At 57.7% G+C, this 56,398-nt stretch carries 57 protein-coding genes and 1 pseudogene (1 of these 58 cut by a window edge); 37 read left to right on the top strand and 21 right to left on the bottom strand.

Going from position 1 to position 56,398, the window contains the following annotated elements; genetic code table 11:
• A protein-coding gene (locus ABD76_RS11245; protein WP_197256914.1) for a hypothetical protein crosses the window boundary here: on the bottom strand, nt 1–130 show its beginning. 386 nt of this gene lie to the left of the window's left edge; only the first 130 of its 516 coding nucleotides appear in the window; its start codon is at nt 128–130; its stop codon lies beyond the left edge, outside the window.
• Nucleotides 131–293: 163 nt separating this feature from the next.
• On the opposite strand from ABD76_RS11245, the gene ABD76_RS11240 reads away from it, so the two are divergent.
• The 5 genes from ABD76_RS11240 (at nt 294) to ABD76_RS11220 (ending at nt 6,785) form a co-directional block, all read left to right on the top strand.
• Nucleotides 294–821, top strand: a complete 528-nt coding sequence (locus tag ABD76_RS11240; RefSeq protein WP_197256912.1) for a GNAT family N-acetyltransferase — start codon at nt 294–296, stop codon at nt 819–821.
• A 28-nt stretch (nt 822–849) separates the two neighbouring features.
• A complete protein-coding gene (locus ABD76_RS11235; protein ID WP_197256920.1) occupies nt 850–1,689 on the top strand; it encodes a protein kinase family protein in 840 nt (279 codons plus the stop codon).
• 419 nt (nt 1,690–2,108) lie between these two features.
• The gene (locus tag ABD76_RS11230) at nt 2,109–3,521 is read left to right on the top strand and encodes an alpha-L-fucosidase (RefSeq protein ID WP_197256909.1); all 1,413 of its coding nucleotides are present in this window, start codon (nt 2,109–2,111) and stop codon (nt 3,519–3,521) included.
• Between the two features lie 337 nt (nt 3,522–3,858).
• Nucleotides 3,859–6,108 (top strand): heavy metal translocating P-type ATPase, encoded by a 2,250-nt coding sequence (locus tag ABD76_RS11225; RefSeq protein ID WP_420901939.1) that lies wholly within the window; start codon nt 3,859–3,861, stop codon nt 6,106–6,108.
• Complete coding sequence (locus ABD76_RS11220) at nt 6,105–6,785, top strand: urease accessory protein UreH domain-containing protein (RefSeq protein WP_197256905.1); 681 nt, start codon at nt 6,105–6,107, stop codon at nt 6,783–6,785. Before ABD76_RS11225 ends, ABD76_RS11220 begins: the two co-directional genes overlap by 4 nt.
• A 67-nt stretch (nt 6,786–6,852) precedes the next feature.
• On the opposite strand, the gene ABD76_RS11215 is transcribed toward ABD76_RS11220, so the two are convergent.
• The 4 genes from ABD76_RS11215 to pdaA form a co-directional block, all read right to left on the bottom strand.
• Complete coding sequence (locus tag ABD76_RS11215) at nt 6,853–7,278, bottom strand: FixH family protein (RefSeq protein ID WP_197256903.1); 426 nt, start codon at nt 7,276–7,278, stop codon at nt 6,853–6,855.
• A 186-nt stretch (nt 7,279–7,464) separates the two neighbouring features.
• A complete protein-coding gene (locus ABD76_RS11210) occupies nt 7,465–7,773 on the bottom strand; it encodes an antibiotic biosynthesis monooxygenase (protein WP_197256901.1) in 309 nt (102 codons plus the stop codon).
• A gap of 59 nt (nt 7,774–7,832) precedes the next feature.
• A complete protein-coding gene (locus ABD76_RS11205) occupies nt 7,833–8,834 on the bottom strand; it encodes a Gfo/Idh/MocA family protein (RefSeq protein ID WP_197256900.1) in 1,002 nt (333 codons plus the stop codon).
• A 211-nt stretch (nt 8,835–9,045) separates the two neighbouring features.
• Nucleotides 9,046–9,855 (bottom strand): delta-lactam-biosynthetic de-N-acetylase, encoded by an 810-nt coding sequence (gene pdaA, locus ABD76_RS11200; RefSeq protein WP_197256898.1) that lies wholly within the window; start codon nt 9,853–9,855, stop codon nt 9,046–9,048.
• A 362-nt stretch (nt 9,856–10,217) separates the two neighbouring features.
• On the opposite strand from pdaA, the gene ABD76_RS11195 reads away from it, so the two are divergent.
• Nucleotides 10,218–10,712, top strand: a complete 495-nt coding sequence (locus ABD76_RS11195; protein ID WP_197256896.1) for a hypothetical protein — start codon at nt 10,218–10,220, stop codon at nt 10,710–10,712.
• Between the two features lie 72 nt (nt 10,713–10,784).
• Here ABD76_RS11195 and ABD76_RS11190 read toward each other — a convergent pair whose 3' ends face one another.
• Both ABD76_RS11190 and ABD76_RS11185 read right to left on the bottom strand, forming a co-directional pair.
• Nucleotides 10,785–11,327 (bottom strand): DUF1697 domain-containing protein, encoded by a 543-nt coding sequence (locus ABD76_RS11190; RefSeq protein ID WP_197256894.1) that lies wholly within the window; start codon nt 11,325–11,327, stop codon nt 10,785–10,787.
• A 39-nt stretch (nt 11,328–11,366) separates the two neighbouring features.
• A complete protein-coding gene (locus tag ABD76_RS11185; RefSeq protein ID WP_197256892.1) occupies nt 11,367–12,464 on the bottom strand; it encodes an AI-2E family transporter in 1,098 nt (365 codons plus the stop codon).
• A gap of 393 nt (nt 12,465–12,857) precedes the next feature.
• On the opposite strand from ABD76_RS11185, the gene rpiA reads away from it, so the two are divergent.
• Entirely contained in the window at nt 12,858–13,553 is a 696-nt protein-coding gene (gene rpiA / locus ABD76_RS11180; protein ID WP_197256918.1) for a ribose-5-phosphate isomerase RpiA, read from the top strand.
• On the top strand, nt 13,550–13,822 hold the full coding sequence (locus ABD76_RS11175; protein ID WP_197256891.1) for a hypothetical protein: 273 nt from the start codon (nt 13,550–13,552) through the stop codon (nt 13,820–13,822). Before rpiA ends, ABD76_RS11175 begins: the two co-directional genes overlap by 4 nt.
• A 70-nt stretch (nt 13,823–13,892) precedes the next feature.
• Here ABD76_RS11175 and ABD76_RS11170 read toward each other — a convergent pair whose 3' ends face one another.
• The gene (locus tag ABD76_RS11170; RefSeq protein WP_197256890.1) at nt 13,893–14,744 is read right to left on the bottom strand and encodes a helix-turn-helix transcriptional regulator; all 852 of its coding nucleotides are present in this window, start codon (nt 14,742–14,744) and stop codon (nt 13,893–13,895) included.
• A 137-nt stretch (nt 14,745–14,881) separates the two neighbouring features.
• Between ABD76_RS11170 and ABD76_RS11165 the strand changes: the two genes are divergently transcribed.
• Both ABD76_RS11165 and arcC read left to right on the top strand, forming a co-directional pair.
• Nucleotides 14,882–15,244, top strand: coding sequence for an oxamate carbamoyltransferase subunit AllH family protein (locus ABD76_RS11165; protein WP_197256889.1), 363 nt, complete (start codon nt 14,882–14,884; stop codon nt 15,242–15,244).
• Nucleotides 15,241–16,188 carry a carbamate kinase gene (arcC, locus tag ABD76_RS11160; protein WP_197256888.1) on the top strand — a complete coding sequence of 316 codons (948 nt, stop codon included), beginning with the start codon at nt 15,241–15,243 and terminating at the stop codon, nt 16,186–16,188. The genes ABD76_RS11165 and arcC overlap by 4 nt, the downstream gene beginning before the upstream one ends.
• 106 nt (nt 16,189–16,294) lie before the next feature.
• Here the strand turns inward: arcC and pruA are convergent, their stop codons facing one another.
• Nucleotides 16,295–17,842 (bottom strand): L-glutamate gamma-semialdehyde dehydrogenase, encoded by a 1,548-nt coding sequence (pruA, locus tag ABD76_RS11155; RefSeq protein ID WP_197256887.1) that lies wholly within the window; start codon nt 17,840–17,842, stop codon nt 16,295–16,297.
• Between the two features lie 43 nt (nt 17,843–17,885).
• Nucleotides 17,886–18,806 carry a proline dehydrogenase family protein gene (locus tag ABD76_RS11150; protein WP_197256886.1) on the bottom strand — a complete coding sequence of 307 codons (921 nt, stop codon included), beginning with the start codon at nt 18,804–18,806 and terminating at the stop codon, nt 17,886–17,888.
• Nucleotides 18,807–19,025: 219 nt separating this feature from the next.
• Here ABD76_RS11150 and ABD76_RS11145 point away from each other — a divergent pair, with 219 nt between their 5' ends.
• The 22 genes from ABD76_RS11145 (at nt 19,026) to ABD76_RS11040 (ending at nt 41,305) form a co-directional block, all read left to right on the top strand.
• Nucleotides 19,026–20,315, top strand: a complete 1,290-nt coding sequence (locus tag ABD76_RS11145; protein ID WP_242069516.1) for a sigma 54-interacting transcriptional regulator — start codon at nt 19,026–19,028, stop codon at nt 20,313–20,315.
• Nucleotides 20,316–20,369: 54 nt separating this feature from the next.
• Nucleotides 20,370–20,897 carry a DUF2569 domain-containing protein gene (locus ABD76_RS11140; RefSeq protein WP_197256884.1) on the top strand — a complete coding sequence of 176 codons (528 nt, stop codon included), beginning with the start codon at nt 20,370–20,372 and terminating at the stop codon, nt 20,895–20,897.
• 26 nt (nt 20,898–20,923) lie between these two features.
• Nucleotides 20,924–22,093, top strand: a complete 1,170-nt coding sequence (locus ABD76_RS11135) for a GNAT family N-acetyltransferase (protein WP_197256882.1) — start codon at nt 20,924–20,926, stop codon at nt 22,091–22,093.
• A 161-nt stretch (nt 22,094–22,254) separates the two neighbouring features.
• Nucleotides 22,255–22,536, top strand: coding sequence for a hypothetical protein (locus tag ABD76_RS11130; RefSeq protein ID WP_197256881.1), 282 nt, complete (start codon nt 22,255–22,257; stop codon nt 22,534–22,536).
• 160 nt (nt 22,537–22,696) lie between these two features.
• Complete coding sequence (locus ABD76_RS11125; RefSeq protein WP_197256879.1) at nt 22,697–23,662, top strand: alpha/beta hydrolase; 966 nt, start codon at nt 22,697–22,699, stop codon at nt 23,660–23,662.
• A 461-nt stretch (nt 23,663–24,123) separates the two neighbouring features.
• Nucleotides 24,124–24,762 (top strand): class I SAM-dependent methyltransferase, encoded by a 639-nt coding sequence (locus ABD76_RS11120; RefSeq protein ID WP_197256877.1) that lies wholly within the window; start codon nt 24,124–24,126, stop codon nt 24,760–24,762.
• Between the two features lie 108 nt (nt 24,763–24,870).
• Nucleotides 24,871–25,470 carry an HD domain-containing protein gene (locus ABD76_RS11115; RefSeq protein ID WP_197256875.1) on the top strand — a complete coding sequence of 200 codons (600 nt, stop codon included), beginning with the start codon at nt 24,871–24,873 and terminating at the stop codon, nt 25,468–25,470.
• 42 nt (nt 25,471–25,512) lie between these two features.
• On the top strand, nt 25,513–26,502 hold the full coding sequence (locus ABD76_RS11110; protein ID WP_197256873.1) for a BadF/BadG/BcrA/BcrD ATPase family protein: 990 nt from the start codon (nt 25,513–25,515) through the stop codon (nt 26,500–26,502).
• An 86-nt stretch (nt 26,503–26,588) separates the two neighbouring features.
• Nucleotides 26,589–27,539, top strand: a complete 951-nt coding sequence (locus ABD76_RS11105; RefSeq protein ID WP_197256872.1) for a phosphotransferase enzyme family protein — start codon at nt 26,589–26,591, stop codon at nt 27,537–27,539.
• An 89-nt stretch (nt 27,540–27,628) separates the two neighbouring features.
• Entirely contained in the window at nt 27,629–27,991 is a 363-nt protein-coding gene (locus ABD76_RS11100; protein ID WP_197256870.1) for a DnaJ family domain-containing protein, read from the top strand.
• Between the two features lie 1,136 nt (nt 27,992–29,127).
• Nucleotides 29,128–29,460, top strand: coding sequence for a hypothetical protein (locus tag ABD76_RS11095; RefSeq protein ID WP_143801063.1), 333 nt, complete (start codon nt 29,128–29,130; stop codon nt 29,458–29,460).
• A 25-nt stretch (nt 29,461–29,485) separates the two neighbouring features.
• Nucleotides 29,486–33,496, top strand: a complete 4,011-nt coding sequence (gene essC / locus ABD76_RS11090; RefSeq protein ID WP_197256868.1) for a type VII secretion protein EssC — start codon at nt 29,486–29,488, stop codon at nt 33,494–33,496.
• A 19-nt stretch (nt 33,497–33,515) separates the two neighbouring features.
• Nucleotides 33,516–34,361 carry a hypothetical protein gene (locus ABD76_RS11085; protein ID WP_197256866.1) on the top strand — a complete coding sequence of 282 codons (846 nt, stop codon included), beginning with the start codon at nt 33,516–33,518 and terminating at the stop codon, nt 34,359–34,361.
• Between the two features lie 5 nt (nt 34,362–34,366).
• Nucleotides 34,367–35,560 (top strand): WXG100 family type VII secretion target, encoded by a 1,194-nt coding sequence (locus tag ABD76_RS11080; protein ID WP_197256864.1) that lies wholly within the window; start codon nt 34,367–34,369, stop codon nt 35,558–35,560.
• A gap of 42 nt (nt 35,561–35,602) precedes the next feature.
• Entirely contained in the window at nt 35,603–35,905 is a 303-nt protein-coding gene (locus ABD76_RS11075; RefSeq protein WP_197256862.1) for a DUF4176 domain-containing protein, read from the top strand.
• A gap of 107 nt (nt 35,906–36,012) precedes the next feature.
• Nucleotides 36,013–36,288, top strand: a complete 276-nt coding sequence (locus ABD76_RS11070; RefSeq protein ID WP_006674860.1) for a WXG100 family type VII secretion target — start codon at nt 36,013–36,015, stop codon at nt 36,286–36,288.
• A gap of 125 nt (nt 36,289–36,413) precedes the next feature.
• The gene (locus ABD76_RS11065; RefSeq protein ID WP_197256860.1) at nt 36,414–38,375 is read left to right on the top strand and encodes a hypothetical protein; all 1,962 of its coding nucleotides are present in this window, start codon (nt 36,414–36,416) and stop codon (nt 38,373–38,375) included.
• Between the two features lie 47 nt (nt 38,376–38,422).
• Entirely contained in the window at nt 38,423–39,175 is a 753-nt protein-coding gene (locus tag ABD76_RS11060; RefSeq protein WP_168178886.1) for a vWA domain-containing protein, read from the top strand.
• 17 nt (nt 39,176–39,192) lie between these two features.
• Nucleotides 39,193–40,017, top strand: a complete 825-nt coding sequence (locus ABD76_RS11055) for a hypothetical protein (RefSeq protein WP_197256858.1) — start codon at nt 39,193–39,195, stop codon at nt 40,015–40,017.
• A 146-nt stretch (nt 40,018–40,163) separates the two neighbouring features.
• Nucleotides 40,164–40,715 (top strand): ribonuclease FAU-1 family protein, encoded by a 552-nt coding sequence (locus tag ABD76_RS11050; RefSeq protein WP_197256856.1) that lies wholly within the window; start codon nt 40,164–40,166, stop codon nt 40,713–40,715.
• An 88-nt stretch (nt 40,716–40,803) separates the two neighbouring features.
• Nucleotides 40,804–40,995, top strand: a complete 192-nt coding sequence (locus ABD76_RS11045; protein WP_197256854.1) for a hypothetical protein — start codon at nt 40,804–40,806, stop codon at nt 40,993–40,995.
• A 55-nt stretch (nt 40,996–41,050) separates the two neighbouring features.
• Nucleotides 41,051–41,305, top strand: coding sequence for a DUF2164 domain-containing protein (locus ABD76_RS11040; protein WP_197256852.1), 255 nt, complete (start codon nt 41,051–41,053; stop codon nt 41,303–41,305).
• Nucleotides 41,306–41,421: 116 nt separating this feature from the next.
• Here ABD76_RS11040 and ABD76_RS11035 read toward each other — a convergent pair whose 3' ends face one another.
• The 3 genes from ABD76_RS11035 to ABD76_RS11025 are packed head-to-tail and all read right to left on the bottom strand — an operon-like array spanning nt 41,422 to nt 43,011.
• Nucleotides 41,422–41,628: a hypothetical protein gene (locus ABD76_RS11035; protein WP_197256850.1), complete on the bottom strand. Its 207-nt coding sequence runs from the start codon at nt 41,626–41,628 to the stop codon at nt 41,422–41,424.
• Entirely contained in the window at nt 41,625–41,936 is a 312-nt protein-coding gene (locus ABD76_RS11030) for a hypothetical protein (protein ID WP_197256848.1), read from the bottom strand. The genes ABD76_RS11035 and ABD76_RS11030 overlap by 4 nt, the downstream gene beginning before the upstream one ends.
• A gap of 52 nt (nt 41,937–41,988) precedes the next feature.
• Nucleotides 41,989–43,011: a polysaccharide pyruvyl transferase family protein gene (locus ABD76_RS11025; RefSeq protein ID WP_197256846.1), complete on the bottom strand. Its 1,023-nt coding sequence runs from the start codon at nt 43,009–43,011 to the stop codon at nt 41,989–41,991.
• A 666-nt stretch (nt 43,012–43,677) separates the two neighbouring features.
• On the opposite strand from ABD76_RS11025, the gene ABD76_RS11020 reads away from it, so the two are divergent.
• Nucleotides 43,678–44,358, top strand: a complete 681-nt coding sequence (locus ABD76_RS11020; RefSeq protein WP_197256844.1) for an HAD family hydrolase — start codon at nt 43,678–43,680, stop codon at nt 44,356–44,358.
• Between the two features lie 249 nt (nt 44,359–44,607).
• Here ABD76_RS11020 and ABD76_RS11015 read toward each other — a convergent pair whose 3' ends face one another.
• The 6 genes from ABD76_RS11015 to ABD76_RS10990 all read right to left on the bottom strand — a co-directional run bounded on the left by ABD76_RS11015 (nt 44,608) and on the right by ABD76_RS10990 (nt 51,085).
• Nucleotides 44,608–45,567 (bottom strand): ABC transporter ATP-binding protein, encoded by a 960-nt coding sequence (locus ABD76_RS11015; RefSeq protein ID WP_197256842.1) that lies wholly within the window; start codon nt 45,565–45,567, stop codon nt 44,608–44,610.
• On the bottom strand, nt 45,564–46,556 hold the full coding sequence (locus ABD76_RS11010) for an ABC transporter ATP-binding protein (RefSeq protein WP_197256840.1): 993 nt from the start codon (nt 46,554–46,556) through the stop codon (nt 45,564–45,566). The genes ABD76_RS11015 and ABD76_RS11010 overlap by 4 nt, the downstream gene beginning before the upstream one ends.
• A gap of 19 nt (nt 46,557–46,575) precedes the next feature.
• Nucleotides 46,576–47,523, bottom strand: a complete 948-nt coding sequence (locus ABD76_RS11005; RefSeq protein WP_197256838.1) for an ABC transporter permease — start codon at nt 47,521–47,523, stop codon at nt 46,576–46,578.
• Entirely contained in the window at nt 47,520–48,458 is a 939-nt protein-coding gene (locus ABD76_RS11000) for an ABC transporter permease (RefSeq protein WP_197256836.1), read from the bottom strand. Before ABD76_RS11000 ends, ABD76_RS11005 begins: the two co-directional genes overlap by 4 nt.
• 124 nt (nt 48,459–48,582) lie before the next feature.
• On the bottom strand, nt 48,583–50,283 hold the full coding sequence (locus ABD76_RS10995; RefSeq protein WP_197256834.1) for a peptide ABC transporter substrate-binding protein: 1,701 nt from the start codon (nt 50,281–50,283) through the stop codon (nt 48,583–48,585).
• 304 nt (nt 50,284–50,587) lie between these two features.
• On the bottom strand, nt 50,588–51,085 hold the full coding sequence (locus ABD76_RS10990) for a copper amine oxidase N-terminal domain-containing protein (protein ID WP_197256833.1): 498 nt from the start codon (nt 51,083–51,085) through the stop codon (nt 50,588–50,590).
• 329 nt (nt 51,086–51,414) lie between these two features.
• Here ABD76_RS10990 and ABD76_RS10985 point away from each other — a divergent pair, with 329 nt between their 5' ends.
• From ABD76_RS10985 to ABD76_RS10970, 4 genes are read left to right on the top strand one after another with little or no spacing between them, the layout of a single operon-like run.
• Complete coding sequence (locus ABD76_RS10985) at nt 51,415–52,038, top strand: TetR/AcrR family transcriptional regulator (RefSeq protein ID WP_197256831.1); 624 nt, start codon at nt 51,415–51,417, stop codon at nt 52,036–52,038.
• Nucleotides 52,035–52,889, top strand: a complete 855-nt coding sequence (locus ABD76_RS10980; protein WP_197256830.1) for an ABC transporter ATP-binding protein — start codon at nt 52,035–52,037, stop codon at nt 52,887–52,889. The genes ABD76_RS10985 and ABD76_RS10980 overlap by 4 nt, the downstream gene beginning before the upstream one ends.
• Nucleotides 52,886–53,629 (top strand): fluoroquinolone export ABC transporter permease subunit, encoded by a 744-nt coding sequence (locus ABD76_RS10975; protein ID WP_197256829.1) that lies wholly within the window; start codon nt 52,886–52,888, stop codon nt 53,627–53,629. Before ABD76_RS10980 ends, ABD76_RS10975 begins: the two co-directional genes overlap by 4 nt.
• A 16-nt stretch (nt 53,630–53,645) precedes the next feature.
• Nucleotides 53,646–54,392, top strand: a complete 747-nt coding sequence (locus ABD76_RS10970) for a hypothetical protein (protein ID WP_197256828.1) — start codon at nt 53,646–53,648, stop codon at nt 54,390–54,392.
• Between the two features lie 404 nt (nt 54,393–54,796).
• On the opposite strand, the pseudogene ABD76_RS29485 reads toward ABD76_RS10970, so the two are convergent.
• A pseudogene (locus tag ABD76_RS29485) lies at nt 54,797–55,039 on the bottom strand (alpha/beta hydrolase); the annotation flags it as partial.
• 66 nt (nt 55,040–55,105) lie between these two features.
• Nucleotides 55,106–56,326 carry an IS256 family transposase gene (locus tag ABD76_RS10965; protein WP_197255154.1) on the bottom strand — a complete coding sequence of 407 codons (1,221 nt, stop codon included), beginning with the start codon at nt 56,324–56,326 and terminating at the stop codon, nt 55,106–55,108.
• Between the last annotated feature and the right edge of the window lie 72 nt (nt 56,327–56,398).

The raw sequence follows: 56,398 nt of genomic DNA, 5'->3' as shown, positions 1-56,398 counted from the left end.
AGCCGCGCTCCAACCCCATTATGATCGGCGGGATAGTGTTTACGGAAATGATTGAAATAATCAATAAAAATAGTATGCCCTCTTTTGCGTTTCTAGGCAGTCTTGTTTCTACGCGTAAATTGTCAGCCATCTCTATCATCACCCTTTCTTGATAACACCATGTTATTATAGCGATCCTGAAAACTCCTACATAAGTGAACATTTTGTGAACACTGAACATATTTCTATATGGTTAATTTTTGCTCAATCTTACCAGAGCTTCAATATTGTTATCATACGAAGGAGGAGAAACCATGTTCATCCGAAAAGCGGAAGCGAAGGATGCTCAGGCCTTTATTGATTTTTGCGCCCGATTGGATCAGGAGACGAAGTTCATGCTCTATGAACCCGGGGAGCGCAGTCTAACCCCGGAAGATCAAGCCCGGCGGTTCGCGAGCTTGCACGAATCCAAAGATTCGATTATGCTGTTGGCCGTCACCGATCAGGGAGACAGCATCGCCGGGTTTGCGGCGGGCATCGGCTCCAGCCTGAAGCGGTCCCGACATGCGGTGTCTGTCGTCATTGGCATACTGCAGCATTATACGGGCCAAGGCTTGGGCAGACGGCTGCTGGAAGAAGTTGAGAATTGGGCCGCGGCGACAGGCAAGCATCGGCTCCAACTGACGGTCATGACGCATAATGAACGGGCCATCCATTTATACACGAAGCGGGGCTTTCGGATCGAAGGCACATTAAGCCACTCTTTGCGGGTGGACGATCAATTCGTGGATGAATATATGATGGCCAAGCTGATACATACCGGGGAGGATTCCAGTGACTGAACAAGGACAACAAGCAACGACGGTTCGAATGGATGACGTTTCTTTTCATGTGAAGCAGGAGCATGATTTTTCCTGGCTGCGGGAGTTGGGCCGCGTATTTTGCGTATTCGACCAGCAGGATTCGGGCAATCTGTCCTTCGGTGTCGAACGGGATGGAATCCGGAGCTTCGTGAAGTATGCCGGGGCGCGCCCCGTTCGCTATGCTGGAGAGCCGCGGGATGCGATTGCCCGGCTGGAGCAGGCGATGCCGCTGTATGAACAATTGCGGCATCCGCATCTGATTGCGATGCGGGAGCATTTTCGCGCGGGAGACGGGTATGCGGCCGTATTCGATTGGGTGGAGGGGGAGAGTCTCCATCCGCATGAATCCTTCCCGCCGCCCGCCAAATATACCCACCCGGAATCTCCCTTCTACCGGTTCCGGCAGCTCCCGATCGAGCGCAGGCTGGCAGCGATGGAGGCGGTGTTGGCGTTCCATGCCCACGTAGAGGCTTGCGGGTATGTCGCAATCGATTTTTATGACGGCAGCTTGCTCTACGATTTTCAGCGCCATGCGATAACGATCTGCGATATCGATATGTACGCTCGGAAGCCGTACACGAACATGATGGGCAGGATGTGGGGCTCCTCGCGCTTTATGTCGCCGGAGGAGTTCGAGCTCGGAGCGGCGATTGATGATCGGACGAATGTATTCAATATGGGGGCGATGGCCTTCGCGCTGCTGGGCGGGGGGATCGACCGTTCTTATCCGCGGTGGGAAGCAGGGCAAGTTCGTTATGAGGCGGCCTGCCGCGCCGTTGCTCCGATTCGTGTCGACCGCTATGCTTCCGTTGCCGAATTCCATGCGGCATGGCGGCAGGCCGATTGAGAGGGACAGCAGAGGGATCAGAGCGGATCCTTCTGCTGAAGCTTGGCACTTCGTTCCCGATTCACGGCCAAGCGACGATGCGGCCCTCGCCATTCCACAGCAGCTTGAGGAAGCCTTCCGTCTCTCCCCTCAGGATCGCCTTGTCATCTATATATTTCCTCTCATTCCTGCAGAGTCAACAGACGCCGGCCTGATTTTTGCAATGGTTCAGAGCCCCGTTCAATATGTTGATTATGAACGTCAAATGCGGACAGGATCACATCGGGATCCGCGCCGCATAAGGGCGGAACGGCTCGGCATACGAAAATGGTCAAGCGCTGCGAATTTGACCAATTGAACTTTGTAAGCGTTTGTAATATATATGAGAGGCAGATAGGGCAATCCAAAAAGCAGAGATCATAGGCGGGAGGTCAAGACAAATGAGTGAACAGGCTGGACAGCCGCAAGATACCTTAAATGAAGAACACGAAGAGCAAGTCGTGCAGCAGGGCGTGCACAATTTCAGCGCGGAAGAAGAGTGGGTGAAGCCGACCGATCCGCTGCTGCTGGAGCGTCTGGAGTGGTTCAAGGACCAGAAGCTCGGCTTCATGATGCACTGGGGGCCATACTCCCAACTGGGGATCGTGGAATCATGGGCGCTCAGCGACGCCGATGCGGACTGGTCGCGCGACGGCATCGACTGGGATGTGGACAGCGAAGAGCTGAAGCGCCAATATTTCGATTTGAACAAAACCTTCAACCCGATTCGGTTCCAGCCGGAGCTGTGGGCGGAGCTGGCTGCGGATAACGGATTCAAATATCTTCTTTTCACGACGAAGCATCATGACGGCTTCTGCATGTGGGACACCCATACGACGGACTACCGGATTACGGGATCGGACACCCCGTTCCACCGCCATCCGAAGGCGGATATTTGCAAGCATCTGTTCGAAGCGTTCCGGGAAAAGGGGATGGCCGTCGCGGCTTATTTCTCCAAGGCCGACTGGCATTCCCCGTATTATTGGGCGCCGGGAATGGAGCGCGGGACGTCGACATCGCGGGGGCCTTCCTACGATCCGAGGGAATATCCGTGGCTGTGGGAGCAATTCGTGAAGTTCACCCACGAACAGATTATGGAGCTGCTGACCCGCTATGGCCGCATCGATGTGCTGTGGCTGGATGCAGGCTGGGTCTACGAAGGGGCGCGAGGGCAGGATATCCGCCTCGGCGAGGCGGTCGAACGCGCCCGTCAGCACCAGCCGTGGCTGTTGTCCGCGGATCGCACGATCGGGGGGCCTTATGAAAATATTATTACGCCGGAGCAGACGATTCCGTCCGGACCGATGACGGTGCCGTGGGAGAGCTGCATTACGCTCGGCACGTCGTTCTCGTTCCGCTATGAGGACAAGTACAAGACGGGGCGGCAGCTGGTGCACATCCTGCTGGAGGTCGTGGCCAAAGGGGGCAATCTGGCGCTGAACGTCGGACCGCAGCCGGACGGCCGGCTTCCGGAGGGAGCGATCCGCTCGATGAAGGAGCTTGGCGCCTGGCTGAAGGTGAACGGGGAAGCCGTATACGGCACGCGCATTTGCGCGCCGTATTTCACGGGCCGAACCGCATTCACCCGCAAAGGGGACACCGCGTACGGATTCTATTTGTATCCGAACGAGAACGCGCCGGTCGAGCCGGACGTATTCCTGCCGTATACTGGGCCGGTCTCGGCTGTCGAATTGATCGGCACGGACGGGGCGTTGGAATTTACCCGCACGGCGGAAGGCATTGTCATCCGGCTGCCGGACGGGGCAGCCGCCGGACCGGCGCCGATCGCGCATGCGTTCCGATTGCTTGCCTAAGAAATCGTTCAACCTCATACTGCACTCGCGGAAGCCGGTCAGCCAGACCGGCTTCTTTGGCATGCGTCCGTCCCAAGCTCCCTTCACGGCTCCTGGAACCGCTCCGCCGTTCTCTTTTCCGAGGGGTCCCCTGGCCGAGGGGCGGCCTTCCGTCAGACGGAAGTTCAGGGATAGCCCCATCGGGTCATCCTATTTTGGACGGGACGTGCATACGTTCTATTAATGAGACAATGGCTTGGGCCCGCCCCGGCACAGCAACTCGCAGCTCTCGCGGCTAAGGAGCGGAAGCGGCAGGGGGCAGGGCAAGCCGGAAATGTACTCTACATAGGGAATGGGGGTGAACTCGTTGGCGAATCGTTCCTCCGGCACATGGAAACGGCATACGCTGCATATTACGGGCATGAACTGCGCCGCCTGTGCGGTTCGAATCGAAAAGGCATTGCGGCGAATGGAGGGGACCGGCGGAGTGTCCGTCAACTTCGCGGTCGGACGGGCTTCGGTCGAGCTGGATCCGGCCCGGCTGGAGCTGCGGCAGGTCGAGGACAAAGTCGTCCAGCTTGGCTTCGGCATACGGAAGGAAACGGAGGCCGGCTCCTATCTGGGGACGGACGTGAAAGGGCTGTGGATCCGCTTCATCGCTTCGGCCGTGCTCACGCTGCCCCTGATCTGGACGATGTTCTCCCATTACCCGCTGACCTCATCGGTATGGGTGCCGGAGCTGTTCTTCCAGCCCTGGTTCCAACTGGCTCTGGCTACGCCGGTGCAGTTCATCGTCGGCATGCCGTTCTACTTCGGCGCTTTCCAAGCGCTGCGGAACCGGGGAGCGAACATGGATGTGCTGGTGGCGCTCGGCACCTCGTCGGCCTATTTCTACAGCCATTATTTGGCCATGAAGTCGATCCAGTCCCCCGCTGCAGCAGGACAGCATGTTCCGCTCTATTTCGAGACCGGCTCCATGATCATTACGGTCGTGCTGCTCGGCAAGCTGCTCGAAGGAATGGCCCGCCAACGCACGATGCACGCGATGCGCGGCCTTCAGGAGATGCAGGCCGATTATGTCCGCGTCATCCGGATGCAGCGGGAGACGCGCATTCCGATTGAGGAGCTGCGGATCGGCGATCGGGTCGTCATTCGCCCCGGCGAGCGGATTCCGGTGGACGGCGTCATCGTGCGCGGCCATTCGGCCGTCGACGAGTCGATGATCACCGGAGAGGGAATGCCGGCCGACAAGAGCGCTGGGGGCCAGGTGATGAGCGGGACGATGAACTTGAACGGGACCCTCGCCGTGGAAGCGCGGCGGATCGGTTCCGATTCCACGCTGGCGCGGTTGATCCGCTTGATGGAGGACGCCCAATATTCGAAGCCGCCGATTCAGCGTCTTGCGGACACGATCGCGAGCTACTTCGTCCCGGTCGTCGTCGCCATCGCCGGTCTCACGTTTGCCGCCTGGTATGCGCTGCTCCAGCCCGGCGACTTCGGTCATGCGCTCGGATGCGCGGTCTCGGTGCTCGTCATCGCCTGTCCGTGCGCCATCGGGCTCGCGACCCCGATTTCGATTCTGGTCGGTTCCGGGCGGGCGGCCCAGCGAGGAATTCTGTTCAAGGAGGGCCGCTTCATGGAACAGCTCCATCAGACGGACGTCGTGCTGCTGGACAAGACAGGCACATTGACCGCGGGGAGGCCGGAGCTGACCGATGTCATTCCGCTGGGCGGACATTCGGCGCGGAGTCTGCTTCGCTGGGCGGCCGCTGCCGAGCAGCCCTCGGAGCACCCGATCTCGCGCGCGATCTTGGCGGCGGCCGAACGGCAGCGGCTGATCGTGCCCGAGGCCAAACGCTTCGCCAATATTCCCGGCTGCGGCATTTGGGCGGAGGCGGAAGGGAAGCGCCTCTTCCTCGGCGCGTATGCCAGGCTGAAGCCGCAGGGGATTCGGGCCGAGGGCGCGGATGCGGGCGTCATCGCGGAGCTGGAGCGGGAAGGGAAGACGGTCATCGGCATAGCGGTCGATAACCGTCTCGCCGGCTTGCTCGCCATCCGCGATTCACTGCGCCCGACCTCGGCCGAGGCGGTGCGGCATATGAAGCGGCTTGGCCTGGAGGTGATGATGGTGACCGGCGATCAGCGCATGACGGCCGAAGCGATTGCGAGGGAGGCCGGAATCGAGCCTGTAGCCGCCGGAGTCCTGCCGCAGGAGAAGGTCGAATGGGTGAAGCGGCTGCAGCGGGATGGGCGGAAGGTGACGATGGTGGGAGACGGCATCAATGACGCTCCCGCATTGGCTGCGGCCGACATCGGCATCGCGATGGGACAGGGGAGCGACATTGCCGGAGAAGCCGCGGACATCCATCTGCTGCGCGGCGATCTGCGCGGCATCCCGGAGGCGATGCACATCAGCCGCCGGACGATGGCCAATATTCGCCAAAATCTGTCCTTCGCCCTCATCTACAACGTCATCGCCATACCCTTTGCGGTTATGGGCTGGCTCGAGCCGTGGATGGCCGGAACGGCGATGGCGCTCAGCTCGGTCTCCGTCGTCGGCAACGCCCTGCGTCTGCAGCGCTCGGGCCGCAGGGGGGCGGTCTCGTGAGCGGAGAGAGCCTCTGGCTGGTTGCCGTTACCGGCCTGCTGAGCGCTCCGCACTGCATCGGCATGTGCGGCGGCATCGTGATGAACTTCGCCTTGAATGCGAAGGGCCCGGCCTTGGCGGCGGTGCTGGCTTATAACGCGGGGCGGGTGTTGACCTATACGGCCATGGGAGCCGCGATGGGGGCCGCCGGCAGCTTCCTCGAATTGACGGGGAGCTGGGCGGGGCTGCAAGGCTTGGCCAGCTTGTTGGGCGGCCTTCTCATCCTGCTGTGGGCCTTCCGCCGCGTGGCTCTGCCCTTGGAGCGATTGAGCCCGGCCCGGATTCCGCTCGTCCGCGGCTGGATGGAGCGGCTGCGGGGAAGCGGGGATCTCCGGGCCGTGCTGGCGAGCGGGCTGCTGTTCGGCTTCATCCCCTGCGGCTTGACCTACGCGATGCAGATCAATGCGGCGGCCAGCGGCAGCGCCCTCGGAGGCGGGATGATTATGGCCGCATTTGGCCTCGCGACGTTCCCGTCCCTGCTGGCCGTCGGCTTGTTCGCGTCCGCGATCAAGCGCTCCATTCGCGTCCGGCTCGTAAAGGCCGGGCAACTCGTGGCCGCCGTCATCGGCATGCTGTGCATTCTGCGCGGACTGTCCGCGAACGGCTGGATTCCATCTCTCCATCCGTGGCTGTGGTAAGCGGACGCAGGCCGGGGGTTCCGCAGCCGGGCGGCCAATGGCCAAGCCGCCGCGGCAATAGCTCAGCCTAGCGCGCCGCCTCGAACCGATGCACGGCCGTGAACGTCCCGTCATCCAGCTCGAACGACGCCTCGGCCTGCCAGGTTCCCGGCATAAGCGGAACCGCTTCGCCCGCATAGATGCCCGGCTCTGTCTGCTCCAGCTTCACCTGGTACGTGCCGCAGAGCATAGCGGGCATGGCGAGTTCAACCGCGATCCGGGCATCGCGGACAGGGGAGCCATCCGCCGTCTGCAGCTTAATCCGCAGCTCATTGCGCTGCAGGACCGCGGCGGGGTTCGCCCCCAGCTCGAGCTGCGCCTGGACCGTCCCCAGCTCCGCGCGGGTGACCGGCTCGAACCCGGCCGCGCTTTTCCAGGCGTAGCCGACGGCGGTCAGCAGCAGCGACGCGAGCAATGCCGAAGCATAGAGGGCATATCTCTTCTTGACGGACATCGGTCCACCTCCTCGCTGAGATGCGCTACTTATGTGTACCCGGCAGCGGCCCCATTTATGCCGATGACGTCTCCGGGGGAACGTCGGGACAGCGGAAACAGAACAGGGCAGGCTCCTGGAAGCGCGCTGCCCTGTCTAACCCGCAGTCTATCACTTGAAGTCTATATCGCGTCAGGCATATTGCTGTCAAGCCTTATGACTGACGACCATCTCATACTTATTCAACGAAGCGCCCAGCATATACTCCTTCACTTCGCCGCCGCCGCGGTGAGATTCGCGGAAGGCGTCGCTGGACGTCCAGCCGCGGAATGCCTCTTCATTCTCCCATACCGTGCACACCTTCAATTCTTCTTCGCCTTCCTTGCCTTCGCCGAGCCATACTTCCAGACGGATGAACCCGGGCATCTGCTGCACGCCCTTCGCTTCCGCGAACCGTGCGGCGACCTGCTTGCCGTGACCTGCCTTAATGCGAATCGTATTTGTAACGACCAACATGCGTCTCGCCTCCTTGTGCGTGAATGAGATTGTTATGAAATCGATGATCCGATTGCGAATCAGGCCTGAAGCTCGTCCAGACGGATCGGCCGGCTATGCCGGACCGACAGATTGGCCGCTTCCATCAACCGCGTCAGTTCAAGTGCCATATGTATATTGGCATCGGCGGTCGTCCCTTGCCGGATATGGTTCAACCATTGATGGAAGGCGCTTGGCCGGTTGGCTGGAATGTCGCGTTCCGCCCAGCCGCTGGCGCCCTGCGCTTCCAAGCGGCTGCTGCGCACGAGCAGCCGGCTCTCCGGCGTGCCGTACAGCAGCGTTCCGTCGGTGCCCTGCAGCTCGATCGTGAACGGGGAGCAGCTGTTCACGAAGCCCGCTTCCACGAGCCCGAGGGCGCCGTTATCATACTGGAGGACGGCGACGGCATTATCTTCGACGTCCTTCCCGGTGACATAGCCGTAGTGGGCGCTGACCCGATCCGGCTCGCCCAGGAACAGCCGCGTCAGATACATCGGATGGCAGCCCAGATCAATCAGCGCTCCGCCCTGACATTGCCCGGCATCGAAAAAATGCTCCGGCAGCCAGCCGGCAAGCGCTCCGTTATGGGACAGGCGGACTCGAACGAGCGTCAGCTTCCCGAGCAGCCCCTCCGCCAGCACCTGCTGAATCGCCTCGGTGTAGCCGTCATTGAGCCGCGGGAGCGAGACGGTCAGGACGATGCCGGCCTTCTTCGCCGCGTCCACGATTTCATTCGCTTCATGGAGCGTCGCCGCCACGACCTTTTCCGTGAAAATATGCTTGCCTGCCGCGGCCGCCTTCACCATCACCTCGCGGTGCATATTGGTCGGCGCATCCACGATGACGGCGTCGATGCCGTCCTGCTTCAGCAGTTCATCCAGCGATTCGTAGAACGGGACGCCGCGCGCCTCCGCTTCCTTCCGGCCCCGTTCGGGAATCTCGTCCCATACGGCCGCGATCTCCGTATCCGGATGCTCCTCGGCCTGGCGGGCATAATCGTTGGCATGCACGTGCCAGAAGCTGACCATCGCTACTCTAATCATCGTCACCATTCCTTCCCTGTCGTAAGGATAAGAGCAATCTAGAACTACACCCTTACCTTATCAAATATTGGACAAGGTCGCCAATCCTCAATTCGGGCGGCGGAAGGATAAGGCGGGCCGGGGTTGCCAGCTTCGGACAAGGCTTCCCGCAAAGAAAAAGCCGATGCCTGCCCGCGAAAACGGCAGTGCATCGGCCTTCGTTGGTCCGTTTCTATGTTCCCGGCTTTGGCTGCGGGCCTGGATCCGGGGCCGGCTGGCGCTGGAGCCGATCCAGCGGGAGGAATTCGTATCCCTGCTGTCTGGCCGCATCGATGATCGAACCAAGCGCCTCCGCATTGTCCTTCGAGATCGCGTGCAGCAGAATGACCGCTCCCGGGTGAAGCTGGCTCGTTACCTTGTCATAGGCGTGGCGCGCCCCCTTCTGGGCATTTACATTCCAGTCCATGTAAGCAAGCGACCAGAAGACATTCGTGTAGCCCATCTCGCGGGTCACCTTGAGCGTGCGGTCGCTGAAAATGCCGCGTGGAGGACGCAAGTATGCCATTTCCTTTTGCCCGGTAACACGGGTAACTTCAGACTTTACTTTATCCAGTTCCTCCCGGATTTGTTCGTTGGACACCGTCGTCATATCCGGGTGGCTCCAGGAGTGGTTCCCGATAACATGCCCTTCATTGACCATGCGCTTCAGCAGTTCAGGCTGGCTCTTCACATAGTGTCCGGTTACGAAGAAAACGGCCGGCACTTTCTTTTCTTTCAGCGTATCGAGGATACGCGGGGTATACCCGTTCTCATAGCCGTTGTCGAAGGTGAGATACAGCACTTTTTTGCTCGTATCCCCAAGGAAGATGGCGCCGTGCTTATCGACAATATCCTTGAACCCTTCCTCGTTAATGGACGGCAGTTGGCCGTTCACGCTTCTCTTGAATCCAAAATGAAAGGCAGGCCCGTCTGCGGCAGCCGGCAAGGCGTGAATCTGAACCAGCAGGGCGAGGGCGAGCCCGATACGGATGAGTCGCTTCATGTTTCCTACAGCTCCTTGTCATGTCATAACCATGTCTTGATGACGATCGTATAGAGAAAATTATCCCTCATTCTGCAAATATTATCCGGGTTCCGGCATCCCGCGGCCTGTCTCGGCGAATGGCCGGAACGCCAGCGCCAGCCGTGTTCGTTCGTCAGCAGAGGAGCGCAATCAGAGGAGTAGTTTTTAATACCTATAATTGGAACTATATAAATAATCTTAAAGTAATGATCAAATATTCCGATATAGTAAAGAAAGATTGTTACATCTTTGAATTTATGGGCCTTTATAACTATTTTTCAGCCGTGCTTTCTAGAAAATGCTTGGCCCGGCGATCTTGAAAATTGAAGGAGGATTTTTATATGCTGTGTAGCCGTACCGTTCATTTGCCTTCATTTATGCTGGTAGGGGAATATTGCGAGTCGCTGGAAGAGATGCGGCGCGTATGCCGTACTTTGCCCTTCCTGCCCGGTTCCGGTCTGCTTCCGCCGGAAGCGCGCAGGTACAGCATCGGCCTTGGGATGAACGGCCACTATTTTGCAGGCCTTCCCTATGCGCGATCGCTGTTTTGCCCGGAACAAGCGAAGCAGCTCGCGCTCCATTCATTCCAAGGAGGTCTTTACCGGGTATCCCGGTTCGAAGCGGACGCTCCGGATACGGGGGAAAAGCCGAAGGAGGGGCTGGCCTTGCCGAACATCGTCCTTCCGAACGGCCGGGATGTCGTCTACGAGTTCCGGCGCATCGGCAATACGTATGCCGAATCGAGGCTGTACATACCGGTGGGCCGCTTGTCTGCGGAAGCGAGCCCGCCGATCCGTTTCAGAAGCCGGTGTCCGGGCAGGTTCACGGTGGCCTGACAGACGAATCCCCTGACGGTTCAAGCCGCCAGGGGATTTTTCATAACCGTTTGCGGAGATGTACAGAGCGTGTCACTCGGCCATTGCCTGTGCCATGGCCGCTAGCTTCTTGACCGTATTCCAGTTGCGCGTCGTTGACGGAACATCCAGCTTGTTAACCTGGTTAGCCAGCTTGGAGTTCCGTATGCTCTGATCGAACCAGAGATAGATCTCCCGCCCGTGAAGGGAGAACTTGTCCGGTTCGCTTTCTCCGCCGGGGAGGCGGCCGAGCCGCTCTTCCGCCGGAGCCTCGGTCATGAAGGCCGCGTACAGGCTCACCTTGTCGGGCGAAGCGTCTTCCGGATAAGGGCAATCCGCGATCAGCCGCTCCAGCTCCGGAGCCGTCCGCAGGATCACCGTGACCGGCATATCGAGGGCCGCCAGGAAGCCTCGCTCAAGGCGCCGGCGCAGCGGGGCTTCCTCCTCGCCGGAGACGAACAGGACATTGCCGCTTTGGATATAGGTCTGCACTTGCTGCAGCCCCATTTTTACAAAGATCTCTCTTAAGTCGGCCATTTTGATCCGCTTATGGCCGCTGACGTTAATGCCTCTCAGCAGAGCGATATAGATCGCCATTGGCATCGCCTCTTTTCTCTTGGATAACATGATACCCGATCAGAGCTTGTCTGGCCGGGACTTGTGTTCCTGCCTCGACTCCTCCGCCTGATCCGGATCGCCCTTCGCCTTCGGCTGCTTGGAGAACACGTTGACCTCCAGCAGATCCAGCAGGAACATGAAGATCGGAATGCCGAGAATCAGCCCCCATACGCCCATGAAATGCTCGGACACGATAAGGATGGCAAAAGTATAGAATATCGGCAGATGCACCTTCGAGGACATCAGCTTCGGATTCAAAATATACGATTCAATGGCATGGATGACAATAATCATGATGATGACCATAACCACCTTGCTCAGTCCGCCGACGCTGAAGGCGATCGCGCAGAGCGGAATCAGCGAGATGATCACGCCCATAACCGGGATCAGGCCGAGCAGGAATATCATAATCGCCAGTCCGAACAATTGCGGGAAGCCCATCATCCAGAGGGCCAGCGTGGACAACATGCTATTGACGAGCGCAATCAGGAATTGCGCTTCAATCACTTTGCCGAAGGAGTAGAGGAATTTTCTGCCGAAGTACTCCAATTCGTTATAGAACGGGCCGACCTTGCTTTCTCTGAATTTATTGGTGAACTCATGCACCCGCTTCTTGTCCAGATTGAAGAACAAGCTCAACACAAGCGCGATAACCAGATGGGTCCCCCATTGGCTGATATCCGTAATCGACTTGACGAGGAAGCCGAAGCCCTGATTCAGGTAGCTGGCCAAATCAATCTTCTGCAGCGACTCCATAATGTAGTCCATGATGGCATTGTCGTAGACATCCGCTTCCTTGTAGAACCGGATAATAATTTGAACCAACTGGTTGATCTGGGTGATGACCTTGGGCAAAAAGTTATAGGTTCCCGCCCCCAAAATGGATAACAGCGCCGCATAGAGAAGAATGACGGTGACGCGGAAATCGATGTTGACATATTTCCGGAGCCGCGAATAAAGAAAGGTATGAAGCCTGTCGATCAGGAAGGTTAAAATAAAGGTGAGCAAAATAAGATTGAGAATGCTTCTCACCGAAAATAGCAGGACGATAAGAAAGAGAAGAGTCACAATCCTTCTCACGCCCGGTCCCTTGAAAAAATCTTTCAACATTTGCATCCAATGTATGGCTCCTTTAATGTAAGCTATGAAAATGTCTGCTCTACCACTATCCTATTCAAGAATATGATACCTCATACTTCAAAGCAAGCTTCTTGAAAGAGTATCTCCCCAGAGAGCCCGTTTTCTTGGCGGGAAGACGGACGGAACGAATAGAACCGCTTGATTGATGGATAAAATAGGAGGAAATGGATGAGGCGGATGATGCTCCGTTTTCTCTGAAGTAAAAAAGCAGGCTATTCTTCATCCTTCGCTCCTCGTCTGTCTAATAGGGCGGCCGTGGAATGGCATTCAAGGATGGATTCGTTCTATAATGGAGAGAGCAAAATCTGCAACGGGCTGTGCCGGCCGCATGCGCGGCTTGGGCCCGGCGGACAGGAAGGGGCGGAAGCCATGGAAGCGAAGCGAGCCGCCGCCGAAGCGGCGGTAAAGTTCATCCGGGAGGGGATGACCGTCGGGCTCGGCACCGGCAGCACGGCCTATTGGGCGATTCGGGCGATCGGCGACCGGATCGCGGAAGGACTGCGCATCCAAGCGGTGGCCACCTCGGAGGCGACGGACCGGTTGGCGCGGGAATGCGGGATTCCGCTGCTGGAAAAGCTGACCGAGCTTGACATCACCATTGACGGAGCGGACGAGGTCGATGGCCGGTTGAATGCGATCAAGGGAGGCGGCGGCGCGCTGCTGCGCGAGAAGCTGGTCGCGGCCGCCAGCCGCGAGCTCATTCTTATCGTGGACGACAGCAAATGCGTCGACAGGCTCGGCGGCTTCCCGCTTCCGGTCGAGGTCGTCCCGTTCGGAGCGGAGCTGACGATGCGCCAGATCGGCCGGCTCGGCTGCCGTCCCGTTCTTCGCGAGAAGGAGGGGCGCCCGTTCGTCACGGACAACGGCAACTACATCGCGGATTGCGCATTCGGGCGCATCGAACAGCCGGAGGAGCTGCAGCATCGGTTGAAGCGGATTACCGGCGTCGTGGATCACGGGCTGTTCATTGGCATGGCGGACAAGCTGATCATTGGGCATGGCAGCGGCGCAGTCAGTGTGCGGGAGCGCCAAGAGAACGATACGACAAAGGGGAGAGAGACATGAACGTAACGATTGTGCGGGCAGATATGAAGAAGGAGGCGGACGGATCCTACCTGGGGCATGTGGCGTTCCGGCCGGAAGGGTTCCAATCCGCCTATGAGGTGACCTTGTTCAGCAAGAAGGGCAAGGAATGGGATTACAGTCTGAGCTTCGCCGGCGATTCCGGCAGCGAGGAAGAGATTTTGACGTTGGACGACAGGCTGGAGGAAGATGACGAACTGTTCGAGGAGCTGCTGGAAGCGGCATGGCGGACGCTGCCGGAAGAAGCATAGCGCCTTCGGCGCTTCGTTAAGCGAGCGCCGGGCCCTTGGCATCCGCATACATCGGATCCCCGTAAGGCCCTCATTCCCGGGTACGGTACTGCTGGGGGGAGAGGCCCGTCCATTTTTTGAACAAGCGGGAAAAATAATAGGCATCCTCATACCGGAGCAAGGCGGCGATATGCTTGACCGGGGCATCGCTCCCGCGCAGCAGCCGTTTTGCTTCTTCTATTTTCAGCCGATGCACCCAGTCATGCAGGGTATAGCCGGTATATTTTTTGACTTTGCGGCGAAGCGTGGGCACGGACATCTTCGCCATGCCAGCCAGCCTTACATCCTCAATCGGCTCGTACACCGCATCGTCGAGCAGCGCCAGCAGCTCGGCCTGCAATTGATGTTCCTTCCCGTGAGCCTGCCGCGGCTCCAACCGGCTTCCCCGATCGAATACGAGCAATTCGAACAGCAGTCCGGCCCGATCCAGCAAATATTCCGAGCCGGCCTCCAGCAGCGCGCGCAGTTGAGCATGCCGGGCCGGCCACAGCATCGGCTCCGGGCTGCCGAATGCATCTGCCCCGTCCGCGTAAAAACGATACAGTTCCTCTGCCCGCGAGCCATCGAAGCAGAAGTAAGACAATACCCATCCTGCGGCAGCGTCAGGAAGCAGCGCGAATTTCACCTGCGGCTTGACGATGAACCATGTCCCCGTCGGCAGCGCGATCATGCCTTGCTGCTCCGTATGCCAGCTTCCGGCTCCGCGCTCTACCGCCCCATAGACCCAGCAATCGCATATCAATTCGCTGCATCGGGCTACCGACGTGCGAGTCTGGCCGCCTTCCCGCAGCCGCAGGCGTTCCGCGGCGCTTCCCCTGCGCGCGAGCGGAGCGGCAGCACGAATCCGCGCCTCCTTGACCATATAATCCAGGAAGTTGATCATCCGTGTCATTTCACCTCGGCTCAGACCTGCCTATAATTTGTTGTATCCGCTTACAAGAAGAGGCGAACAACCTGTCTTGAACCCGGAAGGGGGGTGCCTTGAACTGCCGTACGATATTGACGCAAGGGGTGATTCTCATGTCTCTGAACGCGAACTCCGCTTTCCGTCGCCAAGGTCCGGCCTCCCGAAGCAAATGGAGCCGTAGAGACACAACAGGATATTTAATATCTGCTGTCATTCTGTCCACGCTGGCTGAGCGTTTGGCACGGCATCCGGATCTGACGACCGATGTTAGCCGCGAGTATCTTCATTACGCTGTGAGCGGACAATTCGGAAGCCGCATTTTGGAGGTGCTGAATGCGCTTTGCAGCCGGATGCCAACCGATGTGTCCAGAGCCGTGTGGTCGCTGACCGGCACGGGCCGCACGTCGGGGATCGATACCGCTCTGGGCATATACTGCACGATTGCCAAACTAGAAAAGGAGGTAGCGCCTGGATGAAGACCGTGCTGATTGCGCTCGGCGGCAACGCGATTTTGCAAGCCAATCAAACCGCGACTTACGAGACCCAATTGCAAAATATCCGGACGTGCTGCACCATTATTGCAAATATCGTACACAAAGGTTATCGCGTTATACTTGCTCACGGCAACGGTCCGCAAGTGGGGCATATTTTGCTGCAGAACGAATTGGCCAAGGATTCCGTCCCTATGCTGCCGCTGCATGTATGCAGCGCCGAGAGCCAGGGATTTATCGGCTATATGATGCAGCAATCGTTACTGAACGAATTAACGAGGCAGGGGATCGAGCGGCAGGTCGTATGCCTTGTGACATCCGTGGAGGTGTCCCCCGACGACGATGCCTTCGGGCAGCCTAGTAAGCCTATCGGTTCGTTCTACAATAAGGAGGAAGCCGAACGGCTCGCGGCGGAGAAAGGATGGAGCGTGAAGGAGGATTCCGACCGCGGCTGGCGCCGTGTCGTTCCCTCTCCTGCTCCGCGCCGCATTATCGGCAGTCAGGTCATGCGGCAATTGCTCGATGCGAACCACATCGTTATCGCGGCGGGCGGGGGAGGCATTCCGGTTGTACGGGCCGCGGACGGGACGCTGGAAGGCGTGGATGCGGTAATCGATAAGGATCGCACCGGAAGCCTGCTCGCCAAGGAGATCGGAGCGGATACGTTCATTATGCTAACCGATGTGGAGCAGGTGTACATTAACTTCGGCAAACCGGAACAGCAAGCTCTTGGCGCGGTTTCTACCGGGGACGCGACCCGCTATTTGTCCGCGGGACAATTCGGCAAAGGCAGCATGGAACCGAAAATGAAGGCCGCCGTCGATTTTGCCGAAAGCGGGGGGACGGCCATTATCGCGTCGCTTCGCAATGCCGATCTCGCCCTGGAAGGCAAGGCGGGAACCCGGATCAGCAGGGGAGCCGACGGATAACGGCCGCCCGTATGGTCTACTTCCATTGACTATCCGCCAACTGACTTTCCGCCAGCGATGACAAAGCAACAGCTTTTCCGCTTCTGCGGAAAAGCCGTTGTTTATTTTACCATTTCTCCGATACGAGCTTCGCTTGAGTGAACAAGAGCAAATAATCGCGTCCGCCCGCCTTGGAGTCGGTGCCCGACATGTTGAAGCCGCCGAACGGGTGCACCCCGACGAGCGCGCCGGTGCATTTGCGGTTGAAGTACAGATTGCCGCAGTGCATATGGCGGCGGGCATACTCCAGATGCTCGCGGTTCCGGCTGAACACCGATCCGGTCAGCCCGTATTCCGTGTTGTTGAAAATATCGATCGCCTGCTTGAAATTTTCCGCCTTGCAGACGGCAAGCACCGGGCCGAAAATTTCCTCAAGCATGATGCGCGCTTCCGGCATGACATCCGCGAACACGGTCGGCTGCAAGTAATAGCCGTCGCCTTCGGCGATATCTCCTCCGGCCACGAGACGCCCTTCCGACGCGCCGATCGCCATGTACTCGCGGATTTTGTTGTAGGCGTTCTCATCGATGACCGGACCGATCGGATAATTCTCTTCCGGCAGGCCGACCGTCAGCTGCTTCGTCTTTTCAATGATATGGCCGAGCACTTCCTCATAGATGTCCTGATGAATGATGGCGCGGGAGCCGGCGGAGCATTTCTGCCCCTGGAAGCCGAAGGCGGACGCGACAATCGCCTCTGCCGCTTCGGCCGGATCGGCGCTGTTGTCCACCACGATGCCGTCCTTGCCGCCCATCTCGGCGATAAGGCGCTTAATCCAGATCTGCCCCTTTGCCGGGCGCGCGATCCGTTCGTTAATTCGGAGTCCGACATCGCGGGAGCCCGTGAACGATACGAAGCGGGTGCGCGGATGATCGACGAGCAGGTCGCCAATCTCGCTGCCCGAGCCTGGAACGAAGTTCAGCACGCCGGCCGGCAGTCCGGCCTCTTCCATCAGCTCGACGAAGCGCGCGGCGATCACCGGCGAAGTCGATGCCGGCTTGAGCACGACCGTGTTCCCGGCGACGAGGGCGGCGCAGGTCATGCCGGCCATGATGGCGAACGGGAAGTTCCACGGCGGGATGACGACGCCCACGCCGAGCGGGATATACGTCAGCCGGTTGTCCTCGCCCGGCAGCGGAGTCAGCGGCTGCGGTCCCGCGAGCCGGATCATTTCCCGGCCATAGAATTCAAGGAAATCGATCGCCTCGGCGACATCGGCATCCGCTTCGGCCCAGTTCTTCCCGACTTCATAGATGAGCCAGGCGGAGAACTCGAACTTGCGCCGGCGGATGATGGTCGCCGCCTTGAACAGGTAGCCCGCCCGGACTTCGGGATCGACATGCTGCCAATCCAGAAATGCGGCATCCGCAGCGACGATCGCTTGATGGGCCAAGTTGGCGTCGGCCTGGGCGACATACCCGACGACCTGCTTCAGCTGCCCGGGATTAATGGAAGCGGAGCGTCTGTCGGTCATGATCTCCTGACCGTTAATCTTGAGCGGGTAGGTGCGCCCCAATTGGGCACGGACGCGCTCCAGCGCGGCGAGCATCGCTTGGCGGTTATGCTCCTGCTTGAAATCGGTAAACGGCTCGTTGCGGTATTCCACCATCGTCATAATAACGCCTCCTAAGTATATAAATTATGAAGTGATATAACTCCTACGACTTGAAAAGAGATTTCAGCACAAATCCGACATTCGCCGGCCGTTCCGCCAGGCGGCGCATAAAGTAGCCATACCAATCATTGCCGAACGGAACATAAATCCGCATCGTATAGCCTTCATTGGCCAGATCGCGCTGCGCCTGGGTGCGAATGCCGTAGAGCATCTGGAATTCGAACTGGCTGCGCGGGATATTGTGCTCGATCACGAATTGCTTGACATGCTGGATGATTTTATCGTCATGGGTGGCGATGGCGGCATAGTCGCCATTTCTGAGGTGTTGTTCGATGATGTGAATGAAGTTGCGGTCAACGTCTTCCTTATTCGGGTAAGCGACATCGGGCGACTCCTTGTAGGCGCCCTTCACGAGCCGCAGATTCGGCCGGAACCGGTGAAGGCTGTCAATATCGTCGGCGCTCTTGTACAGATACGCTTGAATGACGAGACCGACCGTGTCGCCGTATTCCTCGCGCAGCTCGCAGAAAATATCGATGGAGGCCTCGTTATGCGCGTAATCCTCCATGTCGATGCGGACGAAATTGCCGCAAGCGGCGGCGGTGTCCAGGATGGCCCGCATATTGCGCATGCACAGCTCGCGCGACAGATCCAGTCCGAGCTGAGTCATCTTGAGCGAGAGATTCGAGCGGACGCCGCTCTTCTTTATCTCCTGCAGCGTGCGAATGCAGAATTCGGTGGACTCCAGGGCCTCTTCCTCCGTAAGAATGAACTCGCCCAGATGATCCAAGGTCGCCACGATGCCGGCTTCATTCAGTTCCCGGACCGCCGCGATGGCATCCGCAATCTGCTCGCCGGCGACGAAGCGGCGGGCCCCGAAGCGCAGGCCGTACTTCTTCGCGGCGCGGTTGGCCATCCGATTCTTCGACAGAAATAATAGACCATTTCTCAGTAAGCTTTCCATCCGCGATTCTTCCCTTCTTCTGACGAAAAAGTGTTCAAAAAACAGACACATATTCTATTTATGATTAAATATAATCACAAAAGATTGGAAATGTAAACACATTCTTTTGAATCGAATGGAAATTAGGCCAAACGGAAGCTTGGGAATGAATGCTTTTTCATTGCAATCTGGATGAGGTTTTGCCATAATCTAATAAAATTGATTGCTTGGAGATGAACGATGAGTCGGTCAGAAATCATGGAAGCCGCGCTGGGCGTCCTGCTCGGGGCGATGAACGATGCCGTTACCGTCATTGACAACGAAGGAACGGTCCTGTACTGGAATCGGGTCGCGGAAGAGACCTATGGAATCAACGGCGCCGATATTATCGGTCATAAAATAGGAGATTTTTTTCAGAGAGAATCGATTATGCTCTTTCAGGTGATGGAAAGCGGCCGTGCGGTCCATCAAGTGTATCATGAGCCGCGGCCGGGCATGCACGTCATGATTAACGCGGCCCCGATCACGGATGAGGCGGGGCAGCCGCTCGGCGCTTTGTCCATTGAACGGGATGTGTCGTCCTATGTGAAATTAAGCGCGGAGATGTATCATCATCCGGCAGGCCAGCCGCTGCTGCCTGCCGTCTTCCCTTCCGCCATGCTGCAGCGGCTGCAGACGGCATTCTCCCTCGGGCAGCCGCTGCTGCTCGCTGGCGAGCCCGGAGTCGGCCGCACTTCGATGGCCGAATGGCTGCATCGGAGCGCCGGGCGGACGGGGCGCTTCGTGATGGTCAGCTGCAGCACCATTCCCGAGGGCATGCTGGAGGCCGAATTGTTCGGCTATCAGGGGGAAAGAGAAGAGCGGCCAGGGAAGCTGGATCTGGCGGCCGAAGGCACGCTTTATCTGAGAGATCTCGACGCGCTTCCTCCGTCGATGCAGGAGAAGCTGGCGGCCATACTGCGCCAGTCCCGCTTCGAGCGCCTGGGCGGCACGGCCTCCGTCCCGTTGCAGTGCCGAATCTGCGGCTCCGTCGGGCCCGAAGCCGCCGCGGAGGAGCCGGTCCGCCTGCTGCCTTCCTTGCGGTACGCCTTCCAGCTCTATACGGTTCCGCCGCTGCGCGAGCGGAAGCAGGATCTGCCGGAGCTGTGCCGGGTCTTCCTGCAGCAAGCGGCCGCCAAGGCGGGCATCACCGCTCCGGAGCTCACGCCTGACGCGCTGGCGGCCGTATTGGCCTGCGATTGGCCGGGCAATCTGTCGCAGCTCAGGAACGCGATGGAATACGCCGCGGCGGCCGCGACCGGATCCGGCGCCGTGACATCCGCCCAGTTGCCGGACTATGCCCGCTTGACCACCTTGAATGAATTAACCGAGCCGGATCTTCCCCTCAGTGTCCACTCCGGGGAGTGGGAGCGCGCCCGCATCGCCGAGACGCTCGAGCGAACGAACGGGAACAAGGCGAAGGCAGCCCGGATGCTGCGGATATCCCGCGGCGCGCTCTACTATAAAATGAAGCAGTACGGATTGGACTAAAGAAGGTTGAACCGCGGGGTCCAGTCCATATCATTGGAGAAAGGAAATAAAGGAATGAACGCGAATCCTCGCGCCGGTTCGTCCGGCGATCCGCCCCGCCCGCTGCAGCCGCTGGCGCCTTCGTATGAAGGGTTGTCGGGCTGGCTGATTATTGTCCAGATCGGGCTGTGGCTGTCTTTAGTTATGATTCTTCACCTGCTGTTCTCGGAAATTTTTCCAATCTACCAATCGAGTACATGGAGCCTGCTTACGACGCCCGATTCGGAATACTATCACTCCATGTGGTCGGTGCTCATTATTTTCGAGACGGTCGCCAACCTGTTGACGCTGATGCTGCTGGTTATGGTCTTCATTCTGTTCTACCGGAAAAAGAAGCTGCTGCCGACGATGATTATCGTGTTGTACATATGGAACATTTTATCGTCCTTTGCCGACTATTATTTGGGCGGCCTGATTCCGGCGGTTCAGGATGCCGATGGCCCGGGCACTCTTGCCCAATTGGTTCGCAGCTCCCTCTTCGGCGTCATCTGGATTATGTATTTCATCCGATCGAAGCGCGTCAAGGCGACCTTCGTCAATTAGCTTTCGCGTCAAAGGGGGTTCGGGCAATGTCTAACCTGGAGGAGCCGCTTCATATCGAAGCGCTAACCTTCAACCAGCCATTCTGCGCAGGCGTCTTCCTTATCCGGCAAGATCGCGTCGTCATGATGCTCAATGCGGATATGGAGGCCGACAACAGCCCGGCCGGACACTACGCTCCGGTCCTGCGCATCGGCGGCGTCGGAGGAGGGCAGGAGCCAGGCGAGACGATGTCCGCCTGCGCGCTGCGGGAGGCGAGAGAGGAGCTGGCAACCGAACGGGTACGGTTGAAGTCCTCGCCAGTAACGTATTTTCATGACATGGACACCGGTGACATCCGTCCGGTCACGGTGCGCGACGAGCTGGCTCCGTTCCTGCTTCAGCGGGCAACCAATCCGGCGCCGGAGCAGCTTTATAAGCCGGGTCTGCCTGTCGGAACCTACATCTATTACGGCATCTATGCGGCCGAAGCGGAAGAATCGGAGCCGCTCGCCCCTGGAGACGACATCGCGGCACTGCTGTCCATTCCGATCGGGAGCTGGAACGTAATCGAGCGGGGGGCGACCTTGTCCGAAGCGCTGGCGCACGGCTGCGCCATAACGGAAGCGGTTCCGCTGCATCGGGATACCCGACTGCATGTGCCTCAGTCCGAATCGATGCGCATGATCATGCGGCTGTATCCCCAATTCAAGGAGGCCGTTGGCATCGAGCTCCGGCCGCTCGCGCTGACGGACGGCAGCGATATTTATGAGATGCTGCAGAAGATGGGTCCCGGGGAGAAAGGGTTCTCCAACAGCGGATACGGCCTTCGCCCGACACAGTTCCGCTCTTACTTGAAAACCTGCATACAGATGTCGCAGGGGCGCCGTCTTCCCGCGCATCTCGTTCCCCAGAACGTGTACTGGCTGTATGTCCAGGGCTGGCCGGTCGGGATCGGCAAGCTGCGGCATGCGCTGACCGATGCGCTGCGGGAGCGGGGCGGCCATATCGGCTACGCGATTCGCCCCGAAGCGCGCCGGCGCGGGTACGGCACGGTCATGCTGCGTCTCCTGCTGGCCGAGGCGAGACGGATTGGCTTGCGGGAAGTGCTTCTTACCTGCGATGAAGACAATATGGCCTCCAGACGCGTAATCGAGAAGAACGGCGGCCGGTTGGCCGGGTCTGCCGACGGCATCTGCAAATATTGGATTGTCCTCTGAGCATGTTAGAGCGGGAGGGCCGGCAAGGACGGGATCTCCCGCTGCCATCTGGGGAAGAGTGGAAAAATAGGTTACTCATAGCCGCCGTGCTCCGGTTATAATATGGAGTAAAGGCAATCCATCATGAATGAGATCGAGATTTACGCAAGCGAGGGGAGAAGATGGACTCCTTATCCCTGTTTCCGGTTGAAGACTTTCTAGGCCCCTTTTTTCGGCTGCTGCTGATCCTGGCCGTCTGCATTATCGCTTACGCCGTGCTGCGGGGGATGCTGCGGTGGCTTCATCGTTGCGGTCAGCCGGTTCGAACGTCAGCCTCTCACGTCGCGGGCAAGCGGATGGAGCTCCGCCACGAACGGATGCACCATGACGGGTATGTTCATCGGCATTCGCTGGCTGTCCATTACATTGCATTCCGTCTGGAGGATGGGGAGTGCGTGGAGTAGAGGGTAAGCCGCAATGAATTCCACCGGCTGGAAGAAGGGCAGGCCGGGCGGTTACTGGTTCGGGGAGCGCGCTATATCCGGTTCGAACGGCAGTAACGGCGTTTCGGATAGTATTGTATGCTTGTCCATCATGATATCGTAGCAAAAAAGGGATGATCGTATGTGGAGTTATGTGGCGGCGGGGTGCGTCCTGCTTATCGTAATTGCGAGTGCGAATCTGCTGGGAAGCCATGTGTTCCGGCGCATGACGCTGGGCAGGCGCTCTCTTCCCGATGAGTCGTTCGCCACGGTGGAAGGCATGGGATTGATGTCACGGGGCGAATTCGAAGCGCTGCCGAAGGAAGAAGCCTCCATTGAATCGAAAGACGGTTTCCGGCTCCGGGGGTACTATATCGAACCCCACCCCGAAGGCCGGAAGGTTGTCATTATCGTGCACGGATATACGGCCAATCACGGCTATGCGTCCCAATTCATCCGTCTGTTCGCAGACGAAGGCTTCAACGTGCTGCTTATCGATCAGCGCAGCCATGGACGGAGTGAGGGACGTTACGCAACCTACGGCTATTATGAACGGGAAGATCTTGACGCTTGGATCGAATGGGTCCGGCGCCGCGTGGGCGAGGACGCCTATATCGGCCTGCACGGGCAATCGATGGGCGGGGGCACCGTGCTGATGCATGCCGGGATGGACCCGGACATCCGCTTCATTATTGCCGACTGTCCCTACTCGGACCTGGAGAAGCTGATGCGGTACCAGTTGAAGGATTTGAACCGGGTGCCGCTGTTTCCCTTCATGGGCATGCTCGATCGGAAGCTGCGGCGCCGGGCGGCCTTCTCCATGCGCGACGTCAAGCCTGTGGACCGGATTCGGGAGCTGGACATTCCGCTGCTCCTCATCCATGGCGGCAAGGATGATTTCGTGCCCACCTCGATGAGCGTCGAATTGTATCACGCGAAGACGAAGGGCATCAGACGGCTGCATATCGTCGATGATGCCGTGCATGCGACGGCCTACCCCACCGATCCGGAGGGGTACCGGGAGGCTGTGCGCCAATTCCTCGCCGAGGTGCGGGAGCAAGAGCGCCGGGAACGGCTGGCAGAGAGCGCGGCCGCGGTGGAAGGTTGATATCCCGGCCCGGATGCATCCGTTCCGAGCGAAGCTACATCATACCGCGCTCACGGTAAGACTTATCCTTGCCGCTCGGGTCCCCGGCCCGATCTTCACCCCAGCGGCGCCCTGTTCTCGAACGGCCATATGCGGTTTCCTGCGCATTGGCTTGCGATACGCCTGTGGCCGTGCCGCTTCCCGCTGACCTCCATCGGAGCGGAAGCTTCCCTTCTCATCTCTTCTCTTTCCCGATCATCGCTTGTCCCGCACTGCCGCTGTCGGCGCATCCGGTTGCCTTATCGAACGGCAGCTGGGCGTAAGTTGACGCAGGGGGTTGAAATATGCGATGCTTCTTGTCAAGAAACGATATATATTGTCCGTCGTGCAGGTCATGCAGGTTGGGCGGCTGCTCCTTATCCGGCCATTATGGATCTATGCGAGGCGCAGCCGCCGTTATTTTAATTAGAGGAGGACTGCATATGCCCTACAGAGCGATTCCCGAAGAATTGGAACAATGGTGCGAGCAGGTGAAGGCGGAAACGGAAGCGGTTTATTTGTCATATGGTGCGGATGAGCCTTGGAAGCAATCGGGAATGTCAGGACCGGAACAACGCTGGAAGGCGCTGCGCAAGCCGGTGGCCGATGCCGTCGAGCATTCCGGATCCTTCCTGGATATCGGGTGCGCCAACGGTTATTTGCTGGAATCTGTCATCGAGTGGACGAAGGAGCGGGGCATTGCCATTGATCCTTACGGACTCGATATTTCCGAGAAGCTGATTGAACTGGCGAAGGAACGTCTGCCGGCCTATGCGGATCATTTCTATGTCGGCAACGCCTTTGCCTGGATCCCGGAGCGGCGCTTCGATTATGTGGCGACAATGCTCGATATTGTGCCGGAGAAGTACGAAGAAGAGTACATTCATTTTTTGCTGGAGCACCATGTGGCCCCGGAGGGGAAGCTGCTTCTGCTGAAGACCGGAGCTTACGAAGAGCCGGAAGCGTGGCTCCATAAGCGTCTGGGCCGCTACGGCATCATTCATGGCCGGATATTGAACGGCTACGATCCGTTCAATAACCGCCAGACCAGCGTCGCTGTCATTCACCGGGATGAACGGTAAAAGGCCGAGGAGAACGGGACACGGGGGCCAGCCGCCCCCAAGGGGAGGAGCGCGGCCGGGAACTTGCTATCTCGGAGAAATACAGCCATTGAAGGAGATTGAACGATCATGGCATCCATGCAGGATAGACTGGAAATGCAAATCGAATTCATCAAAGAAGTGGATAAATTGAAATCGGTCTTTCGGCAGTCTTATTTGCTGGATCGGAGCCGGCATGAGAATGACGCCGAGCATACTTGGCATCTGACAGTGATGGCGATACTGCTGCATGAGTACGCCAACGAGCGGAACCTGAACCTGCTGCGCGTGCTCAAGATGCTCATTATTCACGATATCGTGGAGATTGACGCAGGCGACACGTTTGCCTATGATGCGCAAGGACAGGAAGACAAATTCGCCCGAGAGTCGAAGGCCGCGAAAAGGCTGTTCGGCATGCTGCCGGAGGAGCAGAAGAATGAGATGATGCAGCTTTGGATGGAATTCGAGCAGCGCCAGACGCCGGAGGCGCAATATGCGGCCGCGTTGGACCGGCTGCAGCCGCTGATTCATAACTACACGACCGAAGGGAAATCGTGGCAGGAGCATGGGATCACCAGCGAACGGGTGCTGGCGCGCATCGGCGGAATCAAGGAGGGCTCGCAGCAATTGGGCCGACTCGCCGAAAAGCTGGTTCAGCAGGCGGTCGAGCGTGGCTATCTGGCCAAATAAGGGGTCCTGCGGCTTCATCATATGAATATGGGGGATGCATGAATGGGCAACATCGTCATCGGCATCGATGGAGGAGGAACGACAACGCGGGTCATGACGGCTTCCTTGGACGGAACGGTCATCGCCTACGCCGAGAATGGCTGCTGCAATCCGAACAAGGATGTGCTGGCGAAGCAGCATGTCAGAGATGCGCTTCAGGAGGCGGCGGCGCATTCCGGCGGCGCTCCGATTGCCGCCCTGTGCGCCGGCTTGGCCGGACTCGAATCGGAACAGGATATGGCATGGGCCGAGGAATTCACGGATGCGTTCGGCGCTGCAACCGCTTCAATCGTGCGGCGGCATGTCAATGACGGGATGGTGGCGCATGCGGGCGCCTTTCTTGGAGAGCCGGGGATTATGGCTGTGTCCGGAACAGGATCCGTCGTGTTCGGGGTGAATGAGGCGGGCCGCATCGTGCGCAATCAGGATTTTCACCACTATGCGACGGCCGCCCGCTTTTTAGCCTATGAAGCGGTGTATAAAATCATTGCCGGGTACGCGGCTGAGGCGGATCAAGCCTGGGTAGGCGAGATCCTGCGCTACTGGGAAGCGGCAAGCGTAGCGGAGTTGAGCGAGATCGGAGCTGACGGGTTCGTCCGCGACGAGCATGAACGAATGCGGCGCTTCGGCGAGATGGCGCCCTATGTTACGCGGGCGGCCGGGGCAGGGGTTCCGCTGGCCCGGCACGTCTGCGACGAGGCTGCCTCCGCGCTCGAGGAAGGGATACGCCTTGTCGGCTCGCGCTTCAGCGAGGAGACCATATCCGTCGCGTTCGTAGGCAGCGTCATTCGCGATCCGTACATCCGCCGCCTCCTCACCGAGCGGCTGCGACAGGCGGCTGCGCCCGGTCGAAAGCGCTTCCGGGTTATCGAGCCGGCGCTGTCCCCCGTGGCCGGGGCAATCGTCCTGGCGCTGCAATCGATAGGCGTAGCCATTACGCCCGATATCCTCGCGCGCTTGCAGCGTCATCCGCGTTCAAGTGCGTCGGATTAGCCGGATGGACGCTGCTTGATGCCCGAATCAAAGAGCGGCCGCATTTTGACCAGCAAATGGAGCCTGGAAGGAAGGGGGAGAGAACAATGATAGAATATTTGCAGCCCGCGATTCATGAGGCATACGGAATCGATGCGCGAGGCGCGAGACTGCTCGGAGGATACTATAACCATGTGTTCGAGACATCAGACGGAGCCATGGTCATCAAATGCTGCCGGTTCGATCGCGAAGATCCGGCCTTCGTGGAGGCCGAGCTTGCCTGGATGAAGCAGGCGGCGGAAGCCGGCCTGCTGGTGCCGGAGCCGGTGCGAGCGAAGGACGGGGGGATGACGGCCCGGCTGGATGGGGAATGGTTCGTCGTCGTCACGAAGAAGCTGGACGGGGCTGCCATTCATCCGAGGGATCCGGAGCAGTGGAACGAGCGGCTTTTCCGCCAATGGGGGGAAACGATGGGAACACTGCGCCGGTCGGCGCGGCACTATTCGGCGGCTTGGGCTCCGCCTTTTCTGGATTGGACGGACGACCGGCTCGTTCGTGAAGCGCTGTCTTCTGCCGGCAGCGGCCGTCTCGAAGAAGATGCGCCCGTCTGGGAGCTGTGGCTCGAGTGCGTTCAGGAGGCGCAGCGCTTCCCTCAGGATGCGGATCGCTACGGCCTCATCCATCACGATCTTCATCCGGGCAATCTGCTGCGGGTTGGAGATCGGTTAGCGGTGTTGGACTTCGGTGACAGCATGCGCCACTGGTACGCGTATGATATCGCGATTGCCGCGCAGGCGGCATCGATGAGCGTACGGAACCGGGAGGAGCGGCCGGCCTTCATATCCCGGTTTTTGGACGCCTTTACGGAAGGGTATGCGGAAGCGGACAAGTTGCCTGCCGAAGAATGGGAGCGGGTTCCCTTCTTCCTCCGGTATCGAAGCATCTACTCGTATCTTTATCATCGGACGAGCAAGCGACCGGAGGAATGGAGCGATCGGGAGCAGGCCATTTTGGCCCGCATGCGGGAGGATATCCTGAGCGGAGCCGCATATGTATAAGGCGTTTGCCTGGCCTGGCTTCTGCAGTGAAGCCGGATCGGCATACATAGGCATACATATAGGATTGAAAGCGGAGAGGAGGAAACGATGTGAGTGAGCGGCAAGGGGACTGGATGGATGAGATTTTCTCGAATTACGCGAAATCAGGCGGCATGAACGAACTTCCCGGCAAGGGCAAGCCGCTGGATGTGGCAAGCGGGGATGCGCTCCACAGCGTTATGAAGGAAGCGCATGTGCTCCCTTCCTGGCTGGAGCTTCAAAAAAAGATTCGAAATCAGTTGGAGCTGATGCTTCGTCAGATGGAGGAGCTCGGAAGCGAGCCTCAAGATGTGGCGATCGAGGAACTGAACCGCAGCATCCGGACTTACAACGCGATGGTGCCGAATGCGCTGCTGCAAAAAGGAACAATTACGAAGGAAAACATACGGGCGCAGTGGACGAAATGGGAATAATTCATACTTAGGCTTCCGCCAGGCGGGAGCTTTTTGAGCGGTTAAGGTTCCGTGGATTCCTTTTGCCCAATCTCCCAACCCGTCAGGAAGAGTCTGAACGTTAGCTCCTTTTGGTTAATCTCCCAACCCGTAGGAAGAGTCTGACGTTAGCTCCTTTTGGTCAATCTCCCAACCCGTCAGGAAGAGTTCGGAACGTAGCACCTTTTTCTCAATATCCCAACTTGTCAGGAGAGTATGAAGAGAAAAGCTCCTTTTTCCCAATATCCCAACTCATCAGGAAATGTATAAACGGAAACTCCTTTTTCGCAGTCTCCCATCTAGTCATTATGCGCGATATTTCACTTTATAATGGACCCGATTCAAGGAGAAGGAACAGTTCAGACTCCCGATCGATGGAGGAAGGGATCAGAGGGTCGAACCGTAATCTTAAATAGGAATAGTGAAGTGAGAGGCAGTCTGAACGACGGGGAGAGTCAAGCATAGGGACTGCTGATAAGACTGACCTAATGGGATAGCAAGTACAAGTATAAGAAGTGACGGACTGACCTAATGGGATAGCGAGAATAAGAAGTGACAGACTGACCTGATGGGATAGCGAGAATAAGAAGTGACGGACTGACCTAATGGGATAGCAATTATAAGAAGTGATCGACTGACCTAATGGGATAGCCAGAATAAGAAGTGATCGACTGACCTAATGGGATAGCGAGAATAAGAAGTGACAGACTGACCTGATGGGATAGCGAGAATAAGAAGTGACAGACTGACCTAATGGGATAGCAAGTACAAGTATAAGAAGTGACGGACTGACCTAATGGGATAGCCAATATAAGAAGGTAAGGACTGAGTTATCGGGAAAATAATTAGAAGAAGTGTTCCGACTGGTCCCCGGGGATGGCTCTGACATTGTTTTTGGAGTTCTGTCACGAATTCCGTTCTTATGACTCATTGCAACTGGGCAATTCCAATATATACTAAGTACGGATATGGTATAATCATGTATACTAAGTCCTGTCCGCCCCCCGCAATCGGTGACGCATAGCCTGCATTGACCGCTATCCGCCGCGGGTGTAGAGTGAAATGAGACAGGCGGAGCCGGAGCGGCTCTGATCCGTATGGGAAGGAGGGCGCTTGCGATGATGCTTACCGTATCTTCAGGAAGACAGGGCCAGGAGTGGTTCGACATCGATGTGTCGGAGGATTGCACGGGCCTGCAATTGAAAGCTATTCTCGGATTGAAATTGTTCGGCGAGCCGCCGCGCAATGACGTGCAATATATACTCGAGGCGAAGCAACCGGAAGGGTTGTGGTTCGTCGTACAGGAACAACAACGGCTTGCGGAGGCCGGGCTGCGCGAAGGGGCGCATATTCGCATTCAACGGGCTTACTCCACGACAACCGACTCGCTTCCTGCATATGGCAGACGAATGCTGTTTCAACCGGAGAAGGACAGGGTAGCGAATAAGTAGCGATTCAGACGAGGAGTTGTTCGCCGTGAACGTACTGTACCAGAGATCACCTAGAATCAAGCCTACGCTGCGCAGGGATAAGCTTGAGATTTTGCGCCCGCCGGCGGAACCGACCCGTCCTACATTTTCGATTATTACGATTATCATTCCGATTATTATGACGTTGGTCAGTGTCGGTTTTTACATATATATGTCGATGTCAGGCAAGATGGGCAACAGCAATTATATGATGTTCCAGATGTTGACCATTTTTATGATGCTTACGTCGTATACTCTTCCTTTTTTTATGTATTTGAACAATAAGAAGGTGTACGAGCGCCGCCAGGTGGAGCGCGATCGGATGTACCGCGCCCAATTGAATAAGCATCGGGAAGAACTGCAGGAGAAGGCAAGGGAGCAATTGGAGGCGCTGCAGGCGATCCATGGCGATCCCGAAGTATGCTATCAGATCGTCAAGAACCGGAGCAGCAATTTGTGGGAGCGCGGCCCGGCGGATGATGATTTTATGCATGTGCGAATCGGCACCGGCGCGGTGCCATTCTATATGGAGATTGAAGTGCCACGCGCCGACGGCTATGAGCGCGATCCGTTGATCGACGCTGCCCGCGAAGTCGCCGAAGAGTTCGAGCGGGTGGAGCCGGCGCCTATCGCGCTTCCTTTGTATCCGGCGAAGGTCATCGGCATTGTCGGAGGACGGGAAGCGGTAATGAATGCAATTCGCGTCATTACGGCGCAGTTGTCTACCCGGCATTCGCCGGACGAAGTGAAGCTGGCCGCCTTCTATGACGAGCGCGAAGCCGAGGAATGGAGCTGGCTTCGCTGGCTGCCCCATACGTGGGATGACGAACGGACGCAGCGTTATTTGGCGGATCGCCGCAGCGGGGCGCATCAGCTGGCGGACCAGCTGTTCAGCCTGCTGAACCGGAGGATAAGCTTCCGCACGTCCGGCCAGAAGAAGCAGCATCTTCCTTGTTATGTCGTCCTGCTGTCCGATACGCAGCTTGTGGAAGAGGAGCCGCTGTATCCCCTTCTCCTCGAGGATGCGGGCCGCATCGACGCCTGCACGATTGTGCTCTCGGAGAGCAAGGAGCGCCTGCCGATGCAGTGCCAGCTTATCGTGGAAGTGGGCGAATCCGAAGGAACCTATACGCATAAGACGGAAGAAGAAGGCATCGTTCGGCATGCCTTTTCCGCCGATCTTATGCCTCTGGATGGAACGGACACGCTGGCTCGCTATATGGCTCCAATACGTCTGAAGCGATCGGCCGCGTCCGACATCCCTACCGTGCTGACGCTGTTCGAGATGCTGGGCGTGAAGGAGATCGGCCAGCTCGACGTCGCTTCGCGCTGGCGGAAAAACCGCTATCCCGATTCGCTGCCGGTTCCGGTCGGCGTGCGCGCGGGAAGCAAGAAGATCATGCTCAATCTGCATGACAAGATCGAGCGCAAGGGACACGGGCCGCACGGCCTTATCGCGGGCACGACCGGTTCGGGGAAGAGCGAGGTCATCCAGTCGCTCATCGCTTCGCTTGCCGCCGAGTTCCATCCGCATGAGCTTGCGTTCATGCTGATTGACTACAAGGGCGGCGGCATGTCGAACACGTTCGTCGATCTGCCGCATGTCGTAGGCACGATAACGAATCTGGACGACAGCTTGATCGAGCGGGCCAAGGTGTCGCTCCGGGCGGAGCTGATCCGCCGGCAGCGCATCCTGAACGATGCCGGGAATTTGCAGCATATCGATGAATATTACCGTTCGGACCGGCGTGCGGAGCATCCGCTTCCGCATCTGGTCATCATTATCGATGAATTCGCCCAGTTGAAAAAGGATCAGCCGGAGTTCATGGATGAGCTGATCAGCATCGCCACGATCGGCCGGACGCTCGGCGTCCACCTCATCCTGGCAACGCAGAAGCCGGCGGGCGTCGTGGACGAGAAAATTTGGAGCAATACCCGCTTCCGCATCTGCCTCCGGGTTCAGAGCGAAGGGGACAGCCGGGATATGCTCAAAATACCGAATGCCGCCTGGATAACCAATCCCGGGAGAGGCTATTTCCAGGTCGGCAGCGATGAAGTGTTCGAAGAGATGCAGTTCGCTTGGAGCGGGGCGCCTTATCTGGTGAAGCGCAAGGACGAAGACGCCTCGCCTTTCCAGATATATGAGGTCCGGCTGAACGGCAAGCGGGAACCGCTGCTGACCGGAGAGGAGCTTTCTTCCGCGCTGATGGAGAAGGAGCCGCCGAAGCAGCTTCAAGTGTTCATCGACCATGTGGCCGAGACGGCCCGCCGCGAGGGGATTGCGCGGCTTCCGGGCCCTTGGCTCCCGCCGCTGCCGGAGCATCTGGAACTGGATGAAGTTCTGGCGCTGCGCCGGGAAGAACCGGCAGAATCATGGCCGACGGAGCATCCGGAGACCGAGCTGCAGGCTGTCGTCGGCTTGGTCGACGATCTGATGCAGCAGCGGCAGGAGCCGCTCCATTTGGGCATGGAGCAGGGACATCTCGCCGTATACGGCATGCCGGGCACAGGGAAGACGACCTTCGTTCAGTCGCTGCTGATGTCGCTTGCGAAGCAATACACGCCGGAGCGGTGGCATGGCTATGTCGTGGACATGGGACGGATGATGAAGGACGTCGCCCAGCTGCCTCATGTCGGTTCGGTCATGCTGGCGGAGGAGGATGACCGCATCAAGCGGCTGTTCCGCTACCTCTCGCAGCAGCTTGCCGAGCGCAAAGAAATGATATCGGAAGCGGGCGTCAAGACGATTGCCTCCTACCGGAGGGCGGCACGCGAACAGGTGCCGCACATCGTCGTCGTCATCGACGGGTATTTGAACTTCCGGACGACCTATCCGGAGGAGAACGAGCTGTTGGAATACTTGCTGCGCGAAGGCGGAAGCCTCGCCATCACGTTCGTCATTACGGCGAACCGCGTAACCGATATTTTCGAGAAGGTGCGCAGCAATATTCCGCAGGCGGTATCGTTCGAGCTTGCCGATCCGAGCGACTACTATTTTGCGGTCGGGCGGCCGACGAAGGCGCCGGTGCAGCTTCCGCCGGGGCGCGGGCTGGTGAAGGGAGCCGTCCCGCCGCTTGAATTCCAGACGGCGCTGCCGTCCAGCGGACCCGACGAGACCGAGCGGATCCTGCGGCTTCGCGCCGAGATGAAGTCGATCAAGGAGGCGTGGAGCGGCAAGGAAGCGCCGCCGATTCGGCCCCTGCCGGAGATTGTCCGGCTGCCGGAGCTGCTTCCGGATCCGGGAAGACGGGCGCCGGAAGGAGGGGAAGGCTTGTACCGGGTGCCGGTCGGCCTCCGTTCGGACGATCTGGAACCGTTCTTTATCGATTTGAAGGAAGGCCCTCATTTCGTGGTAGCCAGCCCGATGGAGAGCGGCAAGACATCGTTCCTGTCGAGCTGGATGCTGTCGCTGGCTTATCATGTCTCGCCGGAGCGGCTTCATATCTATGCGGTCGATACCCGGTTCGGCGGGGAAGGAATCAGCCGGTTATCCGGTCTTCCCCATGTCAAAGGAATCGCTGCGCGGGAAGAAGAGATTCCATTCCTTGTGCAGATGATATATGATCAAGTACAGAACCGGACGAAAGAAGCGCATGAGCCGGCCCTCTTGCTTGTGATGGACGATGCCGACGACTTATGCAAACAGTTGACTGATTTTTCTGTAAAGGATCAGCTGTCTGCCATCGTGCGGCAGGGCCGGGATCGGAATGTGCATGTCGTGCTGGCGGGAGTTCCATCGGAATTTCCGACCTTCGGCGTCGATTGGTTCAACGATGTGAAGGCGTCCCAATCGGGATTCCTGTTCGGTACAATCGACGCGAATGATCTGTCCTTCCTGCGCCTGCCGATATCGGAATCGAACAGCGGGAGCTCCGGAACGAAGATGCTGCCGCCGGGACAAGGATATTTTATGCGACGCAAATTTACCAAATTGAAAGCCGCTTTTCCATATACCGAGTCGTGGACTCCAAATGAATGGTCAGAACGAATTCGCGAACGATGGAATGTACCGGTCTGATGGGGGGGTGCATGAATTGATGACGACAGATGATGTTGAAAAAGAAGAGAAAAAGATGAGAGATAGCATTACGCTGGATGCGAAAGAGTTATACTTTCTGACCGGTATTATCGGTTCTGACCGTTTATTGGGCATCGAAGATCCGTTTCGCGGATATTTGACGGACGAGATTGCGGAAGAATGGGACCGGGCCAAGTCAGCTCTGCTGAAAAAGGGATATTTGATTGAAGAGCCGAACGGGGTGGAGTTGTCCATGCCCCCGCATGTGTTTTCCAGCGTAGCCGTTACCGGGTTGGCCAAGCGGTCGTGCTGGGTCAGGTACTCTCATGCGAGCGAAGCGTTCGAAGGGTACCTCCACATGACGGACGAGATGGTCATCCAGCGCGTGCGGTGCAATGAAGATCCGGATAGGTATACGCTCTATGAGATCGGATCGGTGGAAGAGGCCTGCCATCAGCTTATCGAGAGGATGGGCTGGGCCGACCAGCCGGAGACGGACATGACCTCGGTGATTTTGTCCAAAAGGCATTTTCACAAGCTGTATGAGCAGGCTTCGCAGTTGACGGTCGAGCAAATGACATGCCAATTGATGACGTTCGACGGAGAGGAAGAAGGGGCGCTCGCCTTGGCCCGCTCCATGAAAAATAAAGTTGCGGAAGGAGAATTCCTCTTCCTGGTTTGGAATGAGCAGGATTGGGACGTCCAGGGGCTGGCGTTTATCATTGGCGATTCATGCAACTGGCTGATCCGCAAAAGCTCTAAAGGTGACGAAGATTGGTTGACGGCCACGCCGACGACAAAGGAGCAATTTGCCCGAATGTTCGTGCAGTGGGACCGGCAGCTCGCAAAAGATGAGGGAAGGTGACAACGATGCGTATTCTCGTATATCCGGATGCGCTCCGTGATTTGGGCCGTCAGCTTCAAATTGCGGCGGAACAAATACAATCCATACAATCGTCTCTGAGTCAGGCGCTGCACACGTTGACGTGGGAGTCTTCGATCAAGACATCCGTCATGGAAGAATGGCAGCAGGCGTCGCGTCTGTCTTCCCAGATTCACTTGCTGCTGTTCGAGCTGGGCAAGCATATCAGTACGAAAGCGGAGCAATTCCAGACGGCGGATCAGCAGACGAACAGCATATTGCCGCCAGGGGCTAAAATCGGATCGGCGACGGCCATATTCAGCGGCATCATGATGGGAGGGACGTCTCTAATCCTTCCCGGGGTTGCGCCAGGGCTTGGCACGATCTCGAATCCGAATTCGGCCGTTCGCGCGATGAACGGAGGAGGAACCACCATCGGGTTAAGCTGGAAGCCGACGGAAGCCCAATTATACGGTTTCGCCAAGGGCGGGTATGACATGGTGCGCATGCACCGCGACAAATTCAACGTGAATGTGCGGGGAGACGGCTATGTCACCATTAGCGGAGCCCGCTCCGATTACGCGCTGTCCGAAGGGATTCGCGGCACGCGGTATACCGCTTCGAACGCGTCCAATCATCACAACGTATGGAAGTTCGTCGACCCGGGCATCGCGATGAAGGAAGCCTTCTCGCTCAAGGGATGGAGCGCGAAGCTCGGCTATGCCGGCCTCGCCTACGACACAGGCACCGCCGTCATGACGGATTACGAAGCAGGAGGAGCCAGCCGGGCGGTGGCGAGCGGCGTCGTGAACGGTTCGCTCGGCCTGGGCACGATGGCGGCCAGCGCGGCCGTGGGCGCTTATGTCGGCTCCGTCGTCCCGGTGGGAGGGACCATCGTCGGGGCAGGCGTCGGATTGGCCGCGGGCGCGGTCATTTCCATGGCCTCGGAAGTTACGATTAACGGCAAGTCATTGAAAACCTACGCGGTGGACGCGGTAGACAGCGCGGTGGACAACGTATCCGACTCGGTGTCGGGAGGGGCGAAGTCGCTCTCAACAAAAGCGCAATCCGTCTCGGACACGGTAGCTGACGGAGTGAAGGCGGTCAAGAGCGGAACGACAAAAACAGCGAAGCGCATCGCCGATTCCGTCTCGGACACGTTCGGGGGGCTCGGAAAATGGTTCCCGGGCACCGGCTCTTAACAGGTCAGAGACGCAATTGATCAGAGAAGGGAAGGGTGCGATTTGAAGAATCAAGCAGAACAACTCCGTCCTGCACATGAAAAGACGTTACTGCCGCTCGGCTCGGTTGTGTTGCTGCGCGACGGAAGCAAGAAATTGATGATATATGGCCGCAAGCAGCTGCAAATCAAGACGAATCGTCTGTTTGATTATTTGGGCGTCGTTTATCCGGAAGGGTACATAGACGAGAACTTTTCCTTTTTATTCAATCATGAGGATATCGACGTTATCGCCCATGTAGGTTTTTCGAACTATGAAGAAGAAGCGTTTCAAAAAATACTTAAGGAAGTTTCACCAGCTAAGTAAAAGGTAATATGGAAATTAGGTCCAGGGCCTCTTACCGAGTAGGAATGGAATTCATGTACAATTGACCTAGCATTTATCCTATCCATTTCCAAAGGAGGAAGTTAATAATGGCAGGCCGTATTTTAATTACACCTGAACAAGTGGACCAGGTCGCAAATCAATTCAAGCAGGGCGGAGAGCAAAGCCAACAGGTGGTCTCCAGCCTGACGCAAGCGATTCAAGGCATGGAAGGTCAATGGGAAGGGATGACGAAGCAACGCTTCTTCCAGGAGTTCCAGGAAGCCAGCAGACAGATGCAGGCTTTCGTTCAGACGCTGAACGGCATCAGCGAAGAACTGCGCGCGATTGCGAACAAGTTCCGCACAATCGACCAACAGCGATAATACGGAATGCGGGGCTGTGCCGCCGCTGCGCATGAACCTGATAAGAAAACCGGGCGTTGTAGCGACTCCCGGTTTTCTTGCAGTATGCCGCATTATGTAACCTGAATCACCACGGGGGGATGGGAATGTCATTTCAGCCGAATCCGGGAGATTCGATCCGTCTGTACGGAACCGATTATCTCATTGGAGAGCACCCGGCTGCTCCCGGTCTGGCTTATGCGCAGGCCGGAAGGCAAGGAATCGTATACCAATTGATCCCGCATGACGGCGACATGCAGGAGATGAAGGCGCTCAAGGTGTTCTTTCCGAAATACCGCATACCGGCCATGGTTTATCAGTCGGAGCAGTTGGATGCGTACAGCGCCTTGCCCGGTCTGAGCGTATGCAAGCGGCACATCTTGACTCCTGAAAAAAACGGAGGAATCATCCAGGCGCATACCGACCTGTTGTACGCGGTGCTGATGCCATGGGTACATGGCCCTACCTGGTTGGATATTATCGCATCCCAGCGGACCCTAACCCGGCGGGAAAGCCTTGAGCTGGCGACATCCCTTGCGCAGATCTGCTCGGGGATGGAGCAAAAAGGATTGGCTCACTGCGATTTGTCCGCGCCGAACGTATTGCTTCCGTTTTTTTCGGAAGTTAACAGGCATCGCAGCGGCTCCACGATCGAGCTCGTCGACGTGGAGCAGATGTACAGCCCGAAGCTGGACCGGCCGGACGTGCTTCTCGCCGGTTCGCCCGGATATGCGGCGCACCGCACCGTGCAGAGCGGATTGTGGAGCGCATATGCGGATCGGTTCGCCGGGGCGATCATTCTCGCCGAGATGCTCGGCTGGTCCGACGACCGAGTAATCGGGCGGGCATGGGGAGAGAGCTATTTCGATCAGCATGAAATGCAGACCGCCTGCGAGCGGTACGGGTTGATGAAGCGCTCGCTGGAGGAGCGCTGGGGAACGAAGATTGCCGAGCTGTTCGTCCGGGCGTGGGAGAGCCAGGACTTGAGCAGCTGCCCGACCTTCGGGGAATGGCTCATAATTTTGTCCGGCGTGTCTGCTGACGAGCCGGTCGAGGTGCAACCTCAACCACAGCAGCCGTCTCCGCCTGCTGGCGGCACGCCGGCGGGCAAGCTGGATTCCGAACCGGCCGGGCAAGACCCGGTTCCGCCGTTGGCCGCTGCGCAAGCGGCCGGCCGTTCCGATCCGAATGTGGTGGATCGGCTGTTCAACCAGGCCAGGGAGCTCGAGCAGAAGGGCCAATGGCAGAGCGCGCTAGAGGTGTATCGCTCGGCGCATCATTTCGTCTCTGCCGGAAGCCCGATGGAGGTTGAATTGGCGGCCGCCATCGGAGGCTTGGAAGAACGGCTGCGCGCGGCGCAAGCCCCGCCGGGGAAGCGTCCGGGCATGCGCCGCCGAACTGCCGCGCTGCTGGCGGCGGGTATCGTCGTCCTGCTGCTGGGCGCGAGTCCGCTTGTGTATAACATGCTGCAGGCCGATGCCCTGAAGGCGAAGGAGCAGCAGGAGGCGCTGGCCGCGAAGCAGCGCGAGGAGGCGGAGCTGGCCCGCAAGCAGGCGGAGGAGGAAGCCCGCCGCAAGCAGGAGGAAGAGGCGCGGCTGGCGGCTCAGCGTGAGGAAGAGGCGAAGAAGGAGCAGGAACGGAAGAAGCTGGAGCAGCAGAAGCTCGCCGAGAAGAAGCGGGCCGAGCAGAAGAAGAAGGAAGAAGAGCGGAAGAAGCTTCAGGAAAAGTATGACAAGCAGGCGAAATATGAGAAGTATCTCCAGTGGAAGCAGCAGCAGGCGGAGGCGCAGAAGCGCAAGCAGGAGGAAGAGGCCCGCAAGCGCAAGGAACAAGAGGAATTGAAGCGGATTCGGGAGCGGGATGCGGTCCTGCTCGTGGCCTCCTATAACATGACCTACAATTCCGCCAAGCGGGATAATCACGAGAAAGCCCGCAAGAGCGCGCTGGAATTCGCGAAGCGCTACGAGAAGGATCCCGATTATTTCAATAAGAAGCCTGACATGTCCGCCCGGGCGGGACATATTTATAAATATTTGAAAAATCGCGAGCATGAGCTTCCCGATATTTAATCATTTAATCCGGATAGCATGATAGAACAGAGGTGACACCGAAGCGGATGAACTATACGATTCAAGCTTCCCAACGGACGCCGGCGCTCATTATTTATCTCATTGACATCAGCGCTTCGATGAATATGCTGATGGACGGCAAGCGCCGGATCGACATTGTATACGAAGCGCTGTCCTTGGCCATTCGGCAGATGGTATTCCGGTCCACCAAGGGCAATCGGCTCACGCCCCGGTACCGCTTGGCCATACTGGCCTACAGCGATGATGTGTACGACCTGCTGAACGGCATCAAGGGCATCGACGAAATCGCCAGTCTTGGCTCGCTGCCGGATCTGACGCCGGTCCGGTTCTCCGATTCGGCCAAAGCGTTCCGGCAAGCGGAACGGATCCTTGAGGCCGAATTGCCGAATATGCAGGACTGCCCGGCCCCGCTTGTCTGTCATATGACCGACGGGGTGGCGACCGGGGAGGACCCGGAGCCGATCGCGAAGCGGATTATGCAAATGAGCGTGCCGGACGGCAATGTGCTGGTGGAGAATATTTTCATATCCGATCATATTATGGGCTCGCCGATCGCGGAGCCGCGCCGCTGGAAAGGGATTATGGCGGATACGCCATTCAAGGATGAGCATGCCGAGAAGCTGCGCAATATGTCCTCCGTCCTGCCGGAGAGCTACCGGGAGATGCTGGTCGAGGCGGATTATCATCTCGCTCCCGGCGCGCGCATGATGCTCCCGGGAAGCTGCGCGGAGCTCGTGTCCATCGGGTTCCAGATGTCGGCGGCTACGCCGGTTCGGTAGAGATGGGGAGATGGCGCATGCGAATTGGCCGAAGAAAATCGTCCCGACATGACACCGCGGTACAGCGAATCCTGTGCTCCCAGCATAGCGAGCATCCCGTAACGATCATTGAACACCCGTACCGGTGCCGGTACGGCTACGCTCGGGCGGAGGAGACAGTCCAGCAGCGCGAGAACGGGCAGGACTTCCTCGGCCTGCACCTGCAGGGCAACGGATGCAGCTTCGTGCTGTGCGACGGTGTCAGCATGAGCTATCAGGGCGACTTCGCCGCCCGGTTCCTGGGCGAGCGGCTGCTCGGCTGGCTGGCAGACCTGAGCGCGCCCCCGAGCGAGCAAGCCTTCCATGCCTATATCGGAGGGCTGACCGGCCCGGCGACGAAGGCGGTAGAAGATCTGCCGATACCCCATGGCACCCCGCAACTGCTGAGGGAAGTGCTTGAAGAGAAGCGGAGCCGCGGCAGCGAATCGATGTTCATCTGCGGCCGCATCGAGCGCGCCAGCCGCAGCGGGCTTCGCAAGGGCAGGCTGTGGCTCGCCTGGCAGGGCGACTGCCGGCTGCGCCTGTGGGTGAACGGCACGGAAGTGAAGGCGCCGTTCCAGGACAAGATACGCATTGGCGAGCGCTGGTCTACGCTAACCGGCCCTGTCGGCGGGGCGCCGCATCTGTTCACGATGGACTTGCCCCGCTCCGGGACGTACCGGCTGCTCTGTTATACGGACGGCTTGCGCGAGCTGGACGGCTGCAGCGGAAAACCATCGGATGCGGAGCTGCAGCGGATGCTGGATCAGCCGCAGGGCGGCGCGCTGACGGATGACGCCTCATTTATCGAGGTGTCGTGGTGAGCTGGCGGCTCCGTTTTTCATACGCCAAGCAAGGACATCGGAATCGATGTTCTTTTTTTTGCAGATTTTGTGCTTGAAAAACGGTATAATGGAAGAGATTTTACGGAGAACGTGCATTTGGAGACGAGAGAAGAAAGGTTGACTTCATGAAACGAAAACATGCTGACCGCAGCGACTGGAAACGGATTGAATCGCGTGATTTTGCTATAATGCATCAGGATACCGAAGATTTCTCGGGTTATGTGACGCTGCTCCATTTCCATGCGGTGCGTGCGCCGCTTGTCAAAAAAATGGACGGCCGGAAGCTTGTGCTGGCGGACGCCGGTTATTATTGGATGCAGCATTTCCCGCAGGGCAAGCGCTACTCCGTGACGACGATGCTGGATGACAAGGAAGAAGTGGTCCAGTGGTATGTGGACATCTGCGAGCCCCCCGAAGTGGACGAGCGCGGAATTCCGTATTATGAGGATCTATACTTGGACGTCGTCCTGCTGCCGTCAGGGAAGATTTTTTTGCTGGATGAAGATGAATTGGACGACGCGCTTCGCCAGGGACGCATTTCGGAGGAACAGTACCGGCTGGCGTCCGAGCAAGCGCATGCTGTGATGGAGCACATAACGGAGCTGGCCGCTGTCCGGAACGGCATGCATGATTTCCGCAAGCTGAAGCCGCTGCTGCGCCCTTATCCGAACGGGTAAGGAAGAAAACGGGTAAGGAGCCGCAACTTGTGACCTGGCGGCCGGCGGGGAAGCGCGTACTGAGACATAACGGTTGGAGGTGTCTCCGGTGGATATCGGATTCGTTTCATTTTTTGGATTTCTCCCGCTTATGATTTATGCGGTGGTCTTCGTCCTTGGCATCTACATCAGTATTCTGGTCATTCGCGCGCTGCAACGGACCATCCGCTGGCTGGACTTGTCCATTCGGGAGAAGGAGAGCAGGTTGGGACAGCCTCCGGTCTATCCGCCGGATCGCTGATGGCGCGCACGCCGGCTTGATTCAAGCTTAACGAAGGGAATGAAGGAGGAACGGTATGAATCCGATAAAGCTGCCCAGAGAACAGAAGCAGCACATTATGGAGCAGGTGAAGCATTTCTTTGCGGAAGAGCGCGCGGAGGAGCTTGGAGATATCGGAGCGGAGCAGCTCGTTGATTTTATGATCAAGGAATTGAGCCCGCATCTGTACAATCAGGCGATTCAGGATGCAAGGAAGCTGTTCCTCGAGCGAATGGCCGCTCTGGAGGACGATTTATACGCGCTGGAGCGCCCCGTGCAAGGATACCGTTAAGCGGGGGCACGGTCTCTCCCGTACCCCGGGAGCCGGAGCAACCGTATAGGACGGGGGGAGGGCCAGAGAGTTCACGGACAGCGCCGGGGCGCGCGTCTCCGTGCGCCCCGGCGTCATCATTGTTGTGCGGGAATGCGGATGAGTTCGATCGCTTGCAGCGGAATGGCGGCGATTTGCCCGGAAGGTCCGTTTAAAATCAGAGCAACCTTAAGGGTCAGGGTGGAGCTGCCGACGGATTGCAGCGTCCCCGCCGTCACGCCATGAGCGGTCATAATCTCCACTGCATTCCCGATATAACTTCGCAGCAGTTGGCGTAAGTTCATCGCGAGGTCTCCTCTCTGCTTGCCGATGACTGGACATAGGTCACTTTGGAAAACGGGATGACGGCGCGATCGCCGGTTGCTTCCCTTAGCTGCAGAACGCCGGCGCCAACGCTGAGGAGCACGCCCCGCACCGAAGAGCTTGGGGTGCAGACCACGATCTCCGTTGCCACCTTGAACTCCAGGAACCGTTTTAATTCTTCATTAGGTCCCGAAGCCGCTTCATCTGCGCCGCGAGCCAATTCCTCGACTTTTCCCTCCAGTTGTCGAACCTTGTTAACAAGCCGGCGGTACCCGAACCAGAAACCCATCTTGCTTCCTCCTCTCTCAACGATCAATCTGTTCCATCTGTTCCGACGGCAATCACAACCAGCGATGCTGCCGGCATCGCTGCTCGATATCCGCCTTCAGGCGGCGAAGCTGGCGCACGCTCTCGCGTTCGGCCTGGCGGATGCGGGGCAGGGCCGCCTGCGCCTTGGCCTGGCCGTGTTCAAGGAAATCCTCGATTCGCGGCCAATCGTCTTCTCCCTGCGTTTCACCGGAGCAGACATATTCCTCCATGCCGAACGGCCTGAGCAGGCTGCGGAGCTTGTTCATCTTACGGAAGGCGAACACGGGCTTTCCAGCGCGCAGCGCCACAAGCGACGGATGGAGCTTGCAGGAGATGAGCATGTCCATGGATTGGATGATGCTGTAGGTCACGTCCAGCTCCATGAGCGGCGGCAGCGCTTCGGCGGAGGCGCGGGGATGGCGGGCCTTCAGGGCCCGGTACAGCCGATTGCACACGTTGAAGTCGGAGAAGCCGTTCGTCGGATGATTCATGACGGGTATAAGGGCAAGATGGAAGCCTTCGCTTGTCAACCGGAGGAAGAGCCGGAGCATTGCTTCGAACGGGAAGGCGGAACAGGCGGAGACGACGATGCCGATCGTAGGCCTGTCGGATAACCGCTTTACAGGGAACCGGGGCTCCCGATAGCCGAAAGCGATGTCCGGCGCCATCGTCGGATACGGGTGGAATCCGGCCCGGGAAGCGACAGCAAGCGAATGGGCGTCGCGGAATACGGCCTTGTTGGCCTGCCGTATCCGTTCCCGGTACAGATTCATTTGGTCTTCCGGCCAGGTTTCTTCCGGCCAGGCATCGGCAATGCCAACGCCATATACCCAGGTGGGATGATTGCGCAGCGCTGCCGGGAAGTAATAAGGATTGAAGTAGTGCGGCGTGATCAGATCTCCGCCCCCGATGATGACGGCATCGGTCTCATCCGGATTCATATGCGGCAGCCAGGGGTAGACGGCATGTCCGTCGAACCGCTTCTGCAGCGTCCGCAAGCATAAATCGTCGCCGAAGCTCCCCATCCCGTAATATCCGCATACGGCAATATTCATCAATGCACCTCCTCTCCCTCGAAATGAACCGGCCCGCCAACCCGGATAGGGCTCGTGGCTGAAGCAGGCTGGAGCTGTCCGTGTGGCTGAGCAGGCTGGCGCTGTCCGCGTGGCTGACGCGGCGCTGCGCCGGAACGGGGACGCGCAGCGGCGGCGGCATCCGCGCCGATGCAGCTTTGCGCAGGCGGCTGGCGCGGGGCACGGGTCCATTATCGCCGCGGCGAGGGGATGTTCGGGAGTTGAGCCCTAAGCCCGTTCTTCCGCAATGGATCGGCCGCTTGCCGCCTTCCTCTCTACCATATGCGAGATTGATAGAATCGAGATTCCGCTCTCGCCCTTTGCTTCGGAAAATCGTTGTTTGCCATGCGGCTTGCATGCCGCGCGCCGGCTCAGCTTCGCGGTGGAACGAAGTAAGCGATTTCTTTGAATGAGGGCAGCCGTGATCTCCTAGTTCAGCAAGCCTATCCTGGAGGCCCCCAAGTCCCTTTTTCAGGAAATGACTCTCTTCTTGCGAAACAGGTTTGCTATACTGGAAGTATTCTCGACGCTTCTCGACGGGATTGTGCAGCGACGGCAGCCCGGCCCGGTCCGTGCGGTCGGGTACAGGCGCGGCGCATTCATACGGAACATCGGCCGGAAGTCATACGGATAAGGGGATGGGACGTCATGGCGAAGTACAAGTCCCTATTTATTAACTTCTATGAAACATTGGCATGGGAAGATGAGAACATATTGCAGATTGTGTTCCGCACTATCCAGGCGAATTCCCGCCGGGAATGCAGTCTCCGGGAGATTGGCACTTACTGGTGGCAGAGCTTGTCCAGGATGCTTCTCGAGAGCTATGGCAGGGCGTATCAGAGCCAGCGCCAGCTCGCGTGGGAATGCCTGGCCGAGACGCTCATTTATTTCGATTCGTTCAGCCGGCCGGACGATCTGCTGGCGCTGCAGTACGCCAATTGGGAGCAGCCGAACCTTTACGAGGATGCGAGACGGTTCGTGGAGCGGGCCCGCCAATCCTATCCGGTCTATATTTTGTCGAATACGGATCGGGCCGATATCGAGGCGGCTTTGCGCCTGCACGGTTTGGAGGTGGACGGGGTTATGACGAGCGAGGATGCCCGCGCCTACAAGCCGCGGCCGGAGATGTTCCGCTGCGCTCTGGAGCAGTTCCGGCTCAAGCGGGAGGATGTGCTTCATATCGGAGATTCCTTGAGCGGCGATGTGGGGGGCGTGACGAACGTCGGAATCGATACGGTCTGGCTGAACCGGAAAAACAAGCAGGGCAGCTTCCCTCCTATCCGGTTCATCTGCGGCGATCTGTTTCAGTTGTCCTCACATTTGCTGTAAGCATAGTGTCTGTGCATCGTTGCCGTAATCTTCCTCCTGAAGCTGTAGTATGCGGGAAGCTGCGGAGCGGCCCATTCGCGCTATGCGTTGGGCGTCCGGAGGGGCGAGTCTGCTTCGCGAATCGGGGGAGGCCGGCCGGAAGGTTCGCTGCCTTCTCTTTCTTATCTAATAAACAGGAGGCTGAACGGAATGCGTTCGGCCTCCTGCCGTATCTTCTGCTGTGGTCCCTGCGGGCGGCTCGCGGACGGCTTAGGCCAGATGGCAGGCGACATAATGTCCCGGCTTCGCTTCCCGGAACTCAGGCTTGCGCTCGGCGCAGGTCCCGGTCGCGTACGGGCATCGCGTCCGGAAGGAGCAGCCGCTCGGCGGATGCAGCGGACTCGGCAACTCGCCGCTCAGCACGATGCGCTCCTTGCCCGCCTCGATGTCGGGATCGGGGACGGGAATGGCGGACATGAGCGCCCTCGTATACGGGTGCAGCGGCTCCGCATACAGCGTTCCGCTGTCGGCCAGCTCCACGATCTGGCCCAAGTACATGACGGCCACCCGATCGCTGATATGCTTGACCATGGACAGATCATGCGCGATGAACAGGTAGGTCAGCCCAAGGCGCTTCTGCAGATCCTGCAGCAGATTGACGACCTGGGCCTGTATCGATACGTCCAAGGCCGAGATCGGCTCGTCGCAAATGATGAACTTCGGATCGACCGCCAGCGCGCGGGCGATTCCGATGCGCTGGCGCTGACCGCCCGAAAACTCATGGGGATAGCGGGTGGCATGATCGGGATTGAGCCCGACCAGGTGAAGCAGATCCTCGACCCGCTTCCTGCGCGCTGAACGGCTGTCGGCGAGACGATGAATGTCGAGCGCCTCCCCGATAATGTCCATGATGGTCATGCGCGGATTCAGCGATGCGTACGGGTCCTGGAAGATCATCTGCATCTCGCGGCGGAACGCCTTGAGCTGCCGCGGCTTCAGCCGGTAAATATTCGTCCCTCCATACCAGGCTTCCCCCTCCGTTGGCTCGTACAGGCGGAGGATCGTCCGCCCCGCCGTCGATTTGCCGCATCCCGATTCGCCCACCATCCCGAGCGTTTCTCCTCTGCGGACGGTGAAGCTGATGTCATGGATGGCCTTCAGCGTCTGGCCCCGTCCAAGGTGGAAGTGCTTGCTCAGCCGGTTGATCCGGAGCAATGGCTCTGTGCTCATCTGGCCACCTCCCGTGCCAGCGGATGCAGCAGCCAGCAGCTCGCGCTGTGGGTTCCGCTGAGGGCGGTCGCTTCCGGCTGCCGTTCCTGGCAGACGCGCATCGCGTCGCTGCAGCGGGCCCAGAACGGGCAGCCGGCCGGCGGCTTGGCCAGATCGGGCGGCGTGCCGTATATCGGCACGAGCGGCTCATCCTTGCTCTGATCGATTCGCGGCAAGGAACGCAGCAGACCACGGGTGTAGGGATGCTTCGGCTTCTTGAATATTTCCCGCTTCGTGCCGGTCTCGACGATCTGGCCCGCATACATGACGATGACGCGATCGCACAGATCCGCCACGATGCCAAGATCATGCGTAATGAGAATGATCGATGTCCCGAAGTCGCGCTGCAGTTGCTTGAGCACGCGCAGAATCTGGGCCTGTATCGTCACGTCAAGCGCCGTCGTCGGCTCGTCCGCGATGAGCAGCGCCGGGCGGCAGGCCAAGGCAATGGCGATCATGGCCCGCTGCCTCATGCCGCCGGAGAACTCATGCGGGTATTGGGAGAAGCGCGTGGCCGGATGGGGGATGCCGACCATCTCCAGCATCTCTATCGCCCGGCGCTTGGCTTCCTGCGATGTCAGGCGCTGATGCTTCATCAGCACTTCGGTAATCTGGCGGCCGATCGTCATCGTCGGATTGAGCGATGTCATCGGATCCTGGAAGATCATCCCGATATCCTTGCCCCGGATGGACTGCATTTCCCGCTCCTTCATACGCAGCAGATCTTTTCCCTGGAACCGGATCTCTCCTTGATGAATGCGGGCGGGAGGATGCGGCAGAAGACGCATGATCGCTTGGGCGGTCACGCTCTTGCCGCAGCCGGATTCGCCGACGATGGCGACGGCCTCGCCGGGCTGGACATGAAATCCGATGCCGCGCACGGCTTGCACCTCGCCGCCGCGGACATGGAAGGAGACACGGAGATCTTGGACTTCTAGCAATCGCTGCATGGGCGAACCCTCCTTGTCCTTATTTTTTCATCTTCGGATCGAGCGCATCGCGCAGCCCGTCGCCGAACAGATTGAAGCACAGCATCATCAAGCTGATGAACAGCGCAGGGAAGGCAAGGCGCCAAGGATGAATGATCATCGCTTTAAGCGCGTCGTTAATCATCGTCCCCCACGATGCGGCCGGCGATTGGACGCCCAGCCCGAGGAAGCTTAGCACCGCTTCGCTGAAGATGGCTGCCGGCACCGCCAAGGTCAAGGTGACGATAATCGGGCCCATGGCGTTCGGCAGGAGGTGCCGGAACAGAATGCGCATGCCCGACGAGCCGAGGGAGCGGGAGGCGAGGGCATATTCCTGATTTTTGAGCTGCATCATCTGCCCGCGCACGATCCAGGACATATTGATCCAGCCGGTCACGCACAGCGCCATAATAATCGTGCTCAGGCTCGGTTCGAAGACGACGACGAGCAGAATCGCCACCAGCAGATCCGGGATGGAATAGATAATTTCGGAGATTTTATTCATCACCTCGTCAAGCCGTCCGCCGATATAGCCCATGATGCCGCCGTAGATGACGCCGATGACGAGGTTGATGGCCGCGGCGGAGAAGCCGACGGCAAGCGAGATGCGGGCGCCCATCCACGTGCGGGCGAACATGTCGCGGCCGAGATCGTCCGTGCCGAACCAATGCTCGGCGGAAGGCGGCAGATTCGTCTTCTCCAGATTGTTGGAGTAGTAATCGTAAGGCGTTAGCATCGGGCCGATAATCGCCATGAGGATGATGAGGAGCAAGAAGACAAGCCCCGTCATGGCAACCCGATTGCTGCGCAGCCGCAGCCAGGCGTCGCGCCATGCGGATACGCTTTCCTGTTCGATCGCTTCCGCCGCATGTTCGCTGACGTTCGCCTTGCGGAAATCATCCGGGGCGAGAGGACGTTCATCGGCAGAGGAGGAATGGAACATGGTCATGCGGCCTTCTCCTTTCTCGAGACAAGAGTGATGCGGGGATCGATCAATCCGTACGCGATGTCGGTGATAAAGCGGGCGCACATCAAAATAAGTCCGTAGAATAGGGTAATGCCCATAATAAGCGAGTAGTCGCGGTTGCTGATGCTCGTCACGAATATTTTGCCGAGCCCTCCGATTCCGAAAATTTGCTCGATGATGAAGGAGCCTGTCACGACATTGGCCGTGAGCGGCCCGAGATAGGTGACGACGGGCAAAATGCCGTTGCGCAGCATATGCCGGCGGATGATGGCGCCGCGGGATAAGCCTTTGGCCTTGGCGGTCTTAATATAATCGGCCGTCAAGACTTCCAGCATGTTCGAGCGCGTCAGGCGCGCGATGAAGGCAATAGGCAGGGCGGAGAGCGCCAGGGTCGGCATAATGTAATCAAGCGGACCGTTCAGGCCAACGACATGCAGCCACTTCAGCTTCACGCCGAAAATATATTGGAAGAAGGAGGCGAGCACGAAGCTGGGGACCGAGACGCCCAGCACGGCGATGACCATCGAGGCGGAGTCGAGCAGCTTGCGATGCCGCAGCGCCGCGACCATGCCCAGGCTGACACCGACGACGACGGAGACGATAATGGAGACGACGCCGAGCTTCAGGGAGTAGGGGAAGGCATCGCGAATCGTCTGGCCGACTTCGCGGTCCATCATTTTCATCGAAATCCCCAGATCGCCTTTCGCCAAGTTGGACAAGTATACGAAATATTGCTCATACAGCGGTTTATCCAGCCCATATTGGGCCATCAGACGGGCGCGAATTTCCGGTGGAACCGCTTTTTCCGACATAAATGGATCGCCGGGAATGGCCTTCATGAGCAAAAATGTGACGGAAGCCAGCACCCACAGCGATAGGATGAGATAGAACAGCTTGGTCAGGGAATACCGAATCATGGATGCATCCTCCTCCTAGTCAGGTTCATTCATTCCGCACGGGATATGAAGAAGCGGGACGCACCGGCAATTGGCCAGGTGCATCCCGGACGGACTTCATACCGGGAGAGCGCGAGCAGCGCCGTTATTCGAAATAACCCCGGCTGTAGTTGATCATTCCCTGATAGTCGATAAACACGTTCTTGAGGTACGGCTTCTTCAACCCGACGCTCGTATAGTAGTACAGCGGAAGAATGGCCTGATCCTGATCGATCAACATGTGCTCCGCCTTCGCCATCAATTCCATCCTTTCCTTATTATCCAACGATTGCTTCGCCTCACGGACGAGCTTGTCGAATTCCGGATTGCTGTAGCCGATATCATTGTTGCCGCTTCCGGTCGTGTACAGATCGATGAAGGACATCGGGTCGTTGTAGTCGGTCTGCCATCCGGCCCTGGCCATCTGATAGTTGAGCGCGGTGCGGTTCTTCAGGAAGACGCCCCATTCCTGATTCTCGATTTTCACTTTGATGCCGAGATTTTTGCTCCACATGTCGGCGACGGCCTCGGCCACCTGTTTGTGGCTCTCATCGGTATTGTAGGCGAGCGTAATTTCAGGCATGGCGGATAGTCCCAGCTCGCTGAGCCCCTTCTGCAGCAATGCCTTCGCTTCCTCTATATTTTCTGTGAAATAATCGTCCTTGTGCTCGTTGCGGAATTCGTCCTTCTCGCCCACGATTCCCGGAGGAACGATCCCGAATGCGGGCAGCTGTCCGCCGAGAGTCACCTTGTCGACAATCAGCTGGCGGTCGATCGCCATTGACAGCGCTTTGCGGATGTTGACGTTGTTGAACGGCTCTTGTTGGTTGTTGAACAAATAGTAGTAGCTGGAGGCGATGCCCTTGATCTCCAGTTCGTCCGGCTTCGTTTCCTTCAAGATCGGAATTTGTTCATTCGGAACGCGTCCGGTCGGCATGCCGGCATAATCAATCTGGTCGGTCTCGTACATGTTCAGCTCCGATCCCGAATCGGCGACCATGGACATCTGCACCTTGGTGAATTTAATTTCATCCTTGCCGTAGTAATGCTCATTTTTCACCATCTCCAGCGAGCTTTGCTGCTTCCATTCGCTGATTTTGAACGGGCCGTTCGAAATAATGGTGCTCGCCTCAGATGCCCATTTCGGATTGTCTTTGACGGAGGAATGAACCGGGAAATAGGTCTGAAAAGAAAGCAGGCTTAAAAAATACGGAGTGGAATGCTCCAGCTCGACCTCGAGCGTGTTGGCATCGACAGCCTTGATGGCTACCGAGTTCGGATCGGTGCTCTGTCCGGTGTTGTATGCTTCCGCGCCCTTGATATAGTACAACTGGTAGGCGTACGGCGGCGCCGGCTCGGTCTTCGGATCAAGCACCCGTTTCCAGGAGAACTCGAAGTCTGCCGCCGTTACGGGATCTCCGTTCGACCATTTCGCGTCCTTCCGCAAATGGAAGGTGTACTTGGTGCCGTCGGGAGATATTTCCCACTTCTCGGCGGTGCCCGGGACGGCTTCTCCGCTCTCGCTGCTCCGCGTTAACCCTTCGAACAGTCCGATGAGCACGGCGTGCGCCACCGTATCCTGCGCCAGTCCGGGATCGAGCGTCGGTGGGTTGGAGTGCAGATTGAAGCGGAAGACTTGCTCTTTCGGCGCTTCGGTCTGGTCTCCGGACGACGGATCAGCCTGCTTTTCATTGTTCGTCGGAGGCGAGGAAGAGTTGGCGTCTTGGCCGCTGCCGCCACAAGCGCTAATATAAGCGCTTACAACCAATAATAGTGTCAGCATGGCCAGCATGGATTTACGTCTCATTCGCATAGCGTACCCCTCTCTTGGTATGAAGTGGTCCACCTGGCCGGCGGAGACGATGAAGCGGCAGCGATGCGGCCATCGGTGTATACCCTATCATTCTATAAAAATGCCAACTCGTCTCTATATATTCCCATTTGGGATAAATTTTCATGAAGAACGTCAAGGAAAGCGCCGATTCCCGGCCTGGAGCGGCGGCAGAAGCGGGTCTTTCGGTTCATGTCAGGCAAAGAGCACGCCAAAAAACAGGACCGGAAGAGTCCGGTCCTGTTCTGCGTCCGCCGTCCTGCTGTCGGCGGCATACGGATTATTCGGAATAATAAGGCTGCGGCTCATACCAGAGCGTAACGGTTCTTGACTTGCCTTCCCAGGTGAAATCGAACAGAAATACGTCGTGCAGCAGTTGAATCGGCACATAGGTTTTGCCTTTGATCACTTTGGGAAGCGTGGTCAGCTTCGTATCCTTGCCGTTGACTTTCATCTTATTGGTAAGCGAGTTCCAGGCGATATCATCCTCGGGGCCATCGATATATACGGTGTGGCTGATGGCTTCCCACCGGACCTTGAACTGGAATGCCTCACTGATATCCATAATGGGCACATAGGTCTTGCTGTCGATCAGAAGTCCGTTCTCTGTTATCGGTTCGCCATCCTTGTCGACGACCAGAACGCTGACGGGTTCGGGCGTGAGCTTCGCCGCCCGGGACTTGTCTTTCTCCTTGGCGGCCGATGCCGGAAGGCTGATCGACGCCACCAGAGCTCCTATTAACATAATCATGCCCAATGTACGAAGAGTAGCTTGCATTGAACCGACAACCTCCTTTACTACTAGTTTATAACGTGGATAACCCGAAAAAGTTACATGTTTCTTCAATTTTCTTGCCTTTCTCCAAAAAAATGTCGTCTTCGGGGCATCGAACGGCATGACATGTCCGGTATTTACCCGGAATGCAGACCTATGATTCAAGCAGCAGAGGATTGAATATAGGCGGGATGGCGGACGGGAAGGGGACGCGTTCCACAGGTGACGCAGATGAAAGCGAGATGAACCGCCGGGTTGACAAGAGGAAAGGAATGCCGTTTAATTATGAATATAAAATAAAAATATTCATATATTCACAAGGAGAGATCGTTATGCCGCGCTTCAGCAAGCAGGAGAAGGAAAAGATCAGACAGGATCTGAAGGATAAAGGGAAGCAGCTGTTTACGGTGTTCGGCTTGAAAAAGACGAGCGTTGCCGATCTGACCAAAGCGGTCGGCGTGGCACAGGGCACGTTTTATTTGTTCTACCCTTCGAAGGAAGAGCTGTATTTCGAGCTGCTGGAGGAAGAGGAGCAGGCGGTCCGCCGCCATTTATCCGCTGTCTATCTGCAGACTGATTCGCCGATGACCCGGGAACGGTTCCGTCGCTTTCTTCAAGAATCGCTGCGCATGCTGGATCAAAATGCGTTTTTGCAGCAGCTATATGACGAGGAACTGGTGGAATCGCTGTTCCGCAAGCTGTCTCCCGAGACGCTGGAGCGGCATTACGGCGACGATTATGACGAACTGTATCCATTTCTGGCCGAAGGGCAGCGGCAAGGCTGGATGCGGAACGGTTCGCCCGACGCGATAGTCAGCCTGATCCGGTCCTTCGTTCTGTTGTCGCTGCAGAAGAAGCGGATCGGCGAAGCTTATTATGAACAGACGATGGAACTCTTGATCGAACTTATGGCCGAAGGGCTCATTATCGAAGCGGATCGGAGGGAGAACGAATGATTGAGGTGAAGGGGCTTCGGTACCAATACCCGGGCCAGGCTGATTATACGTTGAAGGGGATTGACTTTGAAATTGCCCCGGGCGAGATTTTCGGCTTTCTCGGCCCCTCGGGAGCAGGCAAGAGCACGACGCAAAAAGTACTGATCGGCACGCTGCCCCGCTATGAAGGGACCGTACGGGTTATGGGGCGGCCGCTGGAACAGCAGGGCCGGGATTATTACAATCGCATCGGGGTCGCATTTGAATTTCCGAATTTCTACAGCCGGTTCACCGCGCTGGAAAATCTGCGCCTGTTCGCCTCGCTCTATGACGTGAAGACCGAGGATCCGATGCGCATGCTGGCGCGGGTCAGGCTCGACAGCTATGCCGGCATGAAGGTCGGACAGTATTCGAAGGGAATGAAGATGCGGCTCAATTTATGCCGGGCCCTGCTGCACCGACCCCGCCTTCTCTTCCTGGACGAACCGACGTCCGGGCTCGATCCGGTCAATGCGGCTCTGGTGAAGGAGCTCATTCTGGAGCAGAAGGCCGCGGGTAAGACAATCATCATCACGACGCATAATATGGCCGCGGCGGAAGAGCTTTGTGATCGGGTCGCCTTCATCGTCGACGGCGAGATTCGCCTTATCGATTCTCCCCGCGTCCTGAAGGTGAGAGCCGGCAAGCGCACGGTCCGGGTGGAGTACCGGGAGGACGGATCCGGGAAGCGGGCGGAGTTCGGGCTGGCCGGTCTGGATCGCAATGAAGACTTTTTGCGGCTGCTGCGGATCGGAGCGATTGAGACGATGCATACGCAGGAAGCGTCCCTCGACCAGTTGTTCATTGAAGTGACCGGGAGGGCTTTGACATGAACCAGCCGGCCGTTCAGTACCGGGGATTCACCCCGTTCCGCCGTGCCGTCCGCCGCTTCCGCCATGCGCTGACGGGCGATATCCGGCTGCAGATGCGCCATCAGTTCTACACCGCGTATGCTCTGGTGAGCACGGTCTATATTGTCCTGCTTCATCAGTTGCCGGCCGGGTACAGGGCGACGGCGAATCTGCTCCTGACCTTCTCGGACCCGAGCATGCTCGGCTTCTTCTTCATCGGCGGGCTCGTATTGCTGGAGAAGGGGCAGGATATTCACGAAGCCTTGTTCGTGACGCCGCATTCGCCGTCCGCTTATATCGGATCGAAGACGTTATCTCTTATGCTGCTGTCCTTGGGGAGCAGCCTCCTGATTCATGTCAGCACCTTCGGATTCCATCGGGGGCTGGGCTGGTTCCTGATCGGGGTGGCGCTGACCTCCGTATTTTTTACGCTGGTCGGCCTGGGGCTGGCCGCCCGCTGCCGGACGATGAACGGGTTCTTCTTCTGCTCCGTTCCCCTGTGCGTCTTCTTCACGCTGCCTGTCGGGGAGGTTCTTGGCCTGTACGGAGGCGGCTTGCTCCGTGCTCTGCCGGCTGCGGGATCGCTGCTGATGCTCCAGTCGGCCTTCCGGCCGGCGCCGGACGGCGAGCTGCTCCTCGGAGCCGCCTGTCTCGTCGTCTGGATCGGCCTGGCGTATGCATGGGCCTTCCGGTCGCTTCAATTATTCCGGCACCGTTGCTGAACGAAGGAGGTACACGATGAGTCGAACGATGCAATTTTTTCGCTATGACCTGCTGCACATGGGCCGCGATCCGATGATGCTGTTCATCGTGACCGCCCCGGCCCTGCTGATCGCCGCGCTCGCATACGGCGTCCCGTGGACCGCTGAGCTGCTCGAACGGCAAGCCGGAATCCATCTGATGGAGCATGCCGGCATTATATCCGGCGTCGGGCTGCTCCTCATTCCGCTCGTGATCGGCGTCATGGCCGGCCTGCTCATGCTGGATGAGCGGGACGAGAGGGTACTGCACTATTTTGCGGCGACTCCATTGCGAAAGAGCGGTTATTTGCTCCGGCGCATGGTTGTTCCGCTGGCGCTGGCCGGGCTGTATCTCGCGCTTGCGGCTGTCAGCATCGGGTGGATGCCCTTAAGCCCGGCGGCCGCACTGGGCGCGATGCCGATGCTGATGCTGGAGGTTCCGCTGATGGCTCTGTTCCTGACCGGCTGCGCCTCGAACAAGGTGGAAGGCTTGGCGCTGTCCAAGCTGGGCGGGATCGCGGTCTTCCTCCCGGTGCTTGCTTACGTGCTCCCGGCTTCCTGGCGGCTCGCGTTTTTCTGGCTGCCGACCTATTGGGTCACGCATCTGTTTACGCCGGAGCCCGCAGCCGGATTTCCGGCTTCGGGGCCGTGGGGGACGGCAGGAAGCATCGCTTGGGGCATCGCCCTTCATGTCCTGTGTCTGGCGCTCGCCTACAAGCGGTACCGCAATCGGACAGAAGAATAAGAGAATGTGCGAATCACATAATCTTGCTGACAAAGTCAGCAATTTTTCAACAGAAAACATCTCATTCCCATCGTACGATGGGAGTGAGGTGAACGATATGTACGTAAACGTTATAAAGACTAACAGGAATGTTCTACTTTACTTGCTGGCAGCAGGGGCTGCGCTATTTGCCCACAGACCAATTAGGTCTCGGCTTCAGCTTCAATGCATTTTTATTATATTTTTCAAATGTAATTTCACTTGGGGTATTCGGATTCATTTCTTCGTTTGTTTCCACCCATATTTTATTTTTGGGCGATGTTTTAAAACAATGTTGAAATTAAATAACTTTTAAGGGAAGCCATTTTGACTTCCCTTAATTCGCTTTTAAAGAAATTTATACATCAATCATTTTTTATTATCATTTAACGTACGTAAATATGTTTTTTCAGCCATTGTCTGAAATACTGCAACTGTTCCTCAGAATGGAAATAGTGTTCTCCATTCTCCATTACTTGCAAATTACAGTTAAAACGTTTTTGAAATTCAGATACAACGTCAAACTCACATAAGTTATCTTCTGAACCATAGAGAATTGAAGTTGGATTATTCCAAGCAACAATGGGATGTTCTTTCACATAACAGTAGTAATCCCAATAGAGAGTTTGTCGGGTCTGTCAAGAGTTTTGTGTAAACGCATTGATGATGAAGCCCCCTCGGGGGCGGTTCGCCCCTTAGCTTAAATGTTGTCCGACCCGATCCGGGAAGAAGATGGAGAGCTGGAGGAGGATTTGTCCCCAGTTCTGCACGCGCCCCGTCCATTTGCGAGTCACATCCATCGTCGCCAGGTACAGCATCTTCAGCAACGCCTCGTCCGTCGGGAAGATGCTCTTGCCCTTGGTCACTTTGCGAAGTTGGCGATGGTAGCTCTCGATGATGTTTGTGGTATAAATCAACTTACGGATCTCTGGCGGAAACTTGAAGAAGGTCGCGAGCTCATCCCAATTGTTGCGCCAGGAACGGATAATGAGCGGGTACTTCGTTCCCCAGACTTCTTCAAAGCGATCCAATTCCACAAGAGCGGCTTCTTCCGTGCTCGCCTTGTAGATCGGCTTCAGATCGGCAGTGACCTTCTTTAGGTCCTTGTAGGACACATAGCGCGTTGAATTGCGAATCTGATGAATGATGCATTTCTGAATCTCCGTCTGTGGATAGCATGCGGTGATGGCCTGCGAGAAGCCGGTCAGGTTGTCCACACACGTAATGAGAATGTCCTGTACGCCGCGATTCTTCAACTCATTCAGCACGCTCAGCCAGAACTTTGCAGATTCATTCTCGCCGATCCAGATGCCCAGAACATCCTTGTTGCCATCCAAATCGATGCCGATGACCATGTAAGCCGCCTTATTGACGATGGCGCCATCTTGCTTCACTTTAAAGTGAATGGCGTCCAAAAATACAACGGCATACACGCTTTGCAGCGGCCGGTTTTGCCATTCTTTGACCAGGGGCATGATCTTGTTGGTGACATTGGAGATAAGCGTAGGGGACACCTCAATGCCGTATAGCTGCTGGAGATGATCCTGAATCTCCCGTGTGCTTACGCCCTTGGCATAGAGCGCAATGATCTGATCCTCAATGCCGGTCACGTTCGACTGATACTTTTTCACCACCAGTGGCTCGAACTCACCTTGCCGGTCGCGGGGCACCGAAATCTCTTGCTCCCCATACTCACTGGTGATCTTCTTGCGGCTCTTGCCATTGCGTGAATTGGAGGTGGTCTTCTCCGCTTTCTCATGCTTCTCATAGCCCAGATGCGTGTCCATCTCGGCCTCCAGCATTTCCTGAATCGTCTCGGCGAACAGATCCTTCAAGGCGTTTTGCGCATCTTTCGCGGTCATGAGCTTGTTCTCTTTAATAAACGCTCGTAGTTGCTCTTTCGTCCATAGTCCCATGTGTTCTCCCAACCTTTCTATTAGTTCCATTTTAATAGGTTTTGGAGTTTACACAAACTATTTTACAGACTC

Origin of the sequence: Paenibacillus dendritiformis, assembly GCF_015845845.1 — a bacterium.
In the GTDB taxonomy this organism is placed as follows: domain Bacteria; phylum Bacillota; class Bacilli; order Paenibacillales; family Paenibacillaceae; genus Paenibacillus_B; species Paenibacillus_B dendritiformis_C.
This window is presented reverse-complemented; position numbering and strand designations above follow the sequence as displayed.

Excerpts from the sequence above, each read along its gene's own strand:
- ABD76_RS11240 (WP_197256912.1), top strand. The coding sequence starts at position 294 with ATGTTCATCCGAAAAGCGGAAGCGAAGGATGCTCAGGCCTTTATTGAT.
- ABD76_RS11235 (WP_197256920.1), top strand. The coding sequence starts at position 850 with ATGGATGACGTTTCTTTTCATGTGAAGCAGGAGCATGATTTTTCCTGG.
- ABD76_RS11230 (WP_197256909.1), top strand. The coding sequence starts at position 2,109 with ATGAGTGAACAGGCTGGACAGCCGCAAGATACCTTAAATGAAGAACAC.
- ABD76_RS11215 (WP_197256903.1), bottom strand. The coding sequence starts at position 7,278 with ATGTCCGTCAAGAAGAGATATGCCCTCTATGCTTCGGCATTGCTCGCG.
- ABD76_RS11210 (WP_197256901.1), bottom strand. The coding sequence starts at position 7,773 with ATGTTGGTCGTTACAAATACGATTCGCATTAAGGCAGGTCACGGCAAG.
- ABD76_RS11205 (WP_197256900.1), bottom strand. The coding sequence starts at position 8,834 with ATGATTAGAGTAGCGATGGTCAGCTTCTGGCACGTGCATGCCAACGAT.
- pdaA (WP_197256898.1), bottom strand. The coding sequence starts at position 9,855 with ATGAAGCGACTCATCCGTATCGGGCTCGCCCTCGCCCTGCTGGTTCAG.
- ABD76_RS11195 (WP_197256896.1), top strand. The coding sequence starts at position 10,218 with ATGCTGTGTAGCCGTACCGTTCATTTGCCTTCATTTATGCTGGTAGGG.
- ABD76_RS11190 (WP_197256894.1), bottom strand. The coding sequence starts at position 11,327 with ATGGCGATCTATATCGCTCTGCTGAGAGGCATTAACGTCAGCGGCCAT.
- ABD76_RS11185 (WP_197256892.1), bottom strand. The coding sequence starts at position 12,464 with ATGCAAATGTTGAAAGATTTTTTCAAGGGACCGGGCGTGAGAAGGATT.
- rpiA (WP_197256918.1), top strand. The coding sequence starts at position 12,858 with ATGGAAGCGAAGCGAGCCGCCGCCGAAGCGGCGGTAAAGTTCATCCGG.
- ABD76_RS11175 (WP_197256891.1), top strand. The coding sequence starts at position 13,550 with ATGAACGTAACGATTGTGCGGGCAGATATGAAGAAGGAGGCGGACGGA.
- ABD76_RS11170 (WP_197256890.1), bottom strand. The coding sequence starts at position 14,744 with ATGATCAACTTCCTGGATTATATGGTCAAGGAGGCGCGGATTCGTGCT.
- ABD76_RS11165 (WP_197256889.1), top strand. The coding sequence starts at position 14,882 with ATGTCTCTGAACGCGAACTCCGCTTTCCGTCGCCAAGGTCCGGCCTCC.
- arcC (WP_197256888.1), top strand. The coding sequence starts at position 15,241 with ATGAAGACCGTGCTGATTGCGCTCGGCGGCAACGCGATTTTGCAAGCC.
- pruA (WP_197256887.1), bottom strand. The coding sequence starts at position 17,842 with ATGACGATGGTGGAATACCGCAACGAGCCGTTTACCGATTTCAAGCAG.
- ABD76_RS11150 (WP_197256886.1), bottom strand. The coding sequence starts at position 18,806 with ATGGAAAGCTTACTGAGAAATGGTCTATTATTTCTGTCGAAGAATCGG.
- ABD76_RS11145 (WP_242069516.1), top strand. The coding sequence starts at position 19,026 with ATGAGTCGGTCAGAAATCATGGAAGCCGCGCTGGGCGTCCTGCTCGGG.
- ABD76_RS11140 (WP_197256884.1), top strand. The coding sequence starts at position 20,370 with ATGAACGCGAATCCTCGCGCCGGTTCGTCCGGCGATCCGCCCCGCCCG.
- ABD76_RS11135 (WP_197256882.1), top strand. The coding sequence starts at position 20,924 with ATGTCTAACCTGGAGGAGCCGCTTCATATCGAAGCGCTAACCTTCAAC.
- ABD76_RS11130 (WP_197256881.1), top strand. The coding sequence starts at position 22,255 with ATGGACTCCTTATCCCTGTTTCCGGTTGAAGACTTTCTAGGCCCCTTT.
- ABD76_RS11125 (WP_197256879.1), top strand. The coding sequence starts at position 22,697 with ATGTGGAGTTATGTGGCGGCGGGGTGCGTCCTGCTTATCGTAATTGCG.
- ABD76_RS11120 (WP_197256877.1), top strand. The coding sequence starts at position 24,124 with ATGCCCTACAGAGCGATTCCCGAAGAATTGGAACAATGGTGCGAGCAG.
- ABD76_RS11115 (WP_197256875.1), top strand. The coding sequence starts at position 24,871 with ATGGCATCCATGCAGGATAGACTGGAAATGCAAATCGAATTCATCAAA.
- ABD76_RS11110 (WP_197256873.1), top strand. The coding sequence starts at position 25,513 with ATGGGCAACATCGTCATCGGCATCGATGGAGGAGGAACGACAACGCGG.
- ABD76_RS11105 (WP_197256872.1), top strand. The coding sequence starts at position 26,589 with ATGATAGAATATTTGCAGCCCGCGATTCATGAGGCATACGGAATCGAT.
- ABD76_RS11095 (WP_143801063.1), top strand. The coding sequence starts at position 29,128 with ATGATGCTTACCGTATCTTCAGGAAGACAGGGCCAGGAGTGGTTCGAC.
- ABD76_RS11085 (WP_197256866.1), top strand. The coding sequence starts at position 33,516 with ATGACGACAGATGATGTTGAAAAAGAAGAGAAAAAGATGAGAGATAGC.
- ABD76_RS11080 (WP_197256864.1), top strand. The coding sequence starts at position 34,367 with ATGCGTATTCTCGTATATCCGGATGCGCTCCGTGATTTGGGCCGTCAG.
- ABD76_RS11070 (WP_006674860.1), top strand. The coding sequence starts at position 36,013 with ATGGCAGGCCGTATTTTAATTACACCTGAACAAGTGGACCAGGTCGCA.
- ABD76_RS11065 (WP_197256860.1), top strand. The coding sequence starts at position 36,414 with ATGTCATTTCAGCCGAATCCGGGAGATTCGATCCGTCTGTACGGAACC.
- ABD76_RS11060 (WP_168178886.1), top strand. The coding sequence starts at position 38,423 with ATGAACTATACGATTCAAGCTTCCCAACGGACGCCGGCGCTCATTATT.
- ABD76_RS11055 (WP_197256858.1), top strand. The coding sequence starts at position 39,193 with ATGCGAATTGGCCGAAGAAAATCGTCCCGACATGACACCGCGGTACAG.
- ABD76_RS11050 (WP_197256856.1), top strand. The coding sequence starts at position 40,164 with ATGAAACGAAAACATGCTGACCGCAGCGACTGGAAACGGATTGAATCG.
- ABD76_RS11040 (WP_197256852.1), top strand. The coding sequence starts at position 41,051 with ATGAATCCGATAAAGCTGCCCAGAGAACAGAAGCAGCACATTATGGAG.
- ABD76_RS11035 (WP_197256850.1), bottom strand. The coding sequence starts at position 41,628 with ATGAACTTACGCCAACTGCTGCGAAGTTATATCGGGAATGCAGTGGAG.
- ABD76_RS11030 (WP_197256848.1), bottom strand. The coding sequence starts at position 41,936 with ATGGGTTTCTGGTTCGGGTACCGCCGGCTTGTTAACAAGGTTCGACAA.
- ABD76_RS11025 (WP_197256846.1), bottom strand. The coding sequence starts at position 43,011 with ATGAATATTGCCGTATGCGGATATTACGGGATGGGGAGCTTCGGCGAC.
- ABD76_RS11020 (WP_197256844.1), top strand. The coding sequence starts at position 43,678 with ATGGCGAAGTACAAGTCCCTATTTATTAACTTCTATGAAACATTGGCA.
- ABD76_RS11015 (WP_197256842.1), bottom strand. The coding sequence starts at position 45,567 with ATGAGCACAGAGCCATTGCTCCGGATCAACCGGCTGAGCAAGCACTTC.
- ABD76_RS11010 (WP_197256840.1), bottom strand. The coding sequence starts at position 46,556 with ATGCAGCGATTGCTAGAAGTCCAAGATCTCCGTGTCTCCTTCCATGTC.
- ABD76_RS11005 (WP_197256838.1), bottom strand. The coding sequence starts at position 47,523 with ATGACCATGTTCCATTCCTCCTCTGCCGATGAACGTCCTCTCGCCCCG.
- ABD76_RS11000 (WP_197256836.1), bottom strand. The coding sequence starts at position 48,458 with ATGATTCGGTATTCCCTGACCAAGCTGTTCTATCTCATCCTATCGCTG.
- ABD76_RS10995 (WP_197256834.1), bottom strand. The coding sequence starts at position 50,283 with ATGAGACGTAAATCCATGCTGGCCATGCTGACACTATTATTGGTTGTA.
- ABD76_RS10990 (WP_197256833.1), bottom strand. The coding sequence starts at position 51,085 with ATGCAAGCTACTCTTCGTACATTGGGCATGATTATGTTAATAGGAGCT.
- ABD76_RS10985 (WP_197256831.1), top strand. The coding sequence starts at position 51,415 with ATGCCGCGCTTCAGCAAGCAGGAGAAGGAAAAGATCAGACAGGATCTG.
- ABD76_RS10980 (WP_197256830.1), top strand. The coding sequence starts at position 52,035 with ATGATTGAGGTGAAGGGGCTTCGGTACCAATACCCGGGCCAGGCTGAT.
- ABD76_RS10975 (WP_197256829.1), top strand. The coding sequence starts at position 52,886 with ATGAACCAGCCGGCCGTTCAGTACCGGGGATTCACCCCGTTCCGCCGT.
- ABD76_RS10970 (WP_197256828.1), top strand. The coding sequence starts at position 53,646 with ATGAGTCGAACGATGCAATTTTTTCGCTATGACCTGCTGCACATGGGC.
- ABD76_RS10965 (WP_197255154.1), bottom strand. The coding sequence starts at position 56,326 with ATGGGACTATGGACGAAAGAGCAACTACGAGCGTTTATTAAAGAGAAC.